The organism is Paraburkholderia phenoliruptrix (genome assembly GCF_047325075.1).
In the GTDB taxonomy this organism is placed as follows: Bacteria; Pseudomonadota; Gammaproteobacteria; order Burkholderiales; family Burkholderiaceae; genus Paraburkholderia; species Paraburkholderia phenoliruptrix.
This window is the reverse complement of the sequence record NZ_CP168531.1, coordinates 1,249,181-1,304,248: the sequence shown is the minus strand read 5'-3', so window position 1 is coordinate 1,304,248 and position 55,068 is coordinate 1,249,181. Positions and strand designations below refer to the sequence as shown.

Below are 55,068 nucleotides of genomic sequence, written 5' to 3'. Positions count from 1 at the left end.
GGTTCGTCGGCATACACGAGCAGCACCGGCGACGCCGGCTGGGCCGCGTGTTGCGCATAGGCTTCGAGAAGCGCATAGCCGAGCGTTTCCGGACCCGCCGAAATCGCGCTCGCGGCCGAGCGGTCGCCGCGGGCGATGCCGAACACACCGGTCATGGCATTGAGGACGGACAAGCTGAAGGCGGTGGGCGACACGGGCTCGCCAGCGCTGATGGTGCGAAGGATGTCCGTGGTGCGGCGCAGTTCGCCGTGCCGCGAGGCGAACACCACACGCGCCTCATTGCCGCCGACACAATCGTGCGCGACCTTCAGCGCGACGCGGGAGAGCGTGCTGAGACGCCGCCGCACGATCGGCTCGATAAAGCCGATGTCGGGTGCGGCAGGTGCGGCAGCAGGCCAGCTAGACCAGCGAGCGACCGGAATGGTCCAGTGCGGATCGGGCATATCGGTGTTCGCGCGTTGATGCAAGGAGAGGCTGAAGCGCCTGACGGAATACGCAGCCGTCACAGCGTATGCGCGCCGCGCGGACCGGCAAATCTCCAGCCGGAGGACAATCCAGACTTCTTTTGTAGGGTTCAGCGAATTAACGGCACTTTGGCCCGATTATTTAGACCGTTTGACGATTGGCCTTGTGGTTTGGCTCGGGCTCAGCTAGTCGCCGGAATCATACTGAATATTCTGGATTAAATCAGCCACTAAAGACGTATCCGTCTGTATCCGTCTCGTTGTTGCGACGGTGGTTTAAATCGTATTGCGATTTCGCAGAGATTTCGGGCCGCATCTTGGGAATATCCCTGGAGACGCGGTTTTGCCGGCATTCAGGGTCGCAGCGAGGAGGCACGTGTAAAGAAAATGACCGAAATACTTTCAACCAACTTTCTACGACGGCTGTTGCAGTTGCATACATTCGCATTCCCGTCGACGGCACGCCCGGCCCGACTACCGCGCCGCTACGCCTGCTATAATCCGCCCCTCATTGGGGAGTAGCCGCCCCGCGGCACGTTCGCCCGGCAATCGCGCCAGGCTCGCTGAACGTGCGTTCGCGGGGGCGCCTGTCAACAGACTTGGCCGTCACGGCCATGGCAGCCGCAGCCTCCGGCCTGGCGAGACCGATGACCCACACCCCGCCGTAATTGGGCCCGGCGTGTCGTGGGTCGTCGCTCGCACATTTCTCGGCCCGGGGACTCAAAACACGTGATTCACGCTTTTCTCATTTCGACCGGAGCGGTCGCGCTCGCCGAGATCGGCGACAAGACGCAATTGCTGTCGCTGGTTCTGGCCGCCCGCTATCGCAAGCCGGTGCCGATCATCCTCGGCGTGCTGGCCGCGACGCTTGTCAATCACGCGGGCGCGGGCGCGCTCGGCGCATGGCTCGGCTCGCTGCTCACCCCGACCCTCATGCGCTGGGCGCTGGCTGTTTCGTTTATCGGCATGGGGTTGTGGATTCTCGTGCCCGACAAGCTCGACGACGACGAAGCCAACGCGAACCGCACGCACCTTGGCGTGTTCGGCGCCACTGTCGTGGCCTTCTTTCTCGCCGAAATGGGCGACAAGACGCAGATTGCGACGGTGGCGCTCGCCGCCCGCTTTCACGACTTCTTCGGCGTGGTGGCCGGCACCACGCTCGGCATGATGATCGCCAACGTGCCGGCCATCCTGCTCGGCGACCGCTTCGCGCACCGTCTGCCGACGAAGCTCGTGCACGGCATCGCCGCTATTCTCTTCGTGGTGCTGGGGACGATGGCGCTGTTCGGCGGCGGCCTCTGAACATAACGCGCGCTCCGGGCGCGCGCGGTCGCCCCCTTGCGCTCGCTCATTGCACGGCTTTGGCGCCCGGCGCGGCCGCAGGCGCTGAAGCAGCAGCAGCGGCGCCAGCGGCGGGCACGGCGGTTTCGTTGGAAGTGCCGCCGTTTCTGTCGAGCGGAATTTTCACCGTACGCACGACGCCGTTGCCAAGCGGGAAGTCGGCGAGCGCACTGCGCGCGAGATACGGCATGGCCCGCACCAGCGACGACTCCGCGCCCGAGTTGCGCGCGCTCACGTTGTAGACCTCCTTGCCGGTCGCCCGCTCGGTGATCCGCACGCCGAGCAGATGCGTGAAGATCGGGTAGCTCTGGTTGACATAGCCGGCAGGAAACGGCCCCCATGGGCCCCACGGATCGAACGGCCGGCCCCAGCCCCAATAAGGCGCGGGCCACGGGTTGTAGTACACCGGCTCGGCGACCGTCACCAGGTCCGAACGAATGCCGTAAGAAAGCCCGACGAGATAGCGCGCTTCATTCCGGTCGACCTGGCGAAACGCGTGCGTGGCGAGCTCGTTGGCGACGATGCGCTCATAAGTACTCAGTTCCAGATTGCTTCGCTGTTCCGGTTCACGCGTGAACGCATAAGTGCGGGTGGCGTCGCTGCCGCTCCAGTCGGAGAAAGCGGTGACCTGCGTGGTCACATAAGTCGTGCAACCGGACAGCAGCGCGGTCAGCGCCGCAAGCAGCAGCATGGCGCGGCGCGTCCAGGAATTCGTTTTCATGGTCTACCTCGTGAAGCGTTTGTGTTGGCGCGTATTTCTATTGTACGTAGACCAAAGGCCCTGCCCGCCGTTCCGGTCCGCCCAGATTCCGGGCGGCGAGTGCGCGCCCGGGCGCCTGAAAGCGCATCGGCCAGACGGCCATTCGGAAAAGCGCCCTCCGCACAATCGCCCGAGGCTTTGTACAATGGCTCGACAAGCCCGGCTCGCGTACTCATGCGCGCCGGCCGCTCGAGTCCCATCACTACAGAACGCCATGGCCGATACCGCAACGCCCAATGTGATCCGCCGCGCCGATTATGCGCCGCCCGCTTTTCTGATCGATACCGTCGCACTCGAGTTCGATCTGCTGCCCGAACGCACCGTCGTCAGGAACACCATGCGGGTGCGCCGCAACCCGGACGCCACTCGCGCGCCGCATCTGGAGTTGATGGGCGAGCAACTGGAGTTCGTCAGCGCAACGCTCGACGGCCAGCCGTTCGCCAACGCGCGGCCGCATGAGCATGGTCTCGTGCTCGACAACGTGCCCGACAGTTTCGAACTGTCGCTCGCGAGCATCTGCAATCCGGCGGCGAATACCACGCTGTCGGGCCTGTATGTGTCGAGCGGAAACTTCTTCACGCAGTGTGAGGCCGAGGGCTTTCGCCGGATCACTTATTTCCTCGACCGGCCGGACGTCATGTCCACCTACACGGTCACGCTGCGCGCCAGCAAGGCCGACTATCCGGTGCTGCTCTCGAACGGCAATCTGCTCGAGGAAGGCGATCTGCCCGACGGCCGTCATTTCGCGCGCTGGGAAGACCCGTTCAGGAAGCCGAGCTATCTGTTCGCGCTGGTCGCCGGCAAACTCGTCGCACTCGAAGAGCGCGTAAAGACCGGCTCGGGCAAGGAAAAGCTGCTGCAGGTATGGGTCGAGCCGCACGATCTCGACAAGACCCGTCACGCAATGGACTCGCTCGTCAACTCGATCCGCTGGGACGAAGCGCGTTTCGGGCTCGAGCTGGATCTGGACCGCTTCATGATCGTCGCCGTGAGCGACTTCAACATGGGCGCGATGGAGAACAAGGGGCTCAACATCTTCAACACGAAGTACGTGCTGGCGAACCCGGAAACGGCTACGGACACGGACTTTGCGAACATCGAGGCCGTGGTCGGCCACGAGTATTTCCATAACTGGACGGGCAACCGCGTGACCTGCCGCGACTGGTTCCAGCTGAGCCTCAAGGAAGGCCTCACGGTGTTCCGCGATCAGGAGTTCTCGGCCGACATGGCGGGCGGCCAGACCAACGGCAGCGACGAAGCGGCGCGCGCAACGAAGCGAATCGAAGACGTACGCGTGCTGCGCCAGATGCAGTTCGCCGAAGACGCCGGCCCGATGGCCCACCCGGTGCGCCCGGAGAGCTACGTCGAAATCAACAACTTCTACACGATGACCGTCTACGAAAAAGGCGCCGAAGTCGTGCGGATGTATCAGACGCTGTTCGGCCGCGAGGGTTTCCGCAAGGGCATGGACCTGTACTTCAAGCGTCATGACGGCCAGGCGGTCACCTGCGACGACTTTCGCCATGCGCTCGCCGACGCGAACGGCCGCGATCTCGCGCAGTTCGAGCGCTGGTACAGCCAGGCGGGCACGCCGCGTGTCTCGGTTCGCGCCGCTTACGACGCCGCGACGCAGCGCTACCGTCTGACGCTCGCGCAGGGTTACGGCGAGGCCGCGCCGGCTGCGCGCGAAACGCAGAAGGGACCGCTGCTGATTCCGTTTGCGATCGGCCTGATCGGCAAGGACGGCAAGGATCTGCCGCTGCAACTGGAAGGCGAGGCGCAGGCGTCCGCAGCGACCACACGCGTGCTCGAACTGACGCAGGCCGAGCAGACGTTCACGTTTGTCCACGTGGGGCAGGAGCCGCTGCCGTCGCTGTTGCGCAATTTCTCCGCGCCGGTGATCGTGGAGTACGATTACTCCGCCGAACAGTTGGCCTTCCTCCTCGCGCACGACAGCGATCCGTTCAACCGCTGGGAAGCCGGTCAGCGGCTCGCCACACGGGAATTGCTGACGCTCGCGGCACGCGCCGCAATGGGTGCTCAACTGGAGCTTGACGACTCGGTGGTCGCAGCGTTCGCTCGCGTGCTCACGGATGAATCGCTGTCGCCGGCGTTCCGTGAACTGGCGCTGATGCTGCCGTCCGAAGCGTACCTGGCCGAGCAAATGGCCGAATCGAATCCGGCGGCCGTGCATGCGGCGCGGCAGTTCGTGCGCAAGCGCCTCGCCAACGCGCTCAAGGCCGAATGGCTAAAGATCTACGACCAGCACCGCACGCCCGGCCCGTACGAGGCCACGCCGTCGGCGGCCGGCCATCGCGCACTGAAGAACCTCGCGCTGTCTTATCTCACCGAACTCGATGACCCGACGGAAGCGGTGCGGCTTGCGTCTGCGCAATACGATGCGGCGAACAACATGACCGACCGCGCGGCGGCCCTGTCCGCGCTGCTCAACGCAGCGGCGGCCAATGGCGGCAGCGCTGAGGCGCAGCATGCGCTCGACGACTTCTACCAGCGCTTCGAGAAGGAGCCGCTCGTCATCGACAAGTGGTTCGCCTTGCAGGCTACGCAGCGCGGCGGTACGCAGCGTCCCGTGATCGACATCGTGCGCAAGCTGATGACGCATCCCGCGTTCAATCTGAAAAATCCGAACCGCGCCCGCTCGCTGATCTTCAGCTTCTGCGCGGCGAACCCTGCGCAATTCCACGCCGAAGACGGCTCGGGCTATGCGTTCTGGGCGGACCAGGTGATCGCGCTCGACGCCATCAATCCGCAAGTGGCCGCCCGCCTCGCGCGCTCGCTCGAATTGTGGCGCCGCTTTACGCCGACGCTGCGCGAAGGCATGCGCGCGGCGCTCGAGAAAGTTGCGTCGCAGGTGAAGTCGCGTGACGTGCGCGAGATCGTCGAAAAGGCGCTCGCATGATGCGCGTTTGAGCGGCGCTCGACACGGACAAGCCGGCACGCGTTGCCGGCTTTTTTTCGCCCGCCTTTCGTGCGAAGGTCGCCGGTTCGCGTCGACGTTAGCCATCTGGCTGACTGTTCACGCACGCCGCGCTGAGGGAAAGTAAACGCATTCATTTGATGCTTTACATTTAATGCGATGCGTTATACTATTCCCATGATCACAACATTTGGCGACAAGGCTACGGCAAGAATCTTCCAGGGCAAGTTCGTGAATACGCTGCTGCGTCATATCCAGGCGCTCGCGTATCGCAAGTTGCTGATGATCGACGCCGCGGAGTCCATCCACAGCTTGCACGCGCCGCCGAGCAACCGGCTGGAAGCATTGCAGGGTCAGCGCAGCGGACCATGGAGCATCCGGGTCAATGCGCAATGGCGCATCTGTTTTCACTTTATCGACGGCGAGGCGCTGAATGTTGAGATTGTCGACTATCACTGATTATTGGGAGACCGGCATGGTCATCAAACGCTCCGACCTGGGCAGTACCGATTTCTCCGACATCGACACCGGAGACGACATCGAGGAAATCCATCCTGGCGAGATTCTGCGCAGCGAGTTCCTCGAACCGCTCGGCATGTCCGTCAATGCGCTCGCGCTTGCGTTGCGCGTGCCGGCGCCGCGCATCAACGACGTGGTGCGCGGCAAGCGCGCAATCTCCGCCGACACCGCGCTGCGGCTCGAGCGCTACTTCGGCGCAAGCGCGCAGTTCTGGCTCAATCTGCAAATCGCCTACGACCTGCGCGTTGCCACCGCAGCCGCGGGCGAGCAGATCGAACGCGAGATCGAACCCATGCCGAAGGCGGATCGCCCGAAGCTGCCAAAAGTGTCCGCGGAACACGCGCGGGCCGCGGCACTTGCGGCAAGCCTTTGCGGCAGCGCGGCGGCCGGCAAGGCGCGGCGCAAGGGCTGACGGGACAGTTGGCTGCTGCTGGTTGCTCCTGCTGATTGCTCCTGCTGGCTGGTTGCCGGTGGCTGCGGGTGGCTGATTGCACGGCCTGCGGGCCAGCTTGGGCGGCTTTCGATAGTTGCCGGCGCTTGCCGCCGCGGTCCATGCCGCGTCGTACCCGCTTTTCATGTCCGCACCGCGAGCAAAAGCACGGAGCCGACACACCGAGCGGTTAAAATCGGGATATTCCTCAAGCCTCCTGGAGTACAGCATGTCCTTGCAACGTCGTACCACTCTCACGAAGTACCTGATCGAGCAGCAGCGGGAAACCAACAACCTGCCGGCCGATCTGCGCCTTTTGATCGAAGTCGTCGCGCGCGCATGCAAGGCGATCAGCTATCACGTCAGCAAAGGCGCGCTGGGCGATGCGCTCGGCACGGCGGGCAGCGAGAACGTCCAGGGCGAGGTACAAAAGAAGCTCGACATTCTGTCCAACGAGATCCTGCTCGAGGCGAACGAATGGGGCGGCAATCTCGCAGGCATGGCGTCGGAGGAAATGGAGCAGTTCTTCCCCATCCCCGCGAACTATCCGAAGGGCGAGTATCTGCTCGTGTTCGATCCGCTCGACGGCTCGTCAAACATCGACGTGAATGTGTCCATCGGCACGATCTTCTCGGTGCTGCGCTGCCCCGACGGCCAGCAACCCACCGAGCAGTCGTTCCTGCAGCCGGGCACGCAGCAGGTCGCCGCGGGTTATGCGGTGTATGGCCCGCAAACCGTGCTGGTGCTGACCACCGGCAACGGCGTGAATTGCTTCACGCTCGACCGTGAACTGGGGTCGTGGGTGCTCACGCAAAGCGATATGCGCATTCCGGTCGAAACGCGCGAGTATGCGATCAACGCGTCGAACGAACGCCACTGGTATCCGCCCGTCGAGCAATACATCAGCGAGCTGAAGCAAGGCAAGGAAGGCCCGCGTCAAAGCGACTTCAACATGCGCTGGATCGCCTCCATGGTCGCGGACGTGCACCGCATCCTGAATCGCGGCGGCATCTTCATGTATCCGGCCGACAAGCGCACGCCGGACAAGCCCGGCAAGCTGCGTCTGATGTACGAAGCGAACCCGATGGCGTTTATCGTCGAGCAGGCGGGCGGCGCCGCAACCAATGGCGAGAAACGCATTCTCGACATTCTGCCGAAGAGCCTGCATGAACGCGTCGCGGTGTTTCTCGGCTCGAAGAACGAAGTCGATCGCGTGACCCGCTACCATCTCGAAACAAAAAAGTGACTCAGGGGCTTGCCAAGCCAATAAAGAAGTCCCTATAATCTCGTTTCTCCTGATGCCGGAATAGCTCAGACGGTAGAGCAGCGCATTCGTAATGCGAAGGTCGGGGGTTCGATTCCTCTTTCCGGCACCATCAAGATTCAAGCAAAAAGCCCAGTCCTCGCGACTGGGCTTTTTGTTTTTCTGTCGATGCTGCGCTGATCAAGCGCTAACGTCCGTCTTCAGCCATTGGCTACTCAAGAAAGCCTGTTGCACCCAGGAAGCGCGGCTACGCAACCTTGCCAAGATTGCGCGCCACCACCGCATCGCTCGTCGTGACAGCCTGCGCAGCACCGTTGTGCGGCTCGCCGCAATAGGCAGCAACCGCTTCCGGCGGAGCCGACGAGAACCACGAGATGCGGCCCCCGCATTCGATCCCGACCTGACGTCCGTTCCAATAAACCGCGTTTTCCATGACGAACTCTCTGAAGGCGAAGATGACCATCTTCCGTGTCGACAGCCGCGCGTCGGTTGCCCAACGCACTTTTGCCTGCCGATTGGCTCTTCAATCATAGAAGCCGTAGTCGCGATTGCGCAGGTTGTCATTGAAAGGTGAGGTTTTGTCGCGAACCGCCCGACCTTAATGCCAGCGTCAGGAAATTGCCGCACCCATTCGCTGACCTGTCCAAGCATTCAGAGCTCGGATTAAAAATTCCGCTGCAAACCGTCAACGGCGAGACAGGTCGCTCGTTTACAAAGACACAGGCCTTCGCGCCAATCGATTATCGGGTCGGTAATAAACGAACGTTCGCCTTTTCGCCCGGAAAATGGTGCCGATGCGGCAGTGCATCAAATGGCGGCTAATCGGTGAATACCCGCAGCGGAAGAACGGCCAATTCACAAGTAAAGCGCGGAAAGAGCGTGAACTGTCCGCCGGACAAGCCTCTCAGGGAATCCACCGGGGAATTGAGGCGTTCAACGTACGGCAGACCGCAGAACAGGAACGGCAGCGAATCTATAAATTTAATCAGAAGGTTCTGCCGAATTGGTGCGCTGTGCCGTTAAAGCAACAAATGCGGCAACAAATGCGCTGCGATGCTAATGGGACACTGGTGCGACACCGCGCTTGGGGCCGATAATGGGTTTGTAAAGGAGAAAGATCATGGATGCGAAACCACCGAAGATTCCGACCCCGGATAAAGTCTTTAGCCCGGATCCGGAACCTGTCGGCGTCGAATTTTTGGGTGCGGAACTGCCGGAGCATGTGCGCGCCTTTTTCGACGAACAACGTAAGTCGTGCGACGCAAAGTAATTGTGCAGTGGCGCAACGCGGTAGCCGTCCTCGTGCTCGTCGCACGGGTCGCGGGCGCTCGCGCACTCCATAACCCCTTTTTGTTCGACGCCTCAAATAGACGGACTGCCGCCGCCCGGTGACGGCGCACGCGCCGCGCTTTGCGTGCCCCCGCTTCCGCAAGATCCCCTTTTCCACCGAAATCCTCGGCGGCTCTTTTGCGGGTGGAAGCGTCTACGCGCCCACACATCGTCTATTCTTCTGATTTTTTCTTCCGGCCGCCCGGCCCCTTCAGCCGATGAATCGTTTGTTTCGCTTTGCTGCGCCGTGCGCGCTCGCGCTCTTCGCCTGCGCCGCGTTGGCGCCGGCCCCCGCCCTCGCCGATGGCGACGACACCGCGCTCACCAACCTGATCGCCCTCGCGTCGCAGCGTCTTGCGCTTGCTGAGCCGGTCGCGCGCTGGAAGTGGGCCAATCATCAGGAGATCACCGACAAGCCGCGCGAAGAAGCGCTGCTCTCCGATGTGCAGAAGCGCGCGGCGGCGGCCAACGTCGATCCGGCATTTGCGCGCGCTTTCTTTCAGGATCAGATCGATGCGAGCAAAGAGGTGCAGAAGGCGCTGTTCGCAAGCTGGCGCGCCAGTCAGCCGCCCCAAGAGCCGGCACCGGACCTTGCCACCAGCACGCGGCCGCAACTCGATCGCTTGACCCAATCGCTCATTGCCGGCCTCGCTCGCGTGCAGCCACTGCGCGCGGCGCCGGATTGTCCGTCGCGGGTGGCGCAATCGCTCGCCAACTGGAAATCGCTGACTCGCTATGACTCGACGCGGTCGAACGCGCTCAATCGCGCTCTGGGACACGTCTGTGAAACGGGTGGCGTCGGCGCGACCGGCTGACAGACGCGGTAGACGCAAAGCCCCGGCTCAGTTCGCGGCAGCAGGGCTCGCATGGCGAGCCAAGACATTTAGTCGAGACTCACGACCGGCGCGGCGGGCTCGGCGCCCGCAACATTCAGCGGCGTCATCCTCAAGCCGCGCGCCAGGTGGCTTTGCAAGATCCGGTACGTCGAGAGCTCGAACCCACTCGTCGCGCGCGCGGCATGCAGTTCGACGGCCTGCGCCAACGACGGCGCGTGGCCCAGGTAGCGCCACTCGTCGACGACATGGAAAGCACACGCTTGCGAGGCCGCCTCGCGCTCTTCAAAAACGACCGGGCCCTGGAACGGCCAGGGCGCGCCGACGGGATCGCTCTTCGTGGCGCGCGGCACGCGATTGTGCCCCGGCCGCAGCGCGGCAATCCACTGCGCCTCGGCGAGCATCGCGCCCAATTCGCCGCCGGTGGCGCGCCACTCGACTCGCCTCACTTGTTGCGCGAGCCGACTATCCTTCGACGAGCGCCGCTCGCCTGTCAGATGTGCGCGAAGCCGCTGACGGACGCGCACGCTTCGCCCCACGTATAACGGCAGGTCGTCGTCTCCATAGAAGGCGTAGACGCCACAGCCGGCCGGCGCTGTTTCCAGCAGCTCTTCAGTGATGTCGCCTGCCAGGCGATAGCGCCGCGTCGTCCGCTCGATCTGCGCGCGCAACACGTCGAGCGGCACGAGACCATGCAGGCGCTGCCAGAACTGCCAGATCAGATCCGCGTCGGCGAGCGCGCGATGGCGGTCCGACGGCACAAGCGCATGGCGCTCGACGAGCGCATCGAGCCCGTGACGCTTTTCCGACGGGAATAGCGCCCGCGACAGGCGCACGGTGCACAGCACGTCCGGGTCGAATGAAATGCCGACGCGCCGGAATTCGCCGCGCAGGAAACCACGGTCGAAGCTGGCGTTATGCGCGACGAACAGCTTACCGTCGAGGCGCGCGAATAAATCGGGCGCGATGGCCTCGAACGTCGGGGCGCCGCGCACCATGGCGTTGGTGATTCCGGTGAGCTGCTGGATGAACGACGGGATCGGCTGCTGCGGATCGACGAGGCTGCTCCACCGCGTGACACCCGTCGGCCCCACTTCCACGACACCCACCTCGGTAATGCGATGCTCACTAGTCGAGCCGCCGGTGGTTTCAAGATCGACGAAGACGATAGGCTCTGAGAGGGCCAGTTCGGCCAAAAACGGTTCAGACATGAAGAGGAAGCTTGGACGCGTGACTTTGCGCCAAGTATGCACTAGTTAGCGGCCGACGCTAAAAACCGGATTGGATTTCAATCGGAAAGGCCATCTCGGCAGAATCAGAAAAAAGCCCTCGCGGTCTACACGAGGGCTTCTAGCAGCAGGTACGGCCTGCCCCGCAGCGCGAGGCAAGCAGGTCGCTGCTTAGAGCGGCTGGATGTTCGCCGCCTGCTTGCCCTTCGGGCCGGCCTTCACGTCGAAAGACACGCGCTGGTTTTCTTTCAGCGATTTAAAGCCTTCCGTGCGGATTTCCGAGAAATGCGCAAAAAGATCTTCGCCACCCGAGTCCGACGTAATGAAGCCAAAGCCCTTAGCATCGTTAAACCATTTGACGATACCTGTTTCCATTTTCCAGTTTCCCTCAACGAATTATCAAATCGGGCAATGCCCAACAACGCCTCAATCCATTGCCAACTTATCCATACGGAATATCCCTGAGGCATTGCGCACTCGGAGCGGCTACTGAAATCAGCTTTGCCGTTATACGGGGAGCGGCGAATCACCGTCAAGCGAATTTTAAATAAGCCCTAAGCACAATATTGGATAAGCGAAAAGTTAGCCGGATGGCGGAAGCGACAGGCGTTTTGATACTCGCCCTTACGTCAGAAATACTGATCGCGCGCTTAATCACGGTCAAAAGAGGAAATTGTTCCCGCTCCGATCGTGGTTTTGTAACTATTTGTGACTTTGGTAAGTGTTTCTCCGGGTTGTTCGCAGCTGCCGACGAACCGCATCATGAAACTCAGCATTTGCAGTAATACGCATCGGGAGATTGCCATGCAGTTCCGTGATATCCACCGCTTTCTTTCTAAACTGATTCCTCGTTCTGCAGAGTCTCAGTCGCCCGTGCCTAGTGCTGTGCCTCATGCTTCGCGCGGCGAAGCTGAGGCTGGTGCAGCATCGGCTTTCGATTTCGAGCCTGTCTGGCACGGCGACCACTGGCAAAATCTGCTTTCTTCGCCGATGGACGCCCGCCGCTACGTCATGGAAGACTGGAGCGCTTCAACGGCGAACGAATGGTGGAACGCGGACGCCACCGCATCCGCGCACTGATCGTCCGCTGCGTGGCACCCACGCATAATCGACAGACAAAAAAAGCGCGACTGAAAAGTCGCGCCGACAAAGGTTTGGAGATCTTTTTCGTCAAGAAAAAGTCTGCTTCGAAAAGCAGAGCTTCCAGTATAGCCTTTAATCTCAATTCGATTATTCACACAAATAACAATCGTCTGTTGCGACAATAACAACAATGGTTTCACTCAGTGACGCGTGTTGTTTTTTCACATCGGCTTAGCGTCGTAAATTCGCAACGCCAATTCACACTACCTCGCCGCACCTCTCGCTGGCACGGCTGAAACCCTTGACTGGCGCGGCTTTCAGGGCGCCCATATATCGTTTCGGCTGCTGTAATACTTTATTGCAAAAAGCGAAACGCCCATTCATTAGACGCTCTCTCTACACTTTGCGTAACCGGAAAACAGCGCCACTTACAGGCGCACTTTGCGCGGATACGCCTCTCGCAGCGCCCGCGTGAAGGTTTTCCGAAGCAGGATTCACTGCCAATTCTCGCTTTCGGAGTAACAAGATGAAAAAGACTCTCATGGTCGCCGCCCTGTCGGGCGTTTTTGCAACTGCGGCGCACGCTCAAAGCAGCGTCACGTTGTACGGCTTGATCGACGCCGGCATCACCTATACCAACAACCAGCACGGTCACAGCAACTGGCAGCAGACGAGCGGCTCGGTGAACGGCAGCCGTTGGGGCTTGCGCGGCGCTGAAGACCTCGGCGGCGGCCTGAAGGCAATCTTCACGTTGGAAAACGGCTTCGGTATCAATGACGGCTCGCTGAAGCAAGGCGGTCGCGAATTCGGCCGTCAGGCATTCGTCGGCCTGTCCAGCACGCAGTTCGGCGCGGTGACGCTCGGCCGTCAATACGACAGCGTCGTCGACTTCGTCGGCCCGCTGGCCTTGACCGGCACGCAATACGGCGGCACGCAGTTCGCCCACCCGTTCGACAACGACAACCTGAATAACTCGTTCCGCGTCAACAATTCGGTGAAGTACACGAGCGCGAACTACGGCGGCCTCAAGTTCGGCGGCATGTATGGCTTCTCGAACCAGGCTGACGGCTTCGCGAACAACCGGGCTTACAGCGCGGGCGCGTCGTACAACTGGGGCGGCCTGAATGTCGGCGCGGCCTACCTGCAACTGAACAGCAACGGCGCGACGGGCGCAGCGGCGGCGTTCAACTCGGGCGGCGCGGTGTCGAGCGACAACACCTTCTTCGCTCGCCGTCAGCAAACCTGGGGCGCGGGCGCGAACTACGCGTTCGGTCCGGCCACCGTCGGCCTTGTCTACTCGCAGACGAACCTGACCGGTCTCGCCGGCATCGGCGCAGGCGCGTCGGGCCAAACGGGCGGCATCGCATTCGGTGGCGGCAGTGCGCACTTCCAGAACTTCGAAGCCAACGCGCGCTACGCTCTGACGCCGGCTGTCAGCATCGCCGGTTCGTACACGTACACGCGAGCCAGCCTCGCCGGCACTCGTCCGCACTGGAACCAGTTCAACCTGCAAACGGCGTACGCGCTGTCCAAGCGCACGGACGTCTACCTGCAAGGCGAATACCAGCAAGTCAACGAAAACGCGATTGTTGGCGCGGACATCAACGGACTGGCTGCTTCGAGCAACAACAAGCAGGTCGCGGTCACGGCAGGTCTGCGGCACCGTTTCTAAAGCAGCCGGCAAGACTCGCAGCACGAAAGGCGCCGCTCGCGGCGCTTTTTTTATTGCCCGCGAGGAACGTGCCGCGCCGGCGAGCCAGGTCAAGCTACCGCAAGCGGGCGACTAGCCGCCGTTGTCGGGCGGCGGATATTTGACGTCGAGTATGTCGATGGGCTGAGGCCCGGCCGGCGTGTACAAGGTCACCGTATCGCCGACCTTGGCCTTCAGCAGCGCGCGCGCGATCGGCGAGATCCAGCTCACGTGGCCGATATCGAGGTCCACCTCGTCGATACCGACAATCGTCACCGTGTGCTCTTCGCCGTCTTCCGTTGCATATTCGACAGTGGCGCCGAAAAAAACCTGATCGACATTTTCCTGCTTGCTGCTGTCGACCACCTCGGCGAGGTCGAGGCGCTTGGTCAGAAAACGGATGCGCCGGTCGATTTCGCGCAGGCGGCGTTTGCCGTAGATGTAATCGCCGTTCTCGGAACGGTCCCCGTTCGAAGCCGCCCACGACACGAGCCTGACGACTTCCGGCCGCTCCTCGTCGATGAGATGCAGCAGTTCGTCACGCATTCGACGATAGCCGGCCGGCGTGATGTAGTTCTTGGTACCCGCGGGGATGTCCGGCTGGGCGACGTCGAGATCGTCGTCGTTATCGTCGCTCGACTCTTTGACAAAGGCCTTGTTCATGATGATCCATAAGCTGCAGCAAACGACTGCCCCACTAGGGTACACGATCATGACAATGAGACAAATCGCACGGACGCCCTTCCCTTTTTTGAAACCTTTGCTATAATCTCGTTTCTGCGTGCGGCTGTAGCTCAGTTGGATAGAGTACTTGGCTACGAACCAAGGGGTCGTGGGTTCGAATCCTGCCAGCCGCGCCACTTATTCGAGGGCCTCCCTCCGGGGAGGCCCTTACGTTTTACCCAGTTTCACGGTTTGTACTGCATTACCTGTTTCGCGTGCGGCTGTAGCTCAGTTGGATAGAGTACTTGGCTACGAACCAAGGGGTCGTGGGTTCGAATCCTGCCAGCCGCACCACCTCTGAAGGGCCTTCCAGGCGGAAGGCCCTTTGTCTTTTCAGGCGCGCCGTTTCAAGGCGCCCGTGTTCGCGGCATTTGCCGGACGGCTCGGAACGACCGCTCCAGCAACCGCCCCGCCGGCGGTCAGGGCCGCGGCGGCGACTGAATATCGCCGATATGCCCGTCCGGGCTCGGCACATCTTCGAACGTGTCGCCTGCGCTTGCTTCGCCGATGCGCCGCGCCTTATCGCCCACCAGCATCTGCGGCTCGTGCAGCATCTCGCCGACGTTGTCGCCGAACCGGCTCTCAACAAACGCCCGCAGCAGCGCCACCCGCACCGAGTCTGCGCGCCCCTCCACCGTTCCACGGCCGCCTTCGAATTCCGCGACGCAGTGCGCGGGACCTTCCTCGCTGCGCTCGCGCATTTCCAGCCGGCGCGCGCGTTCGAGCACCACCGCCGCGGCGTCCCATGAAGTAGTAGGCGTAAAACGGCCGTCCCACGGACGCCCCCGGTCGTTACCGCGAATCGCGACGGTCTCGCCGCTGTCGGTGAACTGAATTTCGCGCACGAAGTCGTGCAGGCTGCGGGCCACCCAATAGTCGAGCGCGAGGCCCTCGAGGTCAGCTACTTTCATCAGCGTTCTCCCTGAGTTTTCAGGTCAGACTCGCCTATGGCCGGTGCGTTCCTGCAGAAGAAAGGAGATTGACGGCGCAGATGAGCGCCGACACTCAGTAATCGGCCCGCTCGCGCTCGATGCGCATGCCGCCGTCATGCCGGTGATGCCCGTCGTCGCTCGGCCGCTCGCGCGCAATGCGCATGACGTCGAGGTTCGTGCGCACGCGGCGCATGACGTTGGCGAGATGCACGCGATCGCTGACCTGAATCACAAAGCGCAGAATCGTGGATTCCTGCGACAAGTCCTCGTCCATCGCAATGTGCACGATGTTCGCGTCCGCCGAGGTAATGTCCGCGGCGACTCGCGCGAACACGCCCTTGGTGTTCTTGACGAGCACCTTCACGGCAACGTCGAAAAGACGCCCTGGTTGCGGCGCCCACGCAACGTCGATCCAACGCGCGGGATCGCGCCGGTGAATGCGCTGCGCCACGCGGCAATCGGTCGTATGAATCGCCATGCCGAGGCCGATGCCGATGTAGCCCATGATGTTGTCGCCCGGAATGGGGCGGCAGCAGGCGGACAGCTGCACCGACATGCCTTCCGTGCCGGTAATCACGACCGGCGGCGCATGAGGCGCGGAGCTGGAATCGGAGCGCGAGCCATCGTCGTCCGCGTCGCGGCCGCTCATCAGCACTTCGATGCGTTTAGCCATGACCGCCGCGACGCGCCGCCCAAGACCAATGTCCGCGAAAATTTCCTGGCCGTTCTTGTTGCCCGTCCACTGCACGAGCTTTTCCCACGCCTCGGGCGTGACGTCCGACAGCGCGAGACCGTAGCCCTTCAATGCCTGGTCGACGAGACGCTCGCCAAGCTGAACCGATTCGTTCAGCCGCATGGTCTTCAGATAATGGCGAATCGCGGAACGCGCCTTGCCGGTGCGCACGAAGCCGAGCCACGCCGGATTTGGCTTCGAATACGGCGCGGTAATGACTTCGACGATATCGCCGCTCTTCAGCTCGGTGCGCAGCGGCAGCAATTCATTGTTGATCTTGACGGCGACGCACTGGTTGCCCAGGTCGCTGTGGATCGAATACGCGAAGTCGAGCGCCGTGGCGCCGCGCGGCAGCGCCATGATTTTCGACTTTGGCGTGAACACATAGACCGCGTCCGGGAACAGGTCGATCTTCACGTGTTCGAGGAATTCGCTCGAATCGCCCGCTTCGCTCTGAATGTCGAGCAGCGACTTGAGCCACTGGTGCGCGCGCTTTTGCACGTCGTTCAGATCGGCGCTGCCGTTCTTGTACAGCCAGTGCGCGGCGACGCCCGCTTCGGCGATTTCATGCATCTTGCGCGTGCGCACCTGAAACTCGATCGGCGCGCCGAACGGACCGACGAGCGTGGTGTGCAGCGACTGATACCCGTTGACCTTCGGGATCGCGATGTAGTCCTTGAATTTGCCCGGTACGGGCTTGTACAAGGCGTGTAGTGCGCCGATGCAGGTATAGCACTCGAGCGCACTGTCGACCACGACGCGAAAGCCGTATACATCGAGCACCTGCGAGAACGACAGCTGCTTGTCACGCATCTTCTTGTAGATGCTGAAGATGGTTTTCTCGCGGCCGGTGACTTCGGCGTCGATCTTCGCGTCGGCAATGGCGCGCTGCACCGACTCCAGAATCTTGCCGACCACTTCGCGCCGGTTGCCGCGCGCCGCCTTCACCGCTTTTTCGAGCGTGGCGTAACGGTGCGGATTGAAGTTCGCGAAGCTCAGGTCCTGCAACTCGCGATACGTATTGTTCAGACCGAGCCGGTGGGCGATCGGCGCGTAAATGTCCAGCGTTTCGCGCGCCACGCGGCGGCGCTTTTCCGGCGGCACTGCGCCGAGCGTGCGCATGTTGTGCAGGCGGTCGGCGAGCTTCACCAGAATCACGCGGACGTCGCGCGCCATGGCGAGGAGCATCTTGCGGAAGTTTTCCGCCTGCGCTTCCTCGCGATTGCGAAACTCCATTTTGTCGAGCTTCGACAAACCGTCGACCAGTTCCGCGACCTTCGCGCCGAAACGCTCGGCGAGTTCCGCCTTGGTCACGCCCTGGTCTTCCATCACGTCGTGCAGCAGCGCCGCCATGATGGCCTGGCCGTCCAGGTTCCAGCCGGCGCAGATTTCCGCGACGGCGACCGGGTGCGTGATGTAGGGCTCGCCGCTCTGGCGATACTGGCCGAGGTGCGCTTCGTCGCTGAAATGGAAGGCCGCCTTGACCTCCTTGATTTCTTCCGGCTGCAGGTAGCCGGACAATGCGGAGGTCAGCTTGGCAATGGAAACGACGTCATGCCGGCGCGGCTGCTCCGGCGTGGCAGTCGGTCCGAACAGATGGCGAAACGACTGTTCGAGGACCGCGTCGATGTACTTGCGAGCAGACGAAGGCGAATCGGCGTCGTGCTCCGCTTCCGTAGCGGTGGGCGGGGTGATACTCATGTTCGCCTCCGTAGCGGTTGGGAGTGGACGCCGGTCTGCAGCTCGATGCAATCAGGTGTAGCAGAGACCGCTAAAAATTGCGGCAGGAAGACTGGCTGACCGATCTGGCCGATCAGCAAACGACCGTGGAGACAGTGCGCGTTAAACCGGCACCTTCTTCAGCATTTCGACACCGACCTGGCCGGCCGCGATTTCGCGCAGCGCGACGACCGTGGGCTTGTCGCGGCTTTCGATCTTCGGCGTATGGCCTTGAGCGAGCTGACGCGCGCGATAAGTTGCGGCGAGCGCGAGTTCGAAACGGTTCGGGATCTGTTTGAGACAGTCTTCGACGGTAATGCGGGCCATGTTGGGTTCCTTCTCAGTATGTTGCTTATTCTACCTTATGTGCTCGAATCGCCGCCGCGCTCAGGGGTGCGGGAGGTGAATGCCGAGCTGCACGAAAAGCTGCGTATGACGCGCGTATTGCGAGGCGAAGCGCGAGCGCGTTGCCGCCACGAGGCACTGCAGTTCGCCGAGCGCGCGATCGAAGTTCTCGTTGATCACCACGTACTCCGCTTCGGCTGCGTGCGCCATCTCGCTGCCGGCCGCGAGCAGGCGTCGCGTGATGACGTTCGGCTCGTCCTGGCCGCGCTTTTTCAGACGCTCTTCGAGCGCTTCGAGCGACGGCGGCAAGATGAAGATTTCCACTGCGTTGTGAAACTGCTTCTTCACCTGCTGCGCGCCTTGCCAGTCGATTTCGAGCAGCACGTCATGGCCGCTTTTCATCTGCTCCTCGATCCACACGCGCGACGTGCCGTAGTAGTTGCCGTGCACTTCCGCGCTTTCGAGGAACTCGCCCGCGTCGTGCCGCCGCATGAAGTCGTCGACCGTGGTGAAGTGATAGTGCTCGCCGTCCTGCTCCTTTGGACGCGGCGGGCGCGTCGTGTACGAGATCGACAGACGGATCGCGTCGTCGCCGGCGAGCAGCGCGTTCACGAGCGTCGACTTGCCGGCGCCCGAAGGCGCGACGACCATGAACAGGTTGCCGGGATAGGCGCCGGCATACGGGTTGCGCGGTGCGCCGCTTTCGCGTGTGTGATGATCGGTCATGTTGTGATGCTCCGGCCTTATTCCAGATTCTGTACCTGCTCGCGCATCTGTTCGATGAGCAGCTTGAGCGTCATCGACGAATCCGCCAGTTCCTTCGCCGCCGCCTTCGAGCCGAGCGTGTTCGCCTCGCGATTGAGCTCCTGCATCATGAAGTCGAGCCGCTTGCCCACCTTGCCGCCCTTCTGGATCACGTGGCGCGTTTCGTTCAGATGCGCGGTAAGGCGCGACAGTTCTTCGGCAATGTCGATGCGGATGCCGTACATCGTCACTTCCTGGCGAATCCGCTCGTTGATCTCTTCGCGCGACACGATGGTCGCAGCCGTGTCCGGCGCGGCAATGCCGAGCGCCTCCTGCAAACGCTCGACGATCTTCTGCTGATGCTTCGCGATCAGCTCCGGCACGAGCGGCGTGATCTTCGTGACGATCGCTTCCATCTCCGTGACGTTGGCGATCAGCATGTTGGCGAGCTGCGCGCCTTCGCGGGCCCGCACGTCGATCAGATCCGCAAGCGCCTCTTTGCCGCACGCGAGCACCGCATCGCGCAGCTCGTCGGGCGCCACGCCCGTTTCGGCGAGCACGCCGGGCCAGCGCAGAATCTCGCCGGTGCGCAGACGCCCAGCGTCGGGAAACGTCGCGAGCACCGTGCGCTCGAGCAGCGCCAGTTGCGTCAGCGCGTCATGATTGATCGAACCCGCGTTCGCCGTCTGTTCGCTACGCTGCAGATTGATGCGAATATCCACCTTGCCGCGCGACAGCTTGTTCATCAGCATTTCGCGCAACGTGGGTTCGCACACGCGCACGTCTTCGGGCATACGGAAGTTCAGGTCGAGAAAGCGCGAATTCACCGTGCGCAGTTCGACCGACACGCTCACGCCGCCCGTGCCCGACGCCGCGACGAGTTCGCGGGTCGCGCTCGCATAGCCAGTCATGCTGTAGATCATCGTATTTCTCGCGATGGTGGCCGCGCGCGAGGCGCCAGCCGAAGAGTCGAATCGCCCGGCGTGTACGAGACGCGAGGCGGTGAACACGCATTATCCCATTTTTGGCGATGAGACCCCTTGTAGAGCCACAGCCGACGCGGCTGGCCGCCGGACGCCTGGCTCGCGCGATCGGCTGTAAAATCGTGCTTTCCCCTCCTGCATTCTTCCTCACCGAATCCACTATGACCGACACCACTCAACGCCCGAGCGGGCGCCTTGCCGATCAACTGCGCGACGTGCGCATCACGCGCCACTACACGAAGCACGCGGAGGGCTCGGTGCTGGTCGAATTCGGCGACACCAAGGTGATCTGCACCGCGAGCATCGCGGAGACCGTGCCGTCGTTTCTGCGCGATCGCGGCCAGGGCTGGCTCACCGCCGAATACGGCATGCTGCCGCGCGCCACGCACACGCGCAGCGACCGCGAAGCCGCGCGCGGCAAGCAGACTGGGCGCACGCAGGAAATCCAACGTCTGATCGGGCGCGCGCTGCGTTCCGTGTTCGACCTCGAGAAACTGGGCGCGCGCACGCTGCATATCGACTGCGACGTCATCCAGGCGGACGGCGGCACGCGCACGGCCAGCATCACCGGCGCGTTCGTCGCCGCGCACGATGCCGTGAGCAAATTGCTGGCGGCGGGCCGCATCGAAAGCTCGCCTATCAGCGATTTCGTCGCGGCGATCTCGGTCGGCGTGTATGACGGCGTGCCGGTGCTCGACCTCGACTACGACGAAGACTCGCAATGCGACACCGACATGAATGTGGTGATGACCGGCGCGGGCGGCTTCGTCGAAATTCAGGGCACCGCCGAGGGCGCGCCTTTCTCGCGCGACGAAATGAACGCGCTGCTCGATCTGGCGAGCCACGGCATCGCGACGTTGATCGCCAAGCAGAAAGCGGCATTGGAGTATCGAGGTGAGTGAAGTTCGCGAACGTCATGGCGCGCCGTTGAACAAAGTCGTGCTCGCGTCGAACAACGCGGGCAAGTTGCGCGAGTTCGCGGCGCTGCTCGGCGCGGCCGGCATCGAATTGATTGCGCAAGGCGAACTCGGCGTGCCCGAAGCGGAAGAGCCGCATCCCACCTTCGTTGAAAACGCTTTGGCGAAGGCGCGTCATGCCGCGAAGCTGACCGGCCTGCCCGCCCTCGCCGACGATTCGGGCCTCTGTGTGCGGGCGCTGCGCGGCGCGCCGGGCGTTTATTCGGCGCGTTACGCTCAACTCGCCGGCGGCGAAAAAAGCGACGCCGCCAACAACGCGCGGCTCGTGTCGGCGCTGCAAGGCCAAACCGATCGGCGCGCGTACTACTACTGCGTGCTCGCGCTCGTGCGTCACGCAGACGACCCCGAGCCGCTGATCGCCGAAGGTCGCTGGCGTGGAGAGATGCTGGATGCGCCGCGCGGCTCGCACGGCTTTGGCTACGATCCGTACTTCTTCTTGCCGTCGCTGAACGCGAGCGCGGCGGAGCTCGAACCGGCGGTGAAGAACGCCAGCAGCCATCGCGCGATTGCGCTGCGCCACCTGCTCGCGCGTCTGACGGAGGAAGCGTGATTCCGATCAAACCGACGCCCGCCGACGTCGGCAACGGCGTCATCAAGGCATTCACGTCGCCGGGCAGCATCCGCCTGACGTCGTTGCCGCCGCTCTCGCTGTACGTGCATTTTCCGTGGTGCGTGCGCAAGTGTCCGTACTGCGATTTCAACTCGCATGAGTGGAAAGGTGAGACTTTCCCCGAGAACGATTATCTGGACGCGCTGCGCGCCGACCTGGAGATGGCGCTGCCGCTCGTGTGGGGCCGGCAGGTGCATACGGTGTTTATTGGCGGGGGTACGCCGAGCCTGCTGTCCGCGGCGGGGCTCGACCGCATGCTGTCGGATATTCGCGCGCTGCTGCCGCTCGACGCCGACGCGGAAATCACGCTCGAGGCCAACCCCGGCACCTTCGAAGCCGCGAAGTTCGCGCAGTTTCGCGCAAGCGGCGTGAACCGCCTGTCGGTGGGCATTCAGAGTTTCAATGAAGCGCATCTGAAAGCGCTCGGCCGGATTCATGATTCGACGCAGGCGCGTCGTGCCGTGGAGGTCGCCGCGAACACGTTCGACAATTTCAACCTCGACCTGATGTTCGCGCTTCCGCGGCAAACGCTCGCCGAATGCCAGGCGGATGTGGAGACCGCGTTGTCGTTCGCGCCGCCGCATCTTTCGCTGTATCACCTCACGCTCGAACCCAACACGCTGTTTGCGAAATTCCCGCCCGCCTTGCCGGACGACGACGCCTCCGCCGACATGCAGGACTGGATTCACGAGCGCACGTCGGCGGCGGGTTATGGGCGCTATGAAGTGTCGGCGTATGCGAAGCCGCATCGGCAGAGCAAACACAACCTCAACTACTGGCGCTTTGGCGATTATCTCGGCATTGGCGCGGGCGCGCATACGAAGCTGTCGTTTCCGAACCGCGTGCTGCGGCAGGCGCGCTACAAGCATCCGGCCACGTTCATCGAGCAGGCGAAAGCCGGCTCGGCGGTGCAGGAAGAGCATGAGGTGAGCGCGCGCGACCTGCCGTTCGAATTCATGCTGAATGCGCTGCGGCTGGTGGAAGGCTTTCCGGTGCACCGGTTCATCGAACGCACGGGTTTGCCGATGACCTCCGTCGAACCGGCTCTGCAGGAAGCGGAGCGCCGCAAACTCATCACGCGCGACCACGAAAAGATTGCGCCGACGCCGCTTGGCCAGGCGTTTCTGAACGATCTGCAGGCGCTCTTTCTGAAAGATCCGCAGTGAATGCGGACGTACATCGCGCCGCAGCGGCGTCTTTTCAGGTTACAATTTGCGGCTTGGAGGTGTGGCCGAGTGGTTTAAGGCACCGGTCTTGAAAACCGGCGAAGGAGTGATCCTTCCGTGAGTTCGAATCTCACCGCCTCCGCCAGATTCCTTCAATACGAACATGGGCCGCACGGCCCATTTTTCGTTTCTGGCCTCGGCGGCTAGTCGCGACTAGTCGCGGCTGGGCTACTACGGCGTAGCGCTGCTAGCCACGCGCCGCCTCGAAACAGGCGCCCGACGACTTCGTCAGACACTCACCGCTTCGAGCCTCTCGCGCGCATCGGCGCAACGCCGGTTGAGGTCGCGATGCATCAACTGGCTGTCGAGCAGCGACGATACATCGGTCAAGCCATAATCAAAGCGCAAGACGTATTCGATGTCCGTGTAATCGTGATAGGCGCCGCTGTCGGCCAGCTTCTGCGCTTCGGCGAAAGCCGCATGTTGCCGCTCGCCGTTCATCAAATCTCTGATCGCCATGATTGCCGCTCCGAGGAACAGTGACCTCATCATAGCAATGCAAATTCACACGCAAGGTCGCGTGCGCGCAACACCTGGTGTTTTCCGGTAGATGCGGCGCGCGCCGCCGCGCGGGCCGCGCTGCGCGGCCGACGGCCCCACGCGGCCGTCAGGCAGCCGCCGCCGTTGGCGACGACTTCAAGCGACAGCCACCGGCGCCTTCGTCCCGTGCCATCTGACGACCAGAATGCGCCCGACATAACACAGCGATCCCGCCACGCCCACCACGATCCCCATGCCCTTGGGCGAGCCGTCCGGCCACAGGCCGACGGCGAGGCTCGACAGCGCGCCGAGCGCCAGTTGCACCGCGCCGAACACGGCGGCCGCCGCGCCCGCGTTCACCGGATAGCGATGCATCAGATCCGTAGTGCAATTGGCCGACAGCAAGCCCACCACGCCGACGACGAAAAACAGGCCCGCCACGATCGACCACAAGCCGCCCCACCCCGTCAGCGAGACAAGGCACACGAACAGCGACGCGATGCAACTCACGGTGGCCGCGAAAGAAATGATCGGCAACGACCCGAGCTGACCGACGAGCCGCGTGTTCATGAAATTGCCGAACATGATGCCGACGATGTTCAGCGCGAACAGGAAGCCATAGTGCTGCGCCGACACGTGAAAATATTCGATGTAGACGAACGGCGTGGCCGTGATGTACGCGAACATCGACGCGAACGCCATGCCGCCGCACAGCATGTGCCCCCAGGCAACCGGGTCGCGCAACAAGCGGCCATAGGCAGCAAACGACTTCAGCAGCGCCGAGTGCGCGCGCTTCTCGCGCGGCCAGGTTTCCGGCACCCTGAGGAACGCGGTCACTGCGCACGCGGTGCCGAACAGCGTCAGCGCGACAAAGACGACGCGCCAGCCGCCGAGCAGCAGCAGTTGCCCGCCGATCAGCGGCGCGAGCAACGGCCCGATCGACGTGACGATGGCGAGCATCGACAGCACCCGGGCCGCGTCGGTCGGACGGTGGGCATCGCGCGCAATGGCGCGAGCCAGCACGGATGCGGCGCCGGCCCCAAGCGCCTGCACGAAGCGGAACGTCACGAGCGCGCCGATCGAGAACGACAGCGTGCAGGCAATGCTCGCCAGTGCATACATGATGATGCCGCCGAGCAGCACCGGCCGGCGGCCATACGTATCCGACAGCGGGCCATAAAGCAGCATGCCGATCGAAAAGCCGAACATGAAACTGGTGAGCGTGGTTTGTGCCGCGCTCGTGCCGATCGCGAACGCCTGCGCGATGGTGGGCAAGCTCGGCAGATACATGTCGATCGAAATCGGCCCGCAGGCGGCGAGCGCGCCGAGCAACAGAATCAGCCGGCCATCTGGCCGGCGTCCGGTGACATGAGACATGGGAATCCAGGTGAAGCGCGCGTCTTTCGGCAAAGCGGCGCGCGGTGAGACGAAGGGCCGGCATTGACCCGGTCGATTGTACGCGACGCTGACAGCGGCCGCCGCGTCGCGCGCAAGAGAAACGGCGCCGGGCATGGGAATTGGACCCAGCCTTGCGGCAAGCACGTCGCTGATCGGTTAAGCTGCCGCGTGAAGCGCTCGGCGTCGCGCGCAGATAAGAAAGCGGCGCCCCGTCCCGACCTCCCCCTGCAACATTGCAATGACTGCATTCCTGCTGATCTGGAGCCCCAAAAAATGGCCGTGGCCCGAGTTGCCCGACGTGGCCCGACGCGTTGCAACGGGCATCGCCGTGGCCGACGTCTGGGGCTGCGGATTCGCCCGCGGCATTCTGCCCGGCGATCGGGTGTTTCTGCATCGCGTCGCCATGGAACCGAAGGGCATCTTCGGCTCAGGCTATGTAACGCGGGCGCCGTACGAAGTTCCGGATCCGGCGACAAAGCGCGGCTACCGCCTGTGCATCGACTTCGTGTACGACTGGCTCGTCGACGCCCATCAGCAGGTGGTGATTCCTCGCGACTCGTTGCGCGCGCATCCATTTTCGGTCCAGACATGGGACGCGCAGAGCTCGGGCACGGTGATCAAACCGATTGCGGAAGGCGCGCTCGAAAAGCGCTGGGCCGAACTGACCGGCAAACGTAAGCCGCCCGCCCTAGGGGCGCCAGCGGGCCCGGTGCGTTCAAGTAAAGGGTCGGCACATGCGGCGGCTGCAGAGGCCCGCGCGCCGTCGGCAAAGACACCCGCGGGCAAACGCCCACCGGAGCGCTGAAAACGCGCTCGAATGCCACGCCCGCGCGCAAAACCCGTTCGCACCGACTCCGGTACAATTTCCTCACCTACCGGCGCCGCGCAAACCGCGCCGCCGCGCAACCCCATTCCGTCATTGCCATGTCCAAAAACCAAACCCTCTTCGACCGCGCGCAACGCACCATTCCCGGCGGCGTCAATTCGCCTGTGCGCGCGTTCCGCTCGGTCGGCGGCACGCCGCGCTTTATCGAGCGCGCACAAGGGCCCTACTTCTGGGACGCCGACGGCCAGCGCTACATCGACTACATCGGCTCATGGGGCCCGATGATTCTCGGCCACGTGCACCCCGAGGTGCTCGAAGCGGTGCAGCGTGTGCTCGCCAACGGCTTCTCGTTCGGCGCGCCCACCGAATCCGAGATCGAAATCGCGGAGGAAATCTGCAAGCTCGTGCCGTCAATCGAACAGGTGCGGATGGTTTCGAGCGGCACGGAAGCGACCATGAGCGCCCTGCGTCTCGCGCGCGGCTTCACGAACCGCAGCCGCATCGTCAAGTTCGAAGGCTGCTATCACGGCCATGCCGACAGCCTGCTCGTGAAAGCCGGCTCGGGCCTGCTGACGTTCGGCAATCCCACCTCGGCAGGTGTGCCGGTCGACATCGCCAAGCACACCACGGTGCTCGAATACAACAACGTCGCGGCGCTCGAAGAGGCGTTCAAGGCCTTCGGCAACGAAATCGCCTCCGTGATCGTCGAGCCGGTGGCAGGCAACATGAACCTCGTGCGCGCAACACCCGAGTTCCTGCAAGCATTGCGGCGCCTGTGCACCGAATACGGCTCCGTACTGATTTTCGACGAAGTCATGTGCGGCTTCCGGGTCGCGCTCGGCGGCGCACAGCAGGTCTACGGCATCACGCCGGACCTCACTTGCCTCGGCAAGGTGATCGGCGGCGGCATGCCGGCCGCGGCCTTCGGCGGGCGGCGCGACATCATGGCCCACCTCGCGCCGCTCGGCGGCGTCTACCAGGCCGGCACGCTGTCGGGCAATCCGATCGCGGTCGCCGCGGGCCTGAAAACGCTGCAACTGATTCAGGCGCCGGGCTTCTACGAGACGCTTGCCGCCCGCACCGCCCGACTCGCGCAAGGGCTTGCGCAGGTCGCGCGCGAAGCCAATGTGCCATTCTCGGCCGATTCGCTCGGCGGCATGTTCGGGCTCTACTTCACCGAGTCGATTCCGGCCAGTTTCGCGCAAGTCACGAAAAGCGACGTGCCGCGCTTTAACGCGTTCTTTCACAAGATGCTCGACGCGGGCGTGTACTTCGCGCCCTCCGCGTATGAGGCGGGCTTCGTTTCGATGGCTCACGACGACGCCATCGTCGACGCCACGATCGAAGCGGCGCGCGGCGCGTTCGCGTCGCTGAGCGCCTGACGCACTCGCCGCAAGCGCTCACCGCAACCGCCCACGCCCAGTCACCGTACCCACCCGACACGATGTTCTCGCAAACCGACTTCGTCCACATGGAACGCGCGCTCGCGCTTGCGAAGCGCGGCATGTACACCACCGACCCCAATCCGCGCGTGGGTTGCGTGATCGTCCAGAACGGCGAGGTGATCGGCGAAGGATTCACGCAGCCGGCCGGCCAGGACCATGCCGAGATCCGCGCAATGAAAGACGCGCGCTCGCGCGGTCACGATCTGCGCGGCGCAACCGTCTACGTCACACTCGAACCGTGCAGCCATTTCGGCCGCACGCCGCCGTGCGCGAACGCGCTGATCGAAGCGCAGGTCGCGCGCGTGGTCGCCGCCATGGAAGACCCGAACCCGCAGGTGTCCGGCCGCGGCCTCGCGATGTTGCGCGACGCCGGCATCGAAGTGCGCTGCGGGCTGCTCGCCAATGAAGCGCAGGAGTTGAACATCGGCTTCGTGTCGCGCATGACGCGCGGCCGGCCATGGGTGCGCATGAAAGTGGCCGCGTCGCTCGATGGCCGCACCGGCCTGCCTTCGGGCGTCAGCCAGTGGATCACCGGTGAAGCGGCGCGTGCCGACGGCCATGCCTGGCGCGCCCGCGCGTCGGCGATTTTGACCGGCATCGGCACCGTCAGGGAAGACGATCCGCGCATGACCGTGCGCGCCGTCGACACGTCGCGCCAGCCGCAACGCGTGCTGATCGACAGCCAGCTGGAAGTTTCTCCGCAGGCGCAGATTCTCGCCGGCGCACCCACGCTGATTTTCTGCGGCAATCTGGACGAGCGGCACAGCGAACGCGTGCAGGCGTTGCGCAATCGCGGCGCGGAGATCGTCGAAATGGCCAACGCAGCGGGCAAGGTCGACCTGCCCGCCATGTTGAAGGTGCTTGGCGAGCGCCAGGTGAACGAGCTGCACGTAGAGGCCGGCTACAAGCTGAACGGCTCGCTGTTGCGCGAAGGCTGCGTCGACGAATTGCTGGTGTACCTCGCGCCCAGCCTGCTCGGCAACGACTCCATGAGCATGTTCAATCTGAGCGCGCCGGCAACACTGGAAGGCCGCGTCAAGCTTGCGTTTCACAACGTCGAGCGGATCGGCGACGATCTGCGGATTCTCGCGCGCTTCGTGCCAACGGGCGGCGCTGCACCCGGGTCCGACGCGGCGTCCCTACCCGTTTCGTTTTGATCAAGGATAAGTACGATGTTCACAGGAATCGTCGCGGCAGTGGGCCGCATCGAGTCGGTCAAGCCGCTCGGCACGAACGGCGACGCGGGCGTGCGCCTGAACGTTGAGGCCGGCGGGCTCGATCTCGCCGACGTGCAGCTCGGCGACAGCATCACCATTCAGGGCGCGTGCATGACCGTGGTCGCGAAAACGGACCATTCGTTCGAGGTCGACGTGTCCCGCGAAAGCCTGAACCGCACGGCGGGCCTCAGCGAAGTGGGCGAAGTCAACCTGGAAAAAGCGCTGCGCGCGCACGACCGGCTGGGCGGCCACATCGTCTCCGGTCACGTGGACGGTTTGGGCATCGTGACCCATTTCGCGCCCGTCGGCGAGTCGCACGAACTGCGCGTGCTGGCGCCGCGCGAGATTGGCCGCTATCTCGCATACAAGGGTTCAATCACTGTCAACGGCGTGAGTCTCACCGTCAACTCGGTTAAAGATCGCGACGACGGCTGCGAGTTCTCGATCAATCTGATTCCGCACACGGTGGAAGTCACCGCGCTCAAGCATCTGCGTGCGGGCACGCCGGTGAATCTGGAAATCGATCTGATTGCGCGGTATGTGGAGCGGATGCTCAACGCCCCGAAATAAGCGCTGCACCCGGTAGCGGTGTCCTTTAAGGCGGCAACAAAAAGCAAAGCCGGCGCCGCCGCGCTTATCAGCGGCACCTTAGCGCTTCCGCCAGTTCATGCATTCATCGTTTGGCCGAGGATAGCAAGGGCTGACAGCGATCACCAGTCGGCCAAACGGGCTATGCCATCCGGCGGAGGGGACTTGGCACCGCGCGTGGCGTAAAATACGCGCTTTCCCGAAAAACTCGCCACCATGACGCTCGCCTCCACTCCAGAGATCATCGCCGAACTCAAAGCCGGCCGTATGGTGATCCTCGTCGACGAAGAAGATCGCGAAAACGAGGGCGACCTCGTGCTCGCCGCCGAATTCGTCACGCCGGAAGCGATCAACTTCATGGCCCGCTACGGCCGCGGCCTGATCTGTCTGACGCTTACGCAGGAACGCTGCAAGCTGCTCAACCTGCCGCTCATGACGTACCGCAACGGCACGCAGTACGGAACCGCTTTCACGGTCAGCATTGAAGCAGCCGAAGGCGTGACCACCGGCATTTCGGCCGCCGACCGCGCCCGCACGATCGCCACGGCGGTCGCGCCGGAAGCGAAGGCCGAGCACATCGTGCAGCCGGGACACGTGTTTCCGATCATGGCCCAGCCGGGCGGCGTGCTCGTGCGCGCCGGCCACACCGAGGCGGGTTGCGACCTTACGGCGCTCGCCGGCCTGACGCCGGCTGCGGTGATCTGCGAAGTCATCAACGACGACGGCACCATGGCCCGCCTGCCCGACCTGATGGAATTCGCGAAGCAACACGATCTGAAGGTCGGCACGATCGCGGACCTGATCCACTATCGCAGCCGCACCGAATCGATTGTGGAGCGCATATGCGAGCGCACCATGCAAACCGCGCACGGCGCGTTCCGCGCGGTCATGTACCTCGACCAGCCGAGCGGCCAGCCGCACATCGCGCTCGTGCGCGGCACGCCCACGCCCGACCAGGAGACGCCGGTGCGCGTGCATGAGCCGCTGTCGGTGCTGGATCTGCTCGAAGTCGGCGAGTCCACGCATTCGTGGACACTCGACGCAGCCATGAAGGAAATCGCCTCGCGCGAACTCGGCGTGATCGTGCTGCTCAACTGCGGCGACTCGAAAGAACATCTGATCGACGTGTTCAAGGCGTTCGATTCAAAGGAAAAAGCAGACGCGCTGAAGCGCCGGCCCGTCGACTTCAAGACCTACGGCATCGGCGCGCAGATTTTGCGCGAGCTCGGCGTGGGCAAGATGCAGGTGCTGTCGAACCCGCGCAAGCTGGGCAGCATGTCGGGCTACGGCCTCGAAGTCACCGGCTTCGTGCCGATGCCCGGCGGCACCACGCAGACTCCGCAATAAGGCTGATCCGATCATTCACGCGCCTCGCGCCCACTCAAACACTACGGAATCAACATGGAAATCGGACAATACCAACCGAACCTCGACGGCGACGGACTGCGCATCGGCATCGTCCAGGCGCGCTTTAACGAACCCGTTTGCAACGGTCTCGCGGACTCGTGCATCGAAGAGCTGGAACGCCTCGGCGTGGCGGGCGAAGACGTGCTGCTCGTCACCGTGCCGGGCGCGCTGGAAATCCCGCTCGCACTGCAAAAGCTCGCCGAAAGCGCCCAGTTCGACGCGCTCATCGCGCTAGGCGCCGTCATTCGCGGCGAAACGTATCACTTCGAACTGGTGTCGAACGAAAGCGGTGCCGGCATCACGCGCATCGGCCTCGACTTCGGCATCCCCGTCGCCAACGCCGTGTTGACCACGGAAAACGACGAACAAGCCGTCGCCCGCATGACCGAAAAAGGCCGTGACGCGGCGCGCGTGGCCGTCGAAATGGCGAATCTCGCAGTCGCGCTCGAGCAACTGGGCGGCGACGACGAAGAAGAAGACGAAGAAGAGGAAGAGGCATGAAGAGCGCACGCCGACGCTCCCGCGAACTGGCCACGCAGGGGCTTTATCAGTGGCTGCTGTCGGGTTCGCCCGGCGGTGAAATCGACGCGCAACTGCGCGGCGCGCAGGGCTTCGACAAAGCAGACCATGAGCATTTGGACGCGATTCTGCACGGCGTGATCCGCGATTCGGAGGCGCTGTCCGCCGATATCGCACCGTGTCTGGACCGTCCGATCGACCAGCTTTCGCCGGTCGAACGCGCAGTGCTGCTGGTCGCCGCATTTGAACTGAAGAATCACATCGACATTCCGTACCGCGTGGTGATCAACGAAGCCGTGGAACTCGCCAAGACGTTTGGCGGCGCGGACGGCTACAAGTACGTGAACGGCGTGCTGGACAAGCTGGCGGCCAAGCTGCGCGTGACCGAGACGGAAGCGGCTCGCAAGCGCTAGGCACGAGCCTGCGGGGCGGTGTGTGGTGCGTGGTGCGCGCGTGTTGCGTACAGCCGCGTATTTTTGCGCGGTTCGACGATTCGCGCCCGCTACGTTCGCGCCGCACGGCAGTCACCTCGGCTACCGCGCGAATGCATCGCTGTGAGGACTGCGCCGCGCGCATCAACAAATGCGCGAAGCGCAGCCCGTTTCTGCTTCTGGACTGGATTTAACCGTATGAACTCCGTGACCGAACCTCTTGTGCGGCTTGCCGCTCGCGTCGACTCCATCCAGCCTTTCTACGTGATGGAGCTGGCCAAGGAGGCCGCGCTTCTCGAGCGCGATGGGCGGGACATCATTCACATGGGGATCGGCGAGCCCGACTTCACCGCGCCGGAACCGGTCATCGAGGCGGCCGCCACCGCGCTGCGCCGCGGCGTGACCCAATACACGAGCGCCGTCGGCCTCCACGCGTTGCGTGAAGCGATCTCGGCGCATTACGCCAGCGTCTACGGCGTCGACTTGGATCCCGCGCGCATCGTCGTGACGGCGGGCGCGTCGGCGGCACTTCTGCTCGCGTGTGCGGCACTGGTGGACCGCGACGACGAAGTGCTGATGCCCGACCCGTGCTACCCGTGCAACCGCCACTTCGTGATCGCGGCCGAAGGCAAGCCCGTCATGGTGCCGAGCGGTCCCGCCGAGCGCTTCCAGCTGACTGCCGCCGACGTCGAACGGCTCTGGAACGAGCGCACGCGCGGCGTGCTGCTCGCGTCGCCGTCCAACCCGACCGGCACATCGATCGAGCCGGCCGAACTCGAACGCATTGTGAAGACGGTGCGCTCGCGCGGCGGCTTTACGATCGTCGACGAAATCTACCAGGGCCTGAGCTACGACGCGAAGCCGGTGTCGGCGCTGTCGTATGGCGACGACGTGATCACCGTCAACAGCTTCTCGAAGTACTTCAACATGACAGGCTGGCGCCTCGGCTGGCTCGTCGTGCCGCCAGGCATGGTGAGCGCGTTCGAGAAGCTGGCGCAGAACCTCTTTATCTGCGCGTCCGCGCTGGCGCAGCACGCGGCGCTCGCGTGCTTCGAACCGCAAACCATTGCCACCTACGAAGCGCGCCGCCTGGAATTCAAGCGGCGTCGGGATTTCATTGCGCCGGCGCTGGAGTCGCTGGGCTTTGCGGTGCCCGTCATGCCCGACGGGGCGTTCTATGTCTACGCGGACTGCGGAACCGTCAATCACCCTGCCGCCGGCGACAGCTCCGCGCTCACCAAGGCGATGCTGCACGAAGCCGGCGTGGTGCTCGTGCCGGGCATGGATTTCGGCACCCATGCGCCGAAGCAATATATCCGGCTCTCGTACGCCACCGCGTATCCGAAGCTGGAGGAGGCGGTTGAGCGCCTCGGGCGGCTGTTCGGGCGGCACTAGGGCCTGGCAGCGGGAGCGCCCGGCGGCCGATTGATCCGCCGCCGCGTCGCCGGCCTGGTGCCCATCTGTGCTGCACTGGTGCTGGCGCGCGTTTCACCGGCGCTAAGGCGCCAGTGAAAACCTCAATGGCAAACCAGACCCGCAGACGAAAAAAAGGACACCCGAGGGTGTCCTTTTTTGTAGCTTCGGCTTCCGGCCATCTATATTGCGCCGGCCAAACGCTCACGCGCCCAGCTCGGCGCTCGAAGCCACGTGCTTGGGAGCATTCACGCTGGCATCGTCCTGTTCGGAAACCGGCGTATGGGCCGGCGACGCGGCGGCGCTCAAAGGATGGCTTCCTTCCAGCGTGACCTGCACGCGCTTGCCGTTGTTGCCGTTTGCAGCAGCCGACGCGGACGAAGACGACGCGTTGTTCGATGCCGTCACGACCGGAGCCTGCGGAGCATTGATGGGCACCTTGCGGCCCCGCGCGACGTCACGCAGACGCCCGCGCTCGGCCATCACCTTGGCGCCGTAGCCGCCATCGTCCTGCGACGTGGACCCGACATACAGACGCAAACCGCCCGGCAGCGAGCCGCCGCGGGCAATGCAGTCCTTCAGGACCAGCGCGCCGACCTTGATGTTCGCGAGCGGTTCGAGCGCCGCGCTCTCGCCGCCGAAATACTGGAATTTGTCCGAATGGACCTTGGACATGACCTGCATCAGACCTTGGGCGCCCACCCCGCTCTCGGCATACGGGTTGAAGCCGGATTCGATCGCCATGACCGACAGCAGCAGCAGCGGGTCGAGGCCGACTTCCCGGCCGGTGTCGAACGCCGCCTTCACAAGCTCGCTGACGGGCTCCTGAGCGACGCGATAGCGGCGGGCCAGGTACGACGCGACGAGCGCCTGCTCACGCGACGAGACGAGCACGCGGTCGTCGCGTGCGTCGGCGGAAACGCGTTGCGCCGGAATCAGCCGGGCCAACGCCGAGACGCTTTGCATGGTGCGCGGGTCGAGACCGTTGAGCGCCGCGATGCCCATGCCGGCCGAGCCGCTGCCGTCGAACGCCCCGTCGTAACTCGTGTTGCTGACGCTCACGCCGGCGTTGTTCGTGCCGTTCGCCACGTCGGCGCCGTTCGCGCCGCTGGTAGTGGACGACAGCGTTTCGCCCGACGAGGTATGCCCCGGCGGCGCGAAAGACGGCAGCGGGTTACCCTGCAGCAGGCGCGCGGGTCCGGCCTGCACGGCCGCGGAAAGCACGGGCATGAGCTTGGCCGCGAGCGTGCCGCGCCACGTCGGCATCAGCCACAGCGCGATGGCCAGCACGACGGCAATGCCGCCGACAATGCTGAACAGGTGATGACTCAATTGCGTCCCACGGCGCACTGCACCGCGCACGACCTGCGCGATACGTTCATCCGGACGCCACGATAACCAGGCGTTCATTCAGATCTCCCATGTTGCATGATCCGCGAATTCCGCTGAACAAACAGGCGGTAACACACATTCGCAGAGTCAAGACATCGCGCGCTCTGTCTGGTGAGGGCAGCAGCGACGTCGGGAAAACGGCAAATACCGTTTGTGGGGAGCCAACCTCAAAGCGGTCCGCGGCATGCGAAAAGCATGCGGCGGGGGCTCCCACGCGAAAAACCAGCGTCAGTAGGCGCTGGCGAGGACTTCAATAAGACCGACGAATACCGTGCAGGGCTTCGGTAAGCGGTGACGCGTTGCGTCAGATGGGACCGGGGGCGGTGGTAAAAGGTTCACGCCCTGCAACCAATGTGGACGGATTCTAGGGCACGGTTTTATAGATCGTCAACACTACAAACAGGCAAATGTATAACTAATTGTAATAAAAGAGGCGCTCCGGACCGCCTCAAGCACCGCCGCAAGCGCTTTGGCGGCGATTTGGCAGCGTTGGCTTGTCTTAGCCCATTCGGCCGATCTACGTGTGCTAGCCAACGCAGGTAAAATCGACAATCGGTTTGGCACCTGCAATAGCGTGGCGCCGTTTCTTCCTCGCCGCTTGCGGCACTGAACAGCAACAGATGAAATACAAAGATTTGCGCGACTTCGTCGGCCGCCTCGAGACAATCGGCGAACTGCGCCGTATCTCGCAAAAGGTCTCGCCCGTGCTCGAAATGACCGAGCTGTGCGACCGCGTACTGCGCGCCGGCGGGCCGGCCCTGCTGTTTGAGAACCAGGAGCGGCATGCGTTCCCGGTGCTCGGGAATCTGTTCGGCACGCCGCGCCGCGTGGCGCTCGGCATGGGTATCGACGCGCAGGCCGGCGAAGGCGACGGTGCCGCGCTCGAATCGCTGCGCGACGTCGGCCGGTTGCTGTCGGCGCTGAAGGAGCCGGAACCGCCCAAAGGTCTCAAGGACGCGGGCAAGCTCTTCTCGCTCGCGAAGGCGGTGTGGGACATGGCGCCAAAAACCGTGAGCGCGCCACCCTGTCAGGAAATCGTCTGGGAAGGCAACGACGTTGATCTCGAAAAGCTGCCCATCCAGACCTGCTGGCCGGGCGACGCCGGCCCGCTCATCACGTGGGGCCTGACCGTCACAAAAGGCCCGAACAAGAGCCGACAAAATCTCGGCATCTACCGCCAGCAGCTGATTGCGCGCAACAAGCTGATCATGCGCTGGCTCGCGCACCGCGGCGGCGCACTCGATTTCCGCGAATTCGCGCTGAAGAATCCGGGCAAACCGTATCCGGTCGCCGTCGTGCTGGGCGCGGATCCGGCCACCATCCTCGGGGCAGTCACGCCGGTGCCCGACACGCTCTCCGAATACCAGTTTGCCGGTCTGCTGCGCGGCGGACGAACCGAACTCGCCCGATGCCTCACGCCCGGGGTCGACAGCTTGCAGGTGCCGGCGCGCGCGGAGATCGTGCTCGAAGGCTTTATCTACCCGCAGCAAGGCGCATCCGCGCCTGCCCCCGCGGGCGCGCCGCCGCGGCCGGCCCGGGGCGCGTCTGCAGCTTACGAGCACGCGCTGGAGGGCCCTTACGGCGACCATACCGGCTACTACAACGAACAGGAGTGGTTTCCGGTGTTCACCGTCGAGCGCATCACGATGCGCCGCGACGCGATCTATCACTCCACCTACACGGGCAAACCGCCGGACGAGCCCGCCGTGCTCGGCGTGGCGCTCAACGAGGTGTTCGTGCCGTTGCTGCAAAAGCAGTTCACCGAAATCACCGACTTCTATCTGCCGCCCGAAGGCTGCAGTTACCGTATGGCCATCGTGCAGATGAAGAAGAGCTACGCCGGCCATGCCAAGCGCGTGATGTTCGGCGTCTGGAGCTTCCTGCGGCAGTTCATGTATACGAAGTTCATTGTCGTGGTCGACGAGGACATCAACATCCGCGACTGGAAAGAAGTGATCTGGGCGATCACGACCCGCGTCGACCCGACGCGCGATACGGTGCTTGTCGACCGCACGCCGATCGATTACCTCGACTTCGCGTCGCCGGTCGCAGGGCTCGGCTCGAAAATGGGACTCGACGCGACCAACAAGTGGCCCGGCGAAACCGACCGCGAATGGGGCCGGCCCATCGAGATGGACGCGGCAGTCAAGCAGCGAATCGACAGTTTGTGGAACGAGCTGGGCCTCTGAACGCCGCGCCTCACCGAATAACAAAATTGACGGAGCAGTTGCGCGGATGCATGCCCTTTCGATGATGTCCGACGGATTTTTCCTGTCGTTGTCGCTGTGTCTGGACATCGGCCTCGTGAACGTCGCGATGATTTCTCTCGCGCTCTCGCACGGCTTCAAACCTGGCTTCTGGCTCGGCCTCGGTTCGTGTGTCGGCGATCTGATTTACGCAGCGCTCGCGCTGGCGGGCATGGCCGCGCTGCTGCAATTCGAGTCGGTGCGCTGGGTCGTGTGGATCGGCGGGGCGGCCATTCTGCTGTTTCTCACGTGGAAGATGGCCCGGGAGGCCATGTTCCCCGCGTCGGCGCCGCCCGTCGCCGGAGAAGCCGACGCGAACGCGCCGCACCTGTCCGCGTGGCGCGGCTTCGTGCGCGGCGTGTTGCTGGCGGTGTCGTCGCCGTCGGCCATTCTGTGGTTCGCCGCGGTGGGCGGCGCGCTGATCGCCAAGGCCGGGGCAACGAGCGCGGCAACGGCCCCTGTGTTTCTGGGCGGCTTCTTTCTTGGTGGCCTGTGCTGGACCGTGTTCATCTGCGGACTCGGTAGCCATGGGCGCAAGCGCGCCGGCAGCGGTTTGCTGCGCGCCTGCCATGTGCTGTCGGCGCTACTGTTCGCCTACTTCTCGTATAGCGTGATCGTCAACGGCTACCGCGATCTGATTCTGCAAACCGTGCAGCATTCGCCGGCCGGGCAAACTGCGACGCAAACGGCGAGCTGACAAAAAAGCCCGCATCGGCAATACGAGCGGGCCATTTCTGCAAACGCCATCAAGGCGGTTCGTGCGCCGCGAGGCCATATCACACAACAAAGGTCACGCGAGATACTGCGCGAGCTTGTCCAGATCGACGTTGCCGCCGCTCACCACCACGCCCACGCGCTTGCCCTTCACGGGCAGCACGCCGTTCAGCACGGCCGCCGCCGCGAGGCAGCCGGTCGGCTCGACCACCATCTTCATGCGTTGAGCGAAAAAGCGCATCGTCTCGATCAACTGCGCGTCGGTGACGGTTTCAATTCGCGCGACGAGCTTGCGGATGATCGCAAACGTGTAATCGCCCAAATGCGTGGAAGCCGCGCCATCGGCAATGGTGCGCGGCGTTTCGATGTGGACCACCTCGCCGCGCGCGAGCGATTGCTGACCGTCATTGCCCGCTTGCGGCTCGATGCCGATAACCGTGCAATCCGGACTCAGCGCCGCCGCCGACAACGCGCTGCCGCCAATCAACCCGCCGCCGCCAAGACACACGAACAGCATGTCGAGGGGACCGGTTTCGTCGATCAGCTCCTTCACCGCGGTGCCCTGCCCCGCGATGACATGCGGATGGTCATAGGGCGGAATCAGCGTCATGCCCCGCTCGTCAGCCAGCCGCCGTCCGATCTCCTCGCGGCTTTCCTTGTAGCGGTCGTAGGTGATGACTTCGCCGCCGTAGCCTTTGGTGGCAGCGACTTTGGCCGCGGGCGCATCGTGCGGCATGATGATCGTCGCGCGAATGCCGGCAAGGCGCGCCGACAGCGCAATGGCCTGTGCATGATTGCCGGACGAATAGGTCAGCACGCCGGTGTTGCGCTGCTCCGCGTCGAAATGGGAAATCGCGTTATAGGCGCCGCGAAACTTGAAGGCGCCCATTCGCTGAAAGTTCTCGCACTTGAAGAACACCGACGCGCCGGTCCGCTCGTTGAACGTGCTCGAGGTCAACACCGGCGTGCGATGCGCCACACCGTCGAGGCGCACGGCGGCGTCGAGTACGTCGTCGAAAGTGGGAGCGGGCAGAGGGTGCGTCGGCTGCATTGGCGGGGGTCTCCGGAAGCGGTGGGTGAGACGGACATTCTCCCAGCTTCGCCGCCGGTTTGGAACGTGGCCAGAACCCACGCGATGCAACCATAAACAAAACGGCGTAACCCGGCGATCAAGCCGGCGTTACGCCGTTCATCAGGTTTGGAGTGACGAGCCGCGCCGCTTAGCGCCGGTAGTAGCCGTGCCCGTAGCCGTAGCCGCGGTAATAGCCATGGTGATAATACGGGCGGCCATAACCATAGTAGCCACCCACCACGACGGGCGCCGGCGCATAGACCACCGGCGGCGGGGCATACACCACAGGCGGCGGGGGCGGGTAATACACCGGCGGAGGCGCCGCGTAAACCGGGTACGCCGGCGCGACCGGCACCCCGATACCGATGCCGACAGACACATGCGCCTCTGCGACGGAGGCAAGCCCCACGCCCAATGCGGCAGCAACAACAAACGGGACGATCTTTTTCACTTTGTTCTCCTGGCGCGGCCCACTCAAGGTCGCCGTCTTCGCATGCCTTTGCATGCTACGTAGACAAATTTATCTAAAAAGCCCACGTGTCGCTGTTCGCATTTGTAGCAAATTGCAATCAACGAAAAGGAACGCCCGCTGGGGGTCCTTTCCAGGCGTGGCGGGAAAGGCCTGAACGTCGCACAGAATCAGGCGATTACGCGGCTACGGGGTGCGCCTGACCGCCCATTTCAAGCCATGCCCCTTCAACGGACGCAGCCTTGGTAATCTTTAATTACAAATTAGCTTCGATGCTGACGGCGCCGCGCAACAGTCAATAAAAAGCCCGGCACAGGCCGGGCTTCGTCTCGTCTGAGGTGGGTGTCGGTTCAGCCGACTTTTACATACGCAAATTCGCGCGACACATTCGGCGGAACGTACGCGACGCTAATCCGTACGCGCGGGCTGAGACGTTTTTTCTGGTCCCACCAGCGACGCCGCTGCGCGTGCGTCAGAAATCGCAGGTGCTTCCGGTAAGAAAAAATGTTCATCGTGACCACCTCCCCGAGTTCGATTGCGAAATTTCGAAGCGAATACCCATGAAACAGCCACGGCCTCGTCGGCCATGGGGAAATTGTGAGCAGTTTTCAAGCCCGTGGGGCCGGCTCGGCGCCATGAACGGCAGCGCGCGCCATATCGTCGGCCCACTCATCTGACGACTGCTGCACGAGTTGCGCCAGGTGCCGGCCAATGGGCGATACTGCTGCTTTCCCGTCCAAGCCCCCGTCCGGAGCCCGTCCACATGTCCCAGCCTACTTCTCTGCCCCGCGTCGGCTTTATCGGCGCGGGCCGGCTCGCGCGCTGCCTCGCGCTCGGCTTCTCTCACGCAGGCTATCCCGTGACGGCGGTGGCGAGCCGCACGCCGGCATCCGCCGACCGGCTCGCCGACCAGATTCCCGGCTGCGCCGCGCTCAACGACCCGCAGCAGGTGGTCGAGCGTGCCGACGTGGTCTTTTTAGCGGTTCCCGACGACAGCATCGGTACGTCAGCGCACACACTGCGGTTCGGCCCGGACGGCGCTCACGGCAAGTCGCTCGTGCACTGCAGCGGCGCGTCGCCGGTGGAACTGCTCGCGCCCGCGCGCGACCAGGGCGCGTCGATCGGCGGCTTTCACCCGCTTTACCTCTTTGGCGGCGAGGCGACCGACCTCGAACGTATTGCCGGCTGTTCGGTGACGATCGAGGCCGACGGCGCGCTCAAGGACACGCTGACTGCGCTGGCCGTCGCGCTGCGCTGTCATCCGCTGTCGATCCCGCCGGGCGGCCGCATGCTGTACCACGGCGCCGCGCACTATGCGGCGAGCTTCGCGCTGTGCAGCCTCGCCGAATGCGTCGCGCTGTGGCGCACGCTCGGTTTCGCCGAAGACGACGCGCTGCGCGCGCTTTTGCCGATGCTCGCCGGCACCATCCAGACCGCTCGCGACAAGGGTCTGTCGAACGCGCTCGCCGGCCCGGTGTCGCGCGGCGACACCGGTGTCGTGCAGAAGCAGCTGGCGCTGTTCGAGAGTCTGGGCGGCGATCATGCCGCGCTGTACGGCTTGCTGTCGCGGCGCGCGGTCGCGCTGGCGCAGCGCCGTGCCACGCCGCCCGCCGCGATCGACAGCATCGCCGAGGCCGTGGAAGAATCGTTGGGCCGCTCGCTCAATCAGGCGGCAGCAGGTGCAAGCGTGAAGTAAGCCGTGATAATGTGACGTCCGGCGCCGCGCGCAATCCGCCGGCGCCTCGCTTCGGGACCAACAGACGAGAACGCACAATGATCAAGGTCAGCATCCTCTATCCGTACCGGGAAAACGGCCACTTCGACGTGGACTATTACTGCGCCACGCACATGCCGCTCGCGGCAGAGCTGTTCGGGCCGTCGCTGAAGGGCTGGTCGGTCGACGTCGGCATCAACGCGGGGCCGCCGGGCACGCCGCCGCCGTATGTGGCTGCGGGCCACTTCCTGTTCGATAGCACCGACGACTTCTACAAGGTCTTCAAGCCCGCGTCCGAGCGACTCCTTGCCGACATCCCGAATTACACCGACGGCGGCAACGGCGCCATTCTTATTAGCGAGATCAAGGTTTCCGTGTAGCGACACGCGGTCGAGGTGGACCGTGCGGCACGGCTCTGTGCCTTGCCGCGCGCGGAACATGGCCGCAGGGCTGCGCCACGCGACTGCCTCGACCACTTCGCAATGCATGCGGCCGTATGGGCGGCGTATGCGACATGACAAACCGTCGCGCGCACGACCGAAAGCGCCGGCGCCAGGCCGTTCACCGGCCGCCATTAGAAGCATAAGGACACGAGATGTTTGGCGATATCGCCCGTTTTCTGCTTAATACCGTCTTCACGCTGTTCGGCGCGGCGCTGCTGCTGCGCGCGTGGCTCCAGGTCGTGCGCATGCCGCCGTACAACCCCGTCACTAACGCGGTCCTGCAAGCTACCAACTGGATTGTTCTGCCGCTGCGGCGCATTTTGCCGAGCACGCGCAGCATCGACTGGGCGAGCCTCGTCGCGGCGCTGATCGCTGCGATCATCTACGTCGTCCTGATGGTGGTGCTGACGGGCGCTGATCCGCTCACGTTGCTGCCGACGCTGCTGATCGTCGCGGTGCTGACGGTGATCAAGTGGGCACTGAACCTGATTATCTGGATGACGATCCTGATGGCGCTGCTGTCGTGGCTCAATCCGCGCTCGCCGGCCATGCCGATTCTGTATCAGCTCACCGCGCCGTTTCTGAACCCGCTGCGACGCGTCGTGCCGCAACTTGGCGGCATTGACCTTTCGCCGATTCTTCTTTTTGTGATCGTGCAGGTTCTCTTGATGGTGGTGACGCGTGCCGCGGTTCAGCTGACGTATTTTGTGATCTGAGGCGGCTCGGCGGGAGCTTGCGGATGACGAAGAGCGGCGGCGCGATTTGCGCTTGCCACCCTTTCGCGAGTAAAATAGCGCGCTCTGCGGGCGTCGTATAATGGTAATACCCTAGCTTCCCAAGCTAGAGCCGTGGGTTCGATTCCCATCGCCCGCTCCAGAATGGCTCGGAGCCTTGTCCTACAAGGCTCTGCCAATCGGCCAGATGTGGTCGTACCCGCCCTTTTACTCGCACCACTTACCCACACCTGTCCCAAAATAGGCGCTAGGAGCCTTCCTTGCCTATCGAGGCACACGGCTGCACCGTGACAGACGAGTATTACTTCCTGCACAAGCTTCCGGACATTCTTGCGGAACGGGTCCGGAAGGTGAGCGTCTATCGGTCCCTTAAGACGAAGGGACTTCGCCCTAGCCAAGGCGCCCCGCGTTTTACCTTAACCTAATTTCAGAAGGCGTTGATCAAGTACATTGGAGCATATAGCAATTGTAATCCCCCGCAGACGGGCGCACTCCTCAACCAGTAATGCTGATTGATTTAAATTCCCGAATATCCCGCGGGCGCGTCACTTACGATATGGCGGGATTTGTTTCTTGCACCTTTTCAGTGATTCTATGTCGCCATTCGCAATTCCAAATCGGTACTTGCAGCAATCCGAAAACACCCGTCTTTCTTTTCAGGCAGTTTACCTACGTCAACATCATCGTCCTCATTCGCGAAAGGGTCGTTTCACGAAGCTCACTGAAATGGGTGAGGCATTTCGCCATTGGGAACGGTTTGACCAATTTTCCAGTGTTCAATCGTGTAATCATTCATTTTTTAAATCCTTTTGATTAGGCCTGAAGTCTCGCCTAGACTTTGTGTCACCACACGTCATTGCGCATGCTTACTTCTAATGACCGGCCAGACTCCTTCGATGCCCGGCGATAATTCCTCGATCCGTCTCGGATCGCCTTCGTTCGCAAACGGACCAAGAAAAGCCACGCCGAACTTTGTATTTTTGCGATGAAACAAAACTTGACACTTGTCATGGTCAATATCAGGAAAAAATAGTCGATACGTACGACCCGAAACGTCGGCGACTCGACCATCGCTATTATTCAAATGAGAACAGCATCCATCTTCTATGCTAAGATATACTCAATCATTACGATGAGATAGAGGCATGCGACTCAGATACAAAGTATTGATCGGATTACCAGTATTTCTGATCACCTATTCGTTTGCGATTAATACTCGCATCCCCAGCCCACCAATCGCGAGACCGTGCAGCGAAGAGTGGTTTAAAGACATTGAGAACAATTATTTCTCTACGGAGCGGACAAACAGCTTCGGTGACAGCGTGGGCTTGGACTGGGGTGGGGAAAATTGGTTCAGCTACATAGAAGATAAAGCGAGCATGCCACATCCATCCGCGAACGTAAAACAAGAAGAAAGGTGCGAATTGTTGCAGTCGCACCTTCAATCGAAGATCTACATTATCAATGACCTCTTTGGAGAATCGCTTTCATTTCAGAGGGGCAGATAAGCCAAGCGTTGTTCGAAGCGATTTTACGAGGCCCATTCCCAGACTGCCCGGGCATGCTCGTCCTGTATGCGTTGCAAGCATTTGATATTCGCGGTGGCCGCCCAGGCAACTGATATTGAAAAAATCCTTGAGCACTCCGCAGAGTACCTCTACTGCCTTTGTTTGTGACGCGGTGAGCTTATCGTGGTCCACGACCACCTGATCGGCCATGATATCCTTCAGATGCTTTAGCTTATCAATCAGCGACATGTCCTTGTACTCGTGTTGGTAGGCCTCCCCTGCTTGAACCAGATCCGCCAGGAGCACAATTCCAACCTTTCCAGTGTTGTTTTTATCCACATGCTCACCGATAAACCGAATATCCCGCCCTTCGTATATCTCGCCTTCGCATGACACGGCATAGTGATATCCGATATCATCAAACGGATGGCTACGCGCCATATCTTCGGATTGCGCCCGTTGGATTTGTTCCATCGATGGTGCTCCACAGGAATAGCTTCGGCCGGCGTGATGTATCACGATATCTTGATAATCCCAGCGACTCTCCCGAACTCCTGTTTTTGGAGGGTGTGCATGCCACCTTGACCGCTCGATCAAGCTATACCCTTTTTTCGCTAGCGCGTTAATAATCGCCTGCCTAGTGGCAGCTCGATTGTTAACCGATAGTGAAATGGCTGAGGCATTTTCGCCATTGGGAACGGTTTGACCAATTGTCCAGTGCTCAATCGCGTAATCAGCCATTGTTAAGTTCTCTGATTCGGCTCAAGTTCTCGCTTGGGTGACGAAAAAACGACATGCAATATAAATGGCTTTGCACCGTTCGTCTTTATTAAGGCGTAACCATTTGCATCTGTCCGCCCCATTTGGCGCACGCCGTCGATATCTAGCAGGTAGGGCTGTTGCGTCAAAGGCTCCCCCGTAACACTATCTTTCACAAGGATTCGTTGAGCGCAATTGGTACTGGAGACGATTTTTTGGAGAGGCTTTCCATCATCAGAAAATCCCATCGCCGCCAATTCAGCCGGGCCATACTCTTCGTACATGGTGCCCTGCGATGCGAGTAACCGGGGCGGCGGATCACATCTACATATACAGATATCGTTGTTGAGCGCAGGTTTATGCCCCATGAAATCGTCTGGGAAGCGCGGCCCCTCCGGAACAAGCACACCTTGTGACTTGCAACCGTGACAATAGATTTTCGCGCCGACGAAAGACAACAGCGTGTCGTGATGAAAGGTATTGGCAATACCTTCCAACACAACTCCACCAGCGGTTGTCTTATCACCCTGTTTGACGTGATACCTTCTCATGGCTCAATCGAAGTTGGAGGTCGTTCTGGAGTGACGATGCAGATCTAGACGCTATCGTAATTGCAGGCAGCGCGAACCACATGCGCTGTGACGAAATTTGACGCTTTTCCGACGCGCCTTTCATTGATCGCTCGAATTACATAAAAGATTCGGGCCGAATTGCTCGCTATACGAATATTTGTTGTGGCGTCGAATTTAGAGAAAAATCCACAAATGGAGCGCGAGCTTCCCGGCGGCACTTGTTCCATACGGGACCTTCCAGAAGTCCCTCGTATCACCGCGCCCCTTCCTTGAGCCGTAATCGCCGTCTGGACGCACCCTTTTCCATTGTGCTACCTTACGCGCTCTTGTAACGCCCGCTCACCTGACTGCTGCACGTTCGGCAGACATCAAGCACGAGCCGCCTCTACGAAGGCGGCTTTTTTATAGCGGCGGTGGCGGCGCTGCCCGCGCGTGGCAACCGGCCGGGCACACATCGCCTGTCGACGCGACGATCGGCACGCAAAACACAGCCCGTGCCCCGTGCTGACGATGCAGTGACGAATCAGCGCCGACTGAGTGTCGAATCAGCGCCGAACGAGCCCCCAACGCGCCGCACGAACCGCAAGGCCTTCACCTAGTAAGTAGCAGCCCCAACCATGATCCACGACCTCAACGACGCCGGCTCCCCCGACGCACTGCCGACAGACCGCAACGAAGCCGAAGCCGAAGCCAACGCCGCTCCCGCCACGCCGCACGACGAAGTCCTGCACCGGCGCCGCATCCGCAGCTTCGTCACGCGCGCGGGCCGCGTGTCGACCGGTCAACGCCGCGCGATGGACGAACTCGGCCCGCGCTTCGTCGTGCCGTTCACGCCTGAGCAGCCCGACTGGAACGGCGTCTTCGGCCGTGAGGCGCCGCGCGTGCTGGAAATCGGATTCGGCATGGGCGCAACGACGGCTGAGATCGCATCGCATCGTCCGGGCGACGATTTTCTCGGCGTCGAAGTGCACGAACCGGGCGTCGGCGCATTGCTGAAGCTGATGGGCGAACAGGCGCTCACCAACATCCGCATCATCCAGCATGACGCGGTCGAGGTGCTCGAGCAGATGATCGCGCCGGACAGTCTCGACGGCGTGCACATTTTCTTTCCCGACCCGTGGCACAAGGCGCGCCATCACAAGCGCCGCCTGATTCAGCCGAAGTTCGTCGCGTTGCTCGCGTCGCGGCTGAAGCCCGGCGCCTATCTGCATTGCGCGACGGACTGGCAGAACTACGCCGAACAGATGCTCGAGGTGCTGAGCGGCGAGCCGTCGTTGCAGAACACGGTCGACGGCTATGCGCCGCGGCCCGACTACCGTCCGGTGACGAAATTCGAACGACGCGGCCTGCGGCTCGGCCACGGCGTGTGGGATCTCGTGTTCCGCAAGCGTTCAAGCTAAGCGCGTAAAGGCGAAAACGCCCGCGGCTGAAGCATCGGCTGCCATCAATAAAAAAGGTCCGCCAACGCAACTGGCGGACCTTTTTTTTCATGGCGCTCAAAACACGCGCCGACGCTCAATCCGCCCAGCTCAGCGCGCCGCTATAGCCGACCAGCAGAATCAGCAATCCAAAGCCGATGCGATACCACGCGAACGCCGTGAAATCGTGCGCGGCAATATAGCGAAGCAGCCAGCGCACGCACAAAAACGCGCTGACAAACGCCGCCACGAAACCCAAAGCAAAAACGCCGAGCGCGTCGACGGACAAGGTGTGCCAGTCCTTGTAGATCTCGTAGGCCGTCGCGCCGAACATGATCGGGATCGCGAGGAAAAACGAGAATTCCGTGGCCACACGCCGGTCGAGGCCGAACAGCATCCCGCCGATGATCGTCGAGCCCGAGCGCGACGTGCCGGGAATCAAAGCGAAACATTGGGCGAGGCCGACCTTGAGCGCGTCCATCGCGGTCATGTCGTCCACATGATGCACGCGCGCCGCCTGGCCCTGTGCACCTTGTCCGCGCTGCCGGGCCTCGGCCCACAGAATGACGACGCCGCCCACCACCAGCGCGAACGCAACCGGCACCGGCGAAAAGAGCGCCGCCTTGATGGATTTTTCGAACAGCAGGCCAAGTACGATCGCCGGAATGGTGGCGATGATCACGTTGAGCACGAAGCGCCGCGCTTCGGGACGGCTCGGCAAGCCGGTCACGACGTCGCCGATGCGGCGGCGAAACTCCCAGCACACCGCGAGAATCGCGCCGAGCTGAATCACGACGTCGAAGGTCTTCGCGTGTTGGTCGGTGAAATTGAGCAGGCTGCCCGCCACGATCAGATGCCCGGTGCTCGACACCGGCAAAAACTCCGTCAAGCCTTCGACGACGCCCAGAATCAGCGCCTTGCAAGCCAATAACCAGTCCATCCGTGCCCCTCATCGCTGTAGATTGTCGATTCTCGGAACCGGCCCTGCCAGCACGACGGACGCGCGGCCCTGCCGGCCGCGCGCAGCGTCATTTCTCGACGATTTGCACGCGTATACCGTTTGTAAGGATGGTGATTGTACCGGGTTCGTAGCTCACGCCGGCAAATTGCAGCTGTTCCGGCTTGAAGGTGTAGATCGGGTAGTTGCTCAGCAACTGCGTCGCGAGCACGGCGGCCGCCGCGTTGATCTGCTGCGTATAGGCCTGGGCGTCGCCGCTCACGCTGACGTTGTCCACATTCGGCGATTTGAGCACGACGGATTTGCTCGCGGCGTCATAGGCGAGCTCGCTCGACAGCGTGAAAACGCCGTCAACCGGTTGCGGCATGAACGGGCTCGCCAGATGCGCGTCGAGCTTGACGGAAACGCGGTTGGCGTCTGGCAGAAAACCGACCACCGGATGACTCAGCGCGACGTCGAACACCTGCGAAACCGTACGCTGATAGGGAAATTTCCGCTGCACCGCGTCCTGCACCTGCTGCTGCGAGAACGTGTAATGCGACGGAATGAAGGGAAAAATCGGCGTCGCGCACGCGCTGAGCGAGACGATGCCAAGCGCGCTCGCGCCTGCCAGCGCGGCGAGCAGAAAACGGCGCCGAGCCGGCGCAACCAATCGAGCCATACGGTTTCTCCAATCGACCACAGTTGAGGCTTGATCCTTTTGTCCAGGCCTCACTCAAAGCCCCTGCTTCATTCAATGCCCGGCTGGGTCCGCGCCTCGAGCTGCGTGAGCCACGCGAGCGCCTCGCCGCGATTCGCCCCGCACATCTCCGCCTGCGGCTGCAACCCCGAACAGCATGCGGGCCGCTCCGGCTGGCCGAAGATCGCGCAGCGCAAATCGTCGCCGAGTTGCACGCAGCGCACGCCCGCCGGCTTGCCGTTGGGCATCCCCGGAATGGGACTGGAAATCGACGGCGCGATACAGCACGCGCCGCAGTCGGGCCGGCACGCATGGCCGGCCACATTGAACGGCGACTCGCGCTTCGCCACGCGGTCAGTTACATCGCTCACCACACCCTTCCCGAATCGGACAAAAGACAAAACGCGCCGCAGCGCCAGACCCGCATTGTGCCACTGCGCCGCATGCGACCTTTTTACACAATCGGGCGCCGCATAGCCGGGCGTACACTGATTCCGAACCTCAAGGCCACGCTCAAGAGGCGCCCGCGCCTCGTTCACGGCGGCCGTCCCCTATGGGCCTCTCATGATTACCGCCAACTCGCTGTTTCGTCCGGATCTGCTCGCCAAATACAGCGCCAACGGCCCACGTTATACGTCCTATCCGACCGCCCTTCAGTTCCGCGACGATTTCGACTGCGCCGCGTATCTTCGTGCCGCGGCCGACCCGGACGCGTCAGCCACGGATCTTTCGCTCTACTTCCATATTCCGTTTTGCGACACCGTGTGCTTCTACTGCGGCTGCAACAAGATCGCGACGAAAAACCGCACACACGCCCGCCCTTACCTCGAACGGCTCAAGCGCGAAATGGCCCTGCAGGCCGCGTGTTTCGATACGCGCCGACCCGTGTCGCAATTGCACCTGGGCGGCGGCACACCGACTTTCATGTCGAACGACGAACTCGCCGAGCTGATGGACGCGGCGCGCGAGCACTTCAGCTTGCTGCCCGATGAGGAAGCCGAATATTCGATCGAAGTCGATCCGCGCGAAGCGTCGCCCGACACGATCGCGCATCTGCGCAAGCTCGGCTTCAATCGCCTGAGCCTCGGCGTGCAGGACTTCGATCCGCTCGTGCAGCGGGCCATCAACCGGATTCAGCCACTCGACATGACCGCCTCGGTCATGCAGGCCGCGCGGCATGCGGGCTTTCATTCGATCGGCGTCGACCTGATCTACGGACTGCCGCATCAAACGGTGGAGAGCTTTACGCGCACGCTCGACACCATGATCGATCTGGCGCCGGATCGCCTGTCGGTGTTCGCTTATGCGCACATGCCGCAGCTCTTCAAGATGCAGCGTCAGATGGACGCGGCGACGCTGCCCTCGCCCGCCGTGCGTCTCGCTATTCTGCAACGCGTGGTGGAGCGCCTGACGGCGGCCGGCTACGTCTACATCGGCATGGATCACTTCGCGCTGCCCACCGACGAGCTTGCCCGCGCGCAGGCACAGCGCACGTTGCATCGCAATTTCCAGGGCTACAGCACGCGGGCCGAATGCGATCTGATCGGCTTCGGCGCGTCGTCGATCGGCAAGGTCGGCGACGTCTACGCGCAAAACGCCAAAGCGCTGCCCGCCTATGCCGCCGCGATCGACGCCGGCCGACTCGCGATCACGCGCGGCGTGCGACTGTCCGCCGACGACCGTCTGCGGCGCGACGTCATCACCCAGTTGATGTGCAATCTGGAATTGCGTTTCGACGAATTCGAGGCAATGTACGGCATCCGCTTCGCCGATACGTTCGAGCCCGAACTCGAGCGCCTGCGCGGCTTGGAGCAGGACGGCCTCGTCTCGCTCAGCAACCGCAAGCTCGAAGTGCAGACGGCGGGACGCATGCTCGTGCGCAATATCGCGATGGTGTTCGACCGCTATCTGGGCCAGCAAACGCCCGAACGGTTTTCGCGCACGGTCTGAACGCCTTGCGATGGCGTCTGCGAGCGGCTTGCCCCTCGGCGGATTTTCGGCCATAATCTGCGTCTTCGCCGCGCGAGAGCTTCTGACGCGTGCGCCGCAAGACCTGCCCAGGTGGTGAAATTGGTAGACGCAGGGGACTCAAAATCCCCCGCCGCAAGGCGTGCCGGTTCGATTCCGGCCCTGGGCACCACACCTTCATGTAGTCCCGCAATATCATCGCCCAACCCGCGCCAGCAGAACGCTTCGCGGGTTTTTGCTTTTTGGCCGCGGCTTGCGGCCTAAGGCTCTTTATTAACGCGGATGGACCGGCGGGACCGGCGGCACGAATGAAAGGCGCCGCCGAAAGCGCCCCCGAACACGGCCCTCTGCGGGGGGCGCCCACGGCGCCCCCCGCAATAACCGCCGCGCCGCCCGACTCTACCGTCAGCTCTGCCGCCCGACCACTCCGGCCGCACCCTGCATCGCCGCGCGCCGCCGCTTGAACGCATAGCCCGCCCACATCACGACGAGCCATGCCGGCACGAGCCACACGGACACCGACAGCCCCGGCGTCATCGCCAGAATGACGAGAATCAACGCCATGAAGGCGAGGCAGATCCAGTTGCTCACAGGGAACCAGAACGACTTGAAGACAAGCGTCTCGCCAGCCGCCATCATCGCCCGGCGCGATTTCAAATGCGTCAGGCTGATCAGCGCCCAGTTAAGCACGAGCGCGGCGACCACGAGCGCCATCAGCAAGCCGAGCGCCTCGGCGGGAATCAGATAGTTGATGATCACGCAGGTGAACGTGGCGAGCGCAGACAAACCAATCGCCATATACGGCACGCCGCGCCGGTCGACCTTCATCAGCGCGCGCGGTGCATTGCCCTGCTCCGCCAGACCATAGAGCATGCGGCTATTCGCGTACACGCCGCTGTTGTACACCGACAGCGCCGCGGTCAGCACCACGACGTTGAGCACGTTGGCGGTCAGCGTCGAACCGATCTGCGAGAAGATCATCACGAACGGGCTGCCGCCAGCGGCGACTTCGTTCCACGGATACAGCGACAGCAGCACCGCGAGCGAGCAGATATAGAAAATCAGAATCCGGTAGATGACCTGATTCACGGCCTTCGGAATGCTCTTTTGCGGCTGGTCCGCCTCCGCCGCGGTGATGCCGATCAGCTCCAACCCGCCAAACGAAAACATGATGACGGCAAGCATCGTGAAGAGTCCATGAAAGCCGTGCGGGAAAAATCCGCCGTGGCTCCACAGGTTGCTGATCGACGCCTGCGGTCCGCCACGCCCGCTGAAAAGCAGATAGCCGCCGAACACGATCATGCCGATCACCGCGACCACCTTGACGATGGCGAACCAGAATTCCGTCTCGCCGTACGCCTTGACGTTCGCGAGATTGATCGCGTTGATGGCGGCAAAACAGACGAGCGCCGAGACCCATGTCGGCACGCCTGGCCACCAGTAATGGACGTAGGTGCCGACCGCCGTCAATTCGGCCATGCTGACGAGCACGTACAGCACCCAGTAGTTCCAGCCGGACAAAAAGCCCGGGAAGTCGCCCCAATACTTGTACGCGAAGTGGCTGAACGAGCCGGCCACCGGTTCCTGCGCGACCATTTCGCCGAGCTGGCGCATGATCATGAACGCGATGATGCCGCCGATGGCGTAGCCGAGAATCATCGACGGGCCGGCGGCTTGCAACACGCTCGCCGAGCCGAGAAAGAGGCCGGTGCCGATGGCGCCGCCCAGTGCAATCAGTTGGATATGGCGATTCTTGAGCCCGCGCTTCAGGCCGTCCTGCTGTCGTGCATTGTTCAAAGTGCGCCCCAGTGTATGGATTTCCGATCGCCCGATCAGACTTGTGGTCCGCCCCGGCAGAACCGAAAATTCTACCCCGGCCGATATTGTCCAAATACTGGTACCAACCCGCGCTTCGCGCTGCGCCACACCGGCTCGCGCGGATACAGGTTGTCACTGTCGCGCCGCTTCGGTATGTTGCCGTAGTCGGGTTTTCCGCCTCCGGAGATTCAGCATGTCGCCACAACGCCTGCTTTGCGCCGCCGTCTTGTGTCTCTGTTTCGCGGGCCCGGGCGCGTTTGCGCAGAATCCCGCGCCGGGTGTGGCGCAGTCGCCGTCGGCTGCGCCATCTGTCGCGCCGGGCGTCGCGCCCTCGCCGGAAGCCGCGCCCGACGCTGCCGGTCCCGCCGACACTGCGAGGCCCGGGGCCCCTGCCGACGCCCCCGCCGCCGAGGCAAGCGCAGCCGCCACGCCCACGGCGGCTTCGGCGACCCGCGCTGCATCTGCTGCCGCGCCTGCCGCTGCGCCTGCTGCCGCGCCTGCCGCCAAAACTGCCGCCGCCCAATCCGCCGCCACGCCCATGACCGGGCCCGTGCGCAACGTCGTGCTGGTCCACGGCGCGTTTGTCGACGGCTCGAGTTGGAACGGCGTCGTCGCCAAATTGCAGCAGAAGGGTTATCGCGTGAGTTCGGTGCAAAACCCGCTCACCTCGCTTGCCGACGATGTTGCGGCGACGCGTCGTGTGCTCGCCCGTCAGCAGGGTCCAACGATACTCGTCGGCCACTCGTGGGGCGGCGTGGTCATCACCGAAGCGGGCGCGAATGCGCCGAACGTCGCCGGCCTCGTGTACGTCGCGGCCATCGCGCCGGACCTGCACGAGTCGACAATGGATCTGTTAAAGCGCGCCGCGCCGATGCCGGCCGGCGAAAGCATCGTCAAGGATGCCAGCGGTTTTCTGTGGCTCGACCGCGGCAAGTATCACGCCGATTTCGCCGCCGACGTCCCCGAGAACCTGACCCGCGTGCTGTCCGCCGCACAGGTGCCGATCGCCGCCAGCGCGTTCGGCGAAACGGTCAGCCAGGTCGCGTGGAAAGAAAAGCCGTCCTGGTACGTGCTGACGACGAAAGACCGCGCGGTGTCGCCGGAGGTCGAAAGATTCATGGCCGAGCGGATGGGCGCCAGGATCGTGCCGGTGGCGTCGAGCCATCTCGCGCCGGTTTCGCATGCAGGCGCGATTGCCGATGTGATCGACCGCGCGGCGCGCGAGTTGAGCCGCCAGCAGTAGCGTCGAGACATCGCCGCCGCGCTGCCCGGCGGCACAACGCGATGCCTTCCGGCGTAGTCAGGCGTCGGCGCGGCGCGCCACCCGCTAGCGACCGCCCGTTACCGCAGCATGAACGACATCGCCGACAAACAGTTGAGCATGCGCACCGCATGTTCCGCCGACGGCGCGTCGAAACGCAGCGTAACCGCATCCACGCGAGCGAGCGTCGGCCATTGGCAGAACAGATCGGCGAGCGCGCTCGTCTGCACGCGCAATTCGCACGCCACCGGCCTGGCAGCGCCGCGCGTGGCCTGCGGCGCACGACCATCGGCGAGATGCTGCTCGACCACCTCGCGCGCCGCGCTCTGAATGGCCGCACGGGCGCTCGCCGGCGATTGTGTGACGCCGCTCGCGTGGCCCGTCGCCTGTTTCGTGACCACAAAGCGGGCGCCCGGAAAACGCGGCACGGTTTCCTCGGCGAACACGTCGTCGCCGGATAAAAGCGCCACCTGTGCACCGTATTCTTCCGCCAGCGCGCCATACAGACCCGCCTCGCCGACCTCGACGCCGTTCAGCGAAACCCGCGCGAACGCGAAACTGTTGATGGTGTGCGCGAGAATGCCGCGCGTTTGCGACATCGCGTGATAGCCGATCATGAAGACGAGCGCCGCGCCGTATTCAAGGCCGGCCATCATGCCGAGCGTGCGCGGTTTGCCGAGCACCACCTGGGCGCGCGCGTCGAGCAGATCGGGCAGCAGATTGCGAAAGCCGCCGTGGGAGTCGTTCACCCACACGTGCGTCGCGCCGCCGGCAAATGCGCCTTCGATTGCCGCGTTCGCTTCGAGCGTCATCCAGCGGCGCGCGGCTTCGTATTCGCCGTTGCCGGCACGCGTTTGCTCGGGGTGAAACACGCCGGCTATGCCTTCGATGTCGGCGGAAATAAGGACTTTCATCAGGAAGTGTGCTTGAGTAGTTGCGCGAGGTCGGGGACGCTCTCGCGCAGTGATAAACGCCGGTGGCCGTCGCGGCCGGTCACGGATTGCGCGCTCCACAACGCGTCGAGAATCGCCTGTTCGACGCTGTCCGCACACGCACGAAAGAGCGGGTCCATGTGCTGATCGGCGAGAAGCGGCGGCAGCTCGATATATTCCGCGAGATGCGGCACGGTGTAGGCCGTCGAAAACGCGAGCGCGATGTCGCCGCTGCCGTGGCCATAGACGGAGCCGGTCCGCGCGAGGCCCGCCGCCGCGCGTAACGAAAGGCGCTTAAGCTGACGTGCGTCGAGCGGGGCGTCGGTCGAGACGATCATGATGATCGAGCCTTGCTCGGGCTTTGCGGTTTGCGCCGCGCTGTGCGAATTCGCGGCCGCTGCGTCCTTCGCGTCCTTCACATTCGCCGCACGTTCGGCAAGCATGCGCCCAACCGGATGACCATCGATAACCAGCATCGGCAACCGTCCAAAGTTGGCGAGCACCAGCGCACCGACCGTGTAATCGCGCCCGGCAGCCTCCACCACGCGCGACGCAGTGCCGATGCCGCCCTTCAGATCGAAGCACGACATGCCGCGCCCTGCTCCGAGCGAGCCGCTTGCCACCATCGTGCTGGCCGCGGCGCAGGCGTCGTTGAAATGCTGTTCGCCGATTGCCAGCGCCTGAAGGTCGTTCAGGTAGCCGTCGTTGCACTCGAACACCAGCGGATTGACCGTCGGCCACGCTCGCCCGATGCGCGAGTCGGCGCGTATGGCCGCGCGAATCTGCGCCTGAGCGACCGCGGCCACGCCGAACGTATTGGTCAACGCGATCGGCGTTTCGAGTGTGCCGAGCTCCTCGACCTGCACGAGCCCGACGCTCTTGCCAAAACCGTTGATCACCGACGCCGCCGCCGGCACCTTATCGATAAACGGATCGCCCGGATGCGGATGGATCACGCTCACGCCGGTTTGTATCGCGCCTTCGGCGAGGGTGCAGTGTCCGACGCTCACACCCTCCACGTCGGCAATCGAATTCAGCGGACCGCTCGGCAATACGCCGATATGCGGCGCGCTCGCCGAACCACGCGAATCGTGCGCCTCTATCGAACTCATGGGCGGTCGAGCTTCGGATCGAGCGCGTCGCGCAAACCGTCGCCGAGCAGATTGAAGGCGAGCACCGTGAGGAAAATCGCGAGACTCGGAAACAGCGCGATATGCGGCGCGGTCACCATGTCCGCGCGCGCTTCGTTGAGCATCGCGCCCCACTCGGGCGTGGGCGGCTGCGCGCCCAGGCCGAGAAACGACAGGCTCGCGGCGGTGATGATCGACGTGCCGATCCGCATCGTGAAGTACACGACGACCGACGAGATCGTGCCCGGCAGGATATGACGCACGATGATCGTCCAATCCGACGCGCCGATACTGCGTGCCGCCTCGATATACGTGAGTTGCTTGAGCATCAGCGTATTGCCGCGCACGAGCCGTGCAAACGCAGGAATGCTGAAGATCGCTACTGCGCAGATCACATTGATCATGCCGTTGCCGAGAATCGCGACCACGCCGATGGCGAGCAGAATGCCCGGGAAAGCGAACAGCACGTCGGCCACGCGCATCGTGATGCGATCCCACCAGCCTTCGTAATAGCCGGCAAGCAAGCCGAAGAACGTGCCGATCACCGCGCCTATCGCGACGGAAAGAAAGCCCGCCTCGAGCGAAATGCGCGAGCCGGCGAGAATGCGGCTGAAAATATCGCGGCCCAGCGAATCGACGCCGAACCAGTGCCCGGCGGAAGGCCCCGCATTCAATGCGTCGTAGT

The 55,068-nt window shown here is 63.0% G+C and carries 53 protein-coding genes, 6 tRNA genes and 1 riboswitch (2 of these 60 only partly in view); of the genes, 34 read left to right on the top strand and 25 right to left on the bottom strand.

Features of this window, described 5'->3' with window-relative positions:
* A protein-coding gene (locus tag ACEN8U_RS18070; protein WP_041746369.1) for a beta-ketoacyl synthase chain length factor crosses the window boundary here: on the bottom strand, positions 1–443 show its 5' portion. The gene continues 361 nt to the left of window position 1, outside the view; 443 of the gene's 804 nt are visible here — the first part of the coding sequence; it begins with the start codon at positions 441–443; its stop codon lies off the left edge, out of view.
* A 522-nt stretch (positions 444–965) separates the two neighbouring features.
* Positions 966–1,137: riboswitch (yybP-ykoY riboswitch) on the top strand.
* Between the two features lie 56 nt (positions 1,138–1,193).
* Here ACEN8U_RS18070 and ACEN8U_RS18065 point away from each other — a divergent pair.
* Entirely contained in the window at positions 1,194–1,766 is a 573-nt protein-coding gene (locus tag ACEN8U_RS18065) for a TMEM165/GDT1 family protein (protein WP_013589301.1), read from the top strand.
* Positions 1,767–1,812: 46 nt separating this feature from the next.
* On the opposite strand, the gene ACEN8U_RS18060 is transcribed toward ACEN8U_RS18065, so the two are convergent.
* On the bottom strand, positions 1,813–2,526 hold the full coding sequence (locus tag ACEN8U_RS18060; RefSeq protein ID WP_013589302.1) for a DUF4136 domain-containing protein: 714 nt from the start codon (positions 2,524–2,526) through the stop codon (positions 1,813–1,815).
* 253 nt (positions 2,527–2,779) lie between these two features.
* Here ACEN8U_RS18060 and pepN point away from each other — a divergent pair, with 253 nt between their 5' ends.
* The 5 genes from pepN (at position 2,780) to ACEN8U_RS18035 (ending at position 7,828) form a co-directional block, all read left to right on the top strand.
* Entirely contained in the window at positions 2,780–5,485 is a 2,706-nt protein-coding gene (gene pepN, locus ACEN8U_RS18055) for an aminopeptidase N (protein WP_015003525.1), read from the top strand.
* A gap of 195 nt (positions 5,486–5,680) precedes the next feature.
* Positions 5,681–5,962, top strand: coding sequence for a type II toxin-antitoxin system RelE/ParE family toxin (locus ACEN8U_RS18050; protein ID WP_015003526.1), 282 nt, complete (start codon positions 5,681–5,683; stop codon positions 5,960–5,962).
* A 16-nt stretch (positions 5,963–5,978) separates the two neighbouring features.
* The gene (locus tag ACEN8U_RS18045) at positions 5,979–6,434 is read left to right on the top strand and encodes a HigA family addiction module antitoxin (protein ID WP_015003527.1); all 456 of its coding nucleotides are present in this window, start codon (positions 5,979–5,981) and stop codon (positions 6,432–6,434) included.
* A gap of 247 nt (positions 6,435–6,681) precedes the next feature.
* Positions 6,682–7,698, top strand: a complete 1,017-nt coding sequence (locus tag ACEN8U_RS18040) for a class 1 fructose-bisphosphatase (protein ID WP_013589306.1) — start codon at positions 6,682–6,684, stop codon at positions 7,696–7,698.
* A gap of 54 nt (positions 7,699–7,752) precedes the next feature.
* Positions 7,753–7,828 (top strand) — tRNA-Thr (locus tag ACEN8U_RS18035).
* Between the two features lie 135 nt (positions 7,829–7,963).
* Here the strand turns inward: ACEN8U_RS18035 and ACEN8U_RS18030 are convergent.
* A complete protein-coding gene (locus ACEN8U_RS18030; RefSeq protein WP_175126333.1) occupies positions 7,964–8,149 on the bottom strand; it encodes a hypothetical protein in 186 nt (61 codons plus the stop codon).
* A 687-nt stretch (positions 8,150–8,836) separates the two neighbouring features.
* Here ACEN8U_RS18030 and ACEN8U_RS18025 point away from each other — a divergent pair.
* Both ACEN8U_RS18025 and ACEN8U_RS18020 read left to right on the top strand, forming a co-directional pair.
* On the top strand, positions 8,837–8,986 hold the full coding sequence (locus tag ACEN8U_RS18025) for a hypothetical protein (protein ID WP_006050185.1): 150 nt from the start codon (positions 8,837–8,839) through the stop codon (positions 8,984–8,986).
* Positions 8,987–9,263: 277 nt separating this feature from the next.
* A complete protein-coding gene (locus tag ACEN8U_RS18020; protein ID WP_015003529.1) occupies positions 9,264–9,860 on the top strand; it encodes a chorismate mutase in 597 nt (198 codons plus the stop codon).
* A 68-nt stretch (positions 9,861–9,928) separates the two neighbouring features.
* Here ACEN8U_RS18020 and ACEN8U_RS18015 read toward each other — a convergent pair whose 3' ends face one another.
* Together ACEN8U_RS18015 and ACEN8U_RS18010 are read right to left on the bottom strand one after the other, a co-directional pair.
* On the bottom strand, positions 9,929–11,089 hold the full coding sequence (locus ACEN8U_RS18015) for an exonuclease domain-containing protein (RefSeq protein ID WP_041745694.1): 1,161 nt from the start codon (positions 11,087–11,089) through the stop codon (positions 9,929–9,931).
* A gap of 189 nt (positions 11,090–11,278) precedes the next feature.
* A complete protein-coding gene (locus ACEN8U_RS18010) occupies positions 11,279–11,482 on the bottom strand; it encodes a cold-shock protein (RefSeq protein WP_013340210.1) in 204 nt (67 codons plus the stop codon).
* Positions 11,483–11,911: 429 nt separating this feature from the next.
* Here ACEN8U_RS18010 and ACEN8U_RS18005 point away from each other — a divergent pair, with 429 nt between their 5' ends.
* Together ACEN8U_RS18005 and ACEN8U_RS18000 are read left to right on the top strand one after the other, a co-directional pair.
* On the top strand, positions 11,912–12,187 hold the full coding sequence (locus ACEN8U_RS18005; RefSeq protein WP_015003531.1) for a hypothetical protein: 276 nt from the start codon (positions 11,912–11,914) through the stop codon (positions 12,185–12,187).
* Between the two features lie 529 nt (positions 12,188–12,716).
* On the top strand, positions 12,717–13,862 hold the full coding sequence (locus ACEN8U_RS18000; protein WP_013589311.1) for a porin: 1,146 nt from the start codon (positions 12,717–12,719) through the stop codon (positions 13,860–13,862).
* Positions 13,863–13,973: 111 nt separating this feature from the next.
* On the opposite strand, the gene greB is transcribed toward ACEN8U_RS18000, so the two are convergent.
* On the bottom strand, positions 13,974–14,543 hold the full coding sequence (gene greB, locus ACEN8U_RS17995) for a transcription elongation factor GreB (RefSeq protein ID WP_015003533.1): 570 nt from the start codon (positions 14,541–14,543) through the stop codon (positions 13,974–13,976).
* Positions 14,544–14,663: 120 nt separating this feature from the next.
* On the opposite strand from greB, the gene ACEN8U_RS17990 reads away from it, so the two are divergent.
* Positions 14,664–14,740, top strand: a tRNA-Arg gene (locus ACEN8U_RS17990).
* 80 nt (positions 14,741–14,820) lie between these two features.
* A tRNA-Arg gene (locus ACEN8U_RS17985) sits at positions 14,821–14,897 on the top strand.
* A 125-nt stretch (positions 14,898–15,022) separates the two neighbouring features.
* Here ACEN8U_RS17985 and ACEN8U_RS17980 read toward each other — a convergent pair.
* The 5 genes from ACEN8U_RS17980 to ACEN8U_RS17960 form a co-directional block, all read right to left on the bottom strand.
* Positions 15,023–15,514, bottom strand: coding sequence for a phage protein NinX family protein (locus tag ACEN8U_RS17980; protein WP_015003534.1), 492 nt, complete (start codon positions 15,512–15,514; stop codon positions 15,023–15,025).
* 94 nt (positions 15,515–15,608) lie between these two features.
* On the bottom strand, positions 15,609–17,969 hold the full coding sequence (locus ACEN8U_RS17975; protein WP_015003535.1) for a RelA/SpoT family protein: 2,361 nt from the start codon (positions 17,967–17,969) through the stop codon (positions 15,609–15,611).
* A gap of 141 nt (positions 17,970–18,110) precedes the next feature.
* The gene (gene rpoZ, locus ACEN8U_RS17970; RefSeq protein WP_006025620.1) at positions 18,111–18,314 is read right to left on the bottom strand and encodes a DNA-directed RNA polymerase subunit omega; all 204 of its coding nucleotides are present in this window, start codon (positions 18,312–18,314) and stop codon (positions 18,111–18,113) included.
* 60 nt (positions 18,315–18,374) lie between these two features.
* Complete coding sequence (gmk, locus tag ACEN8U_RS17965) at positions 18,375–19,058, bottom strand: guanylate kinase (RefSeq protein ID WP_013589315.1); 684 nt, start codon at positions 19,056–19,058, stop codon at positions 18,375–18,377.
* 17 nt (positions 19,059–19,075) lie between these two features.
* Entirely contained in the window at positions 19,076–19,999 is a 924-nt protein-coding gene (locus ACEN8U_RS17960) for a YicC/YloC family endoribonuclease (protein WP_015003536.1), read from the bottom strand.
* A gap of 221 nt (positions 20,000–20,220) precedes the next feature.
* On the opposite strand from ACEN8U_RS17960, the gene rph reads away from it, so the two are divergent.
* The 4 genes from rph (at position 20,221) to ACEN8U_RS17940 (ending at position 22,957) form a co-directional block, all read left to right on the top strand.
* Positions 20,221–20,961: a ribonuclease PH gene (rph, locus tag ACEN8U_RS17955; RefSeq protein ID WP_015003537.1), complete on the top strand. Its 741-nt coding sequence runs from the start codon at positions 20,221–20,223 to the stop codon at positions 20,959–20,961.
* A complete protein-coding gene (gene rdgB, locus ACEN8U_RS17950) occupies positions 20,954–21,586 on the top strand; it encodes an RdgB/HAM1 family non-canonical purine NTP pyrophosphatase (RefSeq protein WP_015003538.1) in 633 nt (210 codons plus the stop codon). Before rph ends, rdgB begins: the two co-directional genes overlap by 8 nt.
* A complete protein-coding gene (hemW, locus tag ACEN8U_RS17945) occupies positions 21,583–22,812 on the top strand; it encodes a radical SAM family heme chaperone HemW (protein ID WP_015003539.1) in 1,230 nt (409 codons plus the stop codon). The genes rdgB and hemW overlap by 4 nt, the downstream gene beginning before the upstream one ends.
* Positions 22,813–22,867: 55 nt before the next feature.
* Positions 22,868–22,957 (top strand) — tRNA-Ser (locus tag ACEN8U_RS17940).
* 143 nt (positions 22,958–23,100) lie between these two features.
* Here the strand turns inward: ACEN8U_RS17940 and ACEN8U_RS17935 are convergent.
* Positions 23,101–23,331, bottom strand: a complete 231-nt coding sequence (locus ACEN8U_RS17935; protein ID WP_013589320.1) for a hypothetical protein — start codon at positions 23,329–23,331, stop codon at positions 23,101–23,103.
* A 177-nt stretch (positions 23,332–23,508) separates the two neighbouring features.
* Entirely contained in the window at positions 23,509–24,729 is a 1,221-nt protein-coding gene (locus ACEN8U_RS17930) for a Bcr/CflA family multidrug efflux MFS transporter (protein ID WP_175126327.1), read from the bottom strand.
* 259 nt (positions 24,730–24,988) lie between these two features.
* On the opposite strand from ACEN8U_RS17930, the gene ACEN8U_RS17925 reads away from it, so the two are divergent.
* The 8 genes from ACEN8U_RS17925 (at position 24,989) to ACEN8U_RS17890 (ending at position 32,578) form a co-directional block, all read left to right on the top strand.
* Positions 24,989–25,555, top strand: coding sequence for a hypothetical protein (locus ACEN8U_RS17925; protein WP_015003540.1), 567 nt, complete (start codon positions 24,989–24,991; stop codon positions 25,553–25,555).
* Between the two features lie 119 nt (positions 25,556–25,674).
* Positions 25,675–26,958, top strand: coding sequence for a glutamate-1-semialdehyde 2,1-aminomutase (gene hemL / locus ACEN8U_RS17920; RefSeq protein WP_015003541.1), 1,284 nt, complete (start codon positions 25,675–25,677; stop codon positions 26,956–26,958).
* Positions 26,959–27,020: 62 nt separating this feature from the next.
* Positions 27,021–28,178, top strand: a complete 1,158-nt coding sequence (gene ribD, locus ACEN8U_RS17915; RefSeq protein WP_015003542.1) for a bifunctional diaminohydroxyphosphoribosylaminopyrimidine deaminase/5-amino-6-(5-phosphoribosylamino)uracil reductase RibD — start codon at positions 27,021–27,023, stop codon at positions 28,176–28,178.
* A gap of 15 nt (positions 28,179–28,193) precedes the next feature.
* A complete protein-coding gene (locus tag ACEN8U_RS17910) occupies positions 28,194–28,808 on the top strand; it encodes a riboflavin synthase (protein WP_015003543.1) in 615 nt (204 codons plus the stop codon).
* Positions 28,809–29,042: 234 nt separating this feature from the next.
* Positions 29,043–30,173, top strand: a complete 1,131-nt coding sequence (ribBA, locus tag ACEN8U_RS17905; RefSeq protein ID WP_015003544.1) for a bifunctional 3,4-dihydroxy-2-butanone-4-phosphate synthase/GTP cyclohydrolase II — start codon at positions 29,043–29,045, stop codon at positions 30,171–30,173.
* A gap of 54 nt (positions 30,174–30,227) precedes the next feature.
* Positions 30,228–30,734: a 6,7-dimethyl-8-ribityllumazine synthase gene (ribH, locus tag ACEN8U_RS17900; protein WP_015003545.1), complete on the top strand. Its 507-nt coding sequence runs from the start codon at positions 30,228–30,230 to the stop codon at positions 30,732–30,734.
* On the top strand, positions 30,731–31,165 hold the full coding sequence (gene nusB / locus ACEN8U_RS17895; RefSeq protein WP_013589327.1) for a transcription antitermination factor NusB: 435 nt from the start codon (positions 30,731–30,733) through the stop codon (positions 31,163–31,165). Before ribH ends, nusB begins: the two co-directional genes overlap by 4 nt.
* Positions 31,166–31,381: 216 nt before the next feature.
* Entirely contained in the window at positions 31,382–32,578 is a 1,197-nt protein-coding gene (locus tag ACEN8U_RS17890; RefSeq protein WP_041745704.1) for a pyridoxal phosphate-dependent aminotransferase, read from the top strand.
* 222 nt (positions 32,579–32,800) lie between these two features.
* Here the strand turns inward: ACEN8U_RS17890 and ACEN8U_RS17885 are convergent, their stop codons facing one another.
* Positions 32,801–34,006 carry a lytic transglycosylase domain-containing protein gene (locus ACEN8U_RS17885; RefSeq protein WP_015003547.1) on the bottom strand — a complete coding sequence of 402 codons (1,206 nt, stop codon included), beginning with the start codon at positions 34,004–34,006 and terminating at the stop codon, positions 32,801–32,803.
* Between the two features lie 602 nt (positions 34,007–34,608).
* Here ACEN8U_RS17885 and ACEN8U_RS17880 point away from each other — a divergent pair.
* Together ACEN8U_RS17880 and ACEN8U_RS17875 are read left to right on the top strand one after the other, a co-directional pair.
* The gene (locus ACEN8U_RS17880; protein WP_015003548.1) at positions 34,609–36,177 is read left to right on the top strand and encodes a UbiD family decarboxylase; all 1,569 of its coding nucleotides are present in this window, start codon (positions 34,609–34,611) and stop codon (positions 36,175–36,177) included.
* Positions 36,178–36,223: 46 nt separating this feature from the next.
* On the top strand, positions 36,224–36,931 hold the full coding sequence (locus ACEN8U_RS17875; RefSeq protein WP_015003549.1) for a LysE family translocator: 708 nt from the start codon (positions 36,224–36,226) through the stop codon (positions 36,929–36,931).
* 93 nt (positions 36,932–37,024) lie between these two features.
* Here the strand turns inward: ACEN8U_RS17875 and ACEN8U_RS17870 are convergent, their stop codons facing one another.
* Together ACEN8U_RS17870 and ACEN8U_RS17865 are read right to left on the bottom strand one after the other, a co-directional pair.
* Complete coding sequence (locus ACEN8U_RS17870; RefSeq protein WP_015003550.1) at positions 37,025–37,999, bottom strand: threo-3-hydroxy-L-aspartate ammonia-lyase; 975 nt, start codon at positions 37,997–37,999, stop codon at positions 37,025–37,027.
* Positions 38,000–38,168: 169 nt separating this feature from the next.
* Positions 38,169–38,471, bottom strand: a complete 303-nt coding sequence (locus tag ACEN8U_RS17865) for a hypothetical protein (RefSeq protein WP_013589333.1) — start codon at positions 38,469–38,471, stop codon at positions 38,169–38,171.
* 781 nt (positions 38,472–39,252) lie between these two features.
* Between ACEN8U_RS17865 and ACEN8U_RS17860 the strand changes: the two genes are divergently transcribed.
* The 4 genes from ACEN8U_RS17860 to ACEN8U_RS17845 all read left to right on the top strand — a co-directional run bounded on the left by ACEN8U_RS17860 (position 39,253) and on the right by ACEN8U_RS17845 (position 41,522).
* Positions 39,253–40,185, top strand: a complete 933-nt coding sequence (locus ACEN8U_RS17860) for a Rossmann-like and DUF2520 domain-containing protein (RefSeq protein ID WP_015003551.1) — start codon at positions 39,253–39,255, stop codon at positions 40,183–40,185.
* 77 nt (positions 40,186–40,262) lie between these two features.
* The gene (locus tag ACEN8U_RS17855) at positions 40,263–40,583 is read left to right on the top strand and encodes an EthD family reductase (protein ID WP_013340239.1); all 321 of its coding nucleotides are present in this window, start codon (positions 40,263–40,265) and stop codon (positions 40,581–40,583) included.
* A gap of 215 nt (positions 40,584–40,798) precedes the next feature.
* Positions 40,799–41,362, top strand: a complete 564-nt coding sequence (locus ACEN8U_RS17850) for a YggT family protein (protein WP_013589336.1) — start codon at positions 40,799–40,801, stop codon at positions 41,360–41,362.
* An 86-nt stretch (positions 41,363–41,448) separates the two neighbouring features.
* A tRNA-Gly gene (locus ACEN8U_RS17845) sits at positions 41,449–41,522 on the top strand.
* Between the two features lie 1,345 nt (positions 41,523–42,867).
* Here the strand turns inward: ACEN8U_RS17845 and ACEN8U_RS17840 are convergent.
* On the bottom strand, positions 42,868–43,629 hold the full coding sequence (locus ACEN8U_RS17840; RefSeq protein WP_015003552.1) for an N-acetylmuramoyl-L-alanine amidase: 762 nt from the start codon (positions 43,627–43,629) through the stop codon (positions 42,868–42,870).
* Between the two features lie 2 nt (positions 43,630–43,631).
* Positions 43,632–44,198, bottom strand: a complete 567-nt coding sequence (locus ACEN8U_RS17835; protein WP_148281809.1) for a PAAR domain-containing protein — start codon at positions 44,196–44,198, stop codon at positions 43,632–43,634.
* Between the two features lie 638 nt (positions 44,199–44,836).
* Between ACEN8U_RS17835 and trmB the strand changes: the two genes are divergently transcribed.
* Positions 44,837–45,619 carry a tRNA (guanosine(46)-N7)-methyltransferase TrmB gene (gene trmB, locus ACEN8U_RS17830; RefSeq protein ID WP_015003553.1) on the top strand — a complete coding sequence of 261 codons (783 nt, stop codon included), beginning with the start codon at positions 44,837–44,839 and terminating at the stop codon, positions 45,617–45,619.
* A gap of 115 nt (positions 45,620–45,734) precedes the next feature.
* Here trmB and ACEN8U_RS17825 read toward each other — a convergent pair whose 3' ends face one another.
* The 3 genes from ACEN8U_RS17825 to ACEN8U_RS17815 form a co-directional block, all read right to left on the bottom strand.
* Positions 45,735–46,577, bottom strand: a complete 843-nt coding sequence (locus ACEN8U_RS17825; RefSeq protein WP_175126328.1) for an undecaprenyl-diphosphate phosphatase — start codon at positions 46,575–46,577, stop codon at positions 45,735–45,737.
* Between the two features lie 88 nt (positions 46,578–46,665).
* On the bottom strand, positions 46,666–47,256 hold the full coding sequence (locus ACEN8U_RS17820) for a DUF1439 domain-containing protein (RefSeq protein WP_041745711.1): 591 nt from the start codon (positions 47,254–47,256) through the stop codon (positions 46,666–46,668).
* Positions 47,257–47,324: 68 nt separating this feature from the next.
* On the bottom strand, positions 47,325–47,645 hold the full coding sequence (locus ACEN8U_RS17815; RefSeq protein WP_081588246.1) for a YkgJ family cysteine cluster protein: 321 nt from the start codon (positions 47,643–47,645) through the stop codon (positions 47,325–47,327).
* Between the two features lie 193 nt (positions 47,646–47,838).
* On the opposite strand from ACEN8U_RS17815, the gene hemN reads away from it, so the two are divergent.
* Complete coding sequence (gene hemN, locus ACEN8U_RS17810; RefSeq protein ID WP_015003557.1) at positions 47,839–49,224, top strand: oxygen-independent coproporphyrinogen III oxidase; 1,386 nt, start codon at positions 47,839–47,841, stop codon at positions 49,222–49,224.
* A 105-nt stretch (positions 49,225–49,329) separates the two neighbouring features.
* Positions 49,330–49,414 (top strand) — tRNA-Leu (locus ACEN8U_RS17805).
* Between the two features lie 233 nt (positions 49,415–49,647).
* Here the strand turns inward: ACEN8U_RS17805 and ACEN8U_RS17800 are convergent.
* The gene (locus ACEN8U_RS17800; protein ID WP_013589371.1) at positions 49,648–51,039 is read right to left on the bottom strand and encodes an amino acid permease; all 1,392 of its coding nucleotides are present in this window, start codon (positions 51,037–51,039) and stop codon (positions 49,648–49,650) included.
* A gap of 214 nt (positions 51,040–51,253) precedes the next feature.
* Between ACEN8U_RS17800 and ACEN8U_RS17795 the strand changes: the two genes are divergently transcribed.
* On the top strand, positions 51,254–52,303 hold the full coding sequence (locus ACEN8U_RS17795) for an alpha/beta fold hydrolase (RefSeq protein WP_015003558.1): 1,050 nt from the start codon (positions 51,254–51,256) through the stop codon (positions 52,301–52,303).
* Positions 52,304–52,401: 98 nt separating this feature from the next.
* Here the strand turns inward: ACEN8U_RS17795 and ACEN8U_RS17790 are convergent, their stop codons facing one another.
* The 3 genes in view from ACEN8U_RS17790 to gsiD are tightly spaced (each overlapping or abutting the next) and all read right to left on the bottom strand, a layout consistent with a single transcriptional unit that may run on beyond the window.
* Positions 52,402–53,235, bottom strand: a complete 834-nt coding sequence (locus ACEN8U_RS17790) for a M55 family metallopeptidase (protein ID WP_015003559.1) — start codon at positions 53,233–53,235, stop codon at positions 52,402–52,404.
* Positions 53,235–54,365, bottom strand: a complete 1,131-nt coding sequence (locus tag ACEN8U_RS17785) for a P1 family peptidase (protein WP_015003560.1) — start codon at positions 54,363–54,365, stop codon at positions 53,235–53,237. Before ACEN8U_RS17785 ends, ACEN8U_RS17790 begins: the two co-directional genes overlap by 1 nt.
* Positions 54,362–55,068: the 3' portion of a glutathione ABC transporter permease GsiD gene (gsiD, locus tag ACEN8U_RS17780; protein ID WP_015003561.1), read on the bottom strand. It continues 199 nt past the right edge of the window; the window shows 707 of its 906 coding nt (coding positions 200–906); its start codon lies beyond the right edge, outside the window; the stop codon is at positions 54,362–54,364. The genes ACEN8U_RS17785 and gsiD overlap by 4 nt, the downstream gene beginning before the upstream one ends.

Bases quoted from the DNA above. Each gene is read 5' to 3' on its own strand.
- ACEN8U_RS18060 (WP_013589302.1), bottom strand. From the start codon at position 2,526: ATGAAAACGAATTCCTGGACGCGCCGCGCCATGCTGCTGCTTGCGGCG.
- pepN (WP_015003525.1), top strand. From the start codon at position 2,780: ATGGCCGATACCGCAACGCCCAATGTGATCCGCCGCGCCGATTATGCG.
- ACEN8U_RS18050 (WP_015003526.1), top strand. From the start codon at position 5,681: ATGATCACAACATTTGGCGACAAGGCTACGGCAAGAATCTTCCAGGGC.
- ACEN8U_RS18045 (WP_015003527.1), top strand. From the start codon at position 5,979: ATGGTCATCAAACGCTCCGACCTGGGCAGTACCGATTTCTCCGACATC.
- ACEN8U_RS18040 (WP_013589306.1), top strand. From the start codon at position 6,682: ATGTCCTTGCAACGTCGTACCACTCTCACGAAGTACCTGATCGAGCAG.
- ACEN8U_RS18030 (WP_175126333.1), bottom strand. From the start codon at position 8,149: ATGGAAAACGCGGTTTATTGGAACGGACGTCAGGTCGGGATCGAATGC.
- ACEN8U_RS18025 (WP_006050185.1), top strand. From the start codon at position 8,837: ATGGATGCGAAACCACCGAAGATTCCGACCCCGGATAAAGTCTTTAGC.
- ACEN8U_RS18020 (WP_015003529.1), top strand. From the start codon at position 9,264: ATGAATCGTTTGTTTCGCTTTGCTGCGCCGTGCGCGCTCGCGCTCTTC.
- ACEN8U_RS18015 (WP_041745694.1), bottom strand. From the start codon at position 11,089: ATGTCTGAACCGTTTTTGGCCGAACTGGCCCTCTCAGAGCCTATCGTC.
- ACEN8U_RS18010 (WP_013340210.1), bottom strand. From the start codon at position 11,482: ATGGAAACAGGTATCGTCAAATGGTTTAACGATGCTAAGGGCTTTGGC.
- ACEN8U_RS18005 (WP_015003531.1), top strand. From the start codon at position 11,912: ATGCAGTTCCGTGATATCCACCGCTTTCTTTCTAAACTGATTCCTCGT.
- ACEN8U_RS18000 (WP_013589311.1), top strand. From the start codon at position 12,717: ATGAAAAAGACTCTCATGGTCGCCGCCCTGTCGGGCGTTTTTGCAACT.
- greB (WP_015003533.1), bottom strand. From the start codon at position 14,543: ATGAACAAGGCCTTTGTCAAAGAGTCGAGCGACGATAACGACGACGAT.
- ACEN8U_RS17980 (WP_015003534.1), bottom strand. From the start codon at position 15,514: ATGAAAGTAGCTGACCTCGAGGGCCTCGCGCTCGACTATTGGGTGGCC.
- ACEN8U_RS17975 (WP_015003535.1), bottom strand. From the start codon at position 17,969: ATGAGTATCACCCCGCCCACCGCTACGGAAGCGGAGCACGACGCCGAT.
- rpoZ (WP_006025620.1), bottom strand. From the start codon at position 18,314: ATGGCCCGCATTACCGTCGAAGACTGTCTCAAACAGATCCCGAACCGT.
- gmk (WP_013589315.1), bottom strand. From the start codon at position 19,058: ATGACCGATCATCACACACGCGAAAGCGGCGCACCGCGCAACCCGTAT.
- ACEN8U_RS17960 (WP_015003536.1), bottom strand. From the start codon at position 19,999: ATGATCTACAGCATGACTGGCTATGCGAGCGCGACCCGCGAACTCGTC.
- rph (WP_015003537.1), top strand. From the start codon at position 20,221: ATGACCGACACCACTCAACGCCCGAGCGGGCGCCTTGCCGATCAACTG.
- ACEN8U_RS17935 (WP_013589320.1), bottom strand. From the start codon at position 23,331: ATGGCGATCAGAGATTTGATGAACGGCGAGCGGCAACATGCGGCTTTC.
- ACEN8U_RS17930 (WP_175126327.1), bottom strand. From the start codon at position 24,729: ATGTCTCATGTCACCGGACGCCGGCCAGATGGCCGGCTGATTCTGTTG.
- ACEN8U_RS17925 (WP_015003540.1), top strand. From the start codon at position 24,989: ATGACTGCATTCCTGCTGATCTGGAGCCCCAAAAAATGGCCGTGGCCC.
- hemL (WP_015003541.1), top strand. From the start codon at position 25,675: ATGTCCAAAAACCAAACCCTCTTCGACCGCGCGCAACGCACCATTCCC.
- ribD (WP_015003542.1), top strand. From the start codon at position 27,021: ATGTTCTCGCAAACCGACTTCGTCCACATGGAACGCGCGCTCGCGCTT.
- ACEN8U_RS17910 (WP_015003543.1), top strand. From the start codon at position 28,194: ATGTTCACAGGAATCGTCGCGGCAGTGGGCCGCATCGAGTCGGTCAAG.
- ribBA (WP_015003544.1), top strand. From the start codon at position 29,043: ATGACGCTCGCCTCCACTCCAGAGATCATCGCCGAACTCAAAGCCGGC.
- ribH (WP_015003545.1), top strand. From the start codon at position 30,228: ATGGAAATCGGACAATACCAACCGAACCTCGACGGCGACGGACTGCGC.
- nusB (WP_013589327.1), top strand. From the start codon at position 30,731: ATGAAGAGCGCACGCCGACGCTCCCGCGAACTGGCCACGCAGGGGCTT.
- ACEN8U_RS17890 (WP_041745704.1), top strand. From the start codon at position 31,382: ATGAACTCCGTGACCGAACCTCTTGTGCGGCTTGCCGCTCGCGTCGAC.
- ACEN8U_RS17885 (WP_015003547.1), bottom strand. From the start codon at position 34,006: ATGAACGCCTGGTTATCGTGGCGTCCGGATGAACGTATCGCGCAGGTC.
- ACEN8U_RS17880 (WP_015003548.1), top strand. From the start codon at position 34,609: ATGAAATACAAAGATTTGCGCGACTTCGTCGGCCGCCTCGAGACAATC.
- ACEN8U_RS17875 (WP_015003549.1), top strand. From the start codon at position 36,224: ATGCATGCCCTTTCGATGATGTCCGACGGATTTTTCCTGTCGTTGTCG.
- ACEN8U_RS17870 (WP_015003550.1), bottom strand. From the start codon at position 37,999: ATGCAGCCGACGCACCCTCTGCCCGCTCCCACTTTCGACGACGTACTC.
- ACEN8U_RS17860 (WP_015003551.1), top strand. From the start codon at position 39,253: ATGTCCCAGCCTACTTCTCTGCCCCGCGTCGGCTTTATCGGCGCGGGC.
- ACEN8U_RS17855 (WP_013340239.1), top strand. From the start codon at position 40,263: ATGATCAAGGTCAGCATCCTCTATCCGTACCGGGAAAACGGCCACTTC.
- ACEN8U_RS17850 (WP_013589336.1), top strand. From the start codon at position 40,799: ATGTTTGGCGATATCGCCCGTTTTCTGCTTAATACCGTCTTCACGCTG.
- ACEN8U_RS17840 (WP_015003552.1), bottom strand. From the start codon at position 43,629: ATGGCTGATTACGCGATTGAGCACTGGACAATTGGTCAAACCGTTCCC.
- ACEN8U_RS17835 (WP_148281809.1), bottom strand. From the start codon at position 44,198: ATGAGAAGGTATCACGTCAAACAGGGTGATAAGACAACCGCTGGTGGA.
- trmB (WP_015003553.1), top strand. From the start codon at position 44,837: ATGATCCACGACCTCAACGACGCCGGCTCCCCCGACGCACTGCCGACA.
- ACEN8U_RS17825 (WP_175126328.1), bottom strand. From the start codon at position 46,577: ATGGACTGGTTATTGGCTTGCAAGGCGCTGATTCTGGGCGTCGTCGAA.
- ACEN8U_RS17820 (WP_041745711.1), bottom strand. From the start codon at position 47,256: ATGGCTCGATTGGTTGCGCCGGCTCGGCGCCGTTTTCTGCTCGCCGCG.
- hemN (WP_015003557.1), top strand. From the start codon at position 47,839: ATGATTACCGCCAACTCGCTGTTTCGTCCGGATCTGCTCGCCAAATAC.
- ACEN8U_RS17795 (WP_015003558.1), top strand. From the start codon at position 51,254: ATGTCGCCACAACGCCTGCTTTGCGCCGCCGTCTTGTGTCTCTGTTTC.
- ACEN8U_RS17790 (WP_015003559.1), bottom strand. From the start codon at position 53,235: ATGAAAGTCCTTATTTCCGCCGACATCGAAGGCATAGCCGGCGTGTTT.
- ACEN8U_RS17785 (WP_015003560.1), bottom strand. From the start codon at position 54,365: ATGAGTTCGATAGAGGCGCACGATTCGCGTGGTTCGGCGAGCGCGCCG.